Here is a 53310-nt window from a genome sequence, read left to right as displayed (position 1 = left end):
ATTGGCGCCCCAACAGGAAAGAAAGCCTTAGCCAAAGGTCATAAAAGTATATTTAACCCGGGTATAAATTGGATTCGAGGTGGCGGAACGCGCTCTTCATTTCCATGTCGCGAAGGCGCAGCGAGCGGCCCAGGAAGCGATTTCGGCAGGCGCGGGAAGCGCTTCTGACTGACGTTTCGCCTTGACTTGACCGACTCCCACTTATAGAACCCCCTCACTTAACGACAGGCGGTGAGCATCGCCAACGTCGGAACGGGCCACCTGTTTGATCCCCTGGGATCACCAAGACAGGCACCAACCTCGACGAATGCCGCTCAAACGCTGTCGATCATAGCTAGGCAATGCCAGTGCGATTTTAGGTCTCGTGAGCATGTTCTCTCGAGATCGAATTCGGATGCATGACCTCGGTGCGCGGGCCGCAGCTTCAAGCTGACCGGTTCAACTACTGCGGTCCTCTGTGGCGTCGAAGCGCTTTCCGCCCGTTAATGGGTGGTTGGCGCGATTTCGCTTTGTGCGGATTGTTCCGCGCAAGGTGGCCTCGTCGGGCGGGTAGCTCGAAAGAATTTGCGGACCCGGTGACGGGCCGCGGCAGAACACAAAGGGTAATGCCAGGATGCCGACGATCAACCAGCTGATCGCTCAACCGCGGGAAGTGCAGAAGTCGCGCAAGAAGGTGCCGGCGCTGCAGCAGTCGCCGCAGAAGCGCGGTGTTTGCACGCGCGTTTACACCACGACCCCGAAGAAGCCGAACTCGGCGCTTCGTAAGGTTGCCAAGGTGCGCCTGACCAACGGCTTCGAGGTGATCGGCTACATCCCCGGTGAGGGCCATAACCTCCAGGAGCACTCGGTGGTCATGATCCGCGGCGGTCGCGTCAAGGACTTGCCCGGCGTGCGCTACCACATCCTCCGCGGCGTCCTGGATACCCAGGGCGTCAAGAACCGTAAGCAGCGCCGTTCGAAGTACGGCGCCAAGCGTCCGAAGTAAGCGGGAACCAGGTCCATGTCTCGTCGCCATTCTGCCGAAAAGCGCGAAGTCCTTCCCGATCCGAAGTTCGGGAATATCATCGTCACGAAGTTCATGAATTCGGTGATGTACGCCGGAAAGAAGTCGGTCGCCGAAGGCATCGTCTACGGCGCGTTCGGCCTCATCGAAAGCAAGACCAAGCAGAACCCGCTCGGCGTGTTCGAGCAGGCACTCGAGAACGTCATGCCGACGATCGAAGTGCGCTCCCGCCGCGTCGGCGGCGCGACCTATCAGGTTCCGGTCGAAGTTCGCTCGGTGCGCCGTCAGGCGCTGGGTATTCGTTGGCTGATCTCGGCTGCGCGCGATCGCAACGAGAAGACGATGACCGAGCGGCTTTCTGCGGAGCTCCTGGACGCGTCGAACAACCGGGGTAACGCCGTCAAGAAGCGCGAAGACGTGCACCGGATGGCGGAAGCCAACCGCGCCTTCTCGCACTATCGCTGGTAACGGCGACACACGGAATCTAAGGAACACTCCATGCCCCGCGTTCATGCCATAGAGAACTACCGTAACTTCGGTATCATGGCGCATATCGATGCCGGCAAGACCACGACCACCGAGCGCATCCTCTATTATACCGGCAAGAGCCACAAAATCGGCGAAGTGCACGAAGGTGCCGCGACGATGGACTGGATGGAGCAGGAGCAGGAGCGCGGCATTACGATTACGTCGGCCGCGACCACCGCGTTCTGGGAAGGCAAGCGTCTCAACATCATCGACACTCCCGGCCACGTCGACTTCACCATCGAAGTCGAGCGCAGCCTGCGCGTGCTCGACGGCGCCGTGTGCGTGCTCGACTCGAACCAGGGCGTCGAGCCCCAGACCGAGACGGTCTGGCGCCAGGGCGACAAGTACAAAGTTCCGCGCATCGTCTTCGCCAACAAGATGGATAAGACCGGCGCCGACTTCTACAAGTGCATGCAGGACATTATCGATCGTCTCGGCGCAAAGCCGATCGCGATCCAGCTTCCGATCGGTTCCGAGAACAACTTCAAGGGCCTGGTCGATCTCGTTCGCATGAAGGGCGTGATCTGGGAAGAAGAGAAGCTCGACGCCAAGTTCGTGGACATCGATATTCCCGAGGACATGGTCGAGAAGGCCAAGGAATATCGCGAGAAGCTGCTGGAAGCCGCCGTCGAGCTCGACGACGAAGTTCTCGCCGCTTACCTCGACGGCAAGGAGCCCGATGAGGCGACGTTGAAGCGCTTGATCCGCAAGGCCGTGCTGACTGGCGCGTTCTTCCCGGTGTTGTGCGGCTCGGCGTTCAAGAACAAGGGCGTGCAGCCTTTGCTCGACGCGGTCGTGGATTATCTGCCGTCGCCGGTTGACGTGCCCGCCATCAAGGGCGTCGATGAAGACGGCAACGAGGTCGTTCGCCTGCCGGACGACAAGGAGCCGCTGGCTCTGTTGGCCTTCAAGATCATGGACGACCCGTTCGTCGGCACCATCACCTTCTGCCGCATCTATTCCGGCACGCTGCTGTCGGGCACCGGCGTCATCAATTCGACGCGCGACCGCAAGGAGCGCATTGGTCGCATGTTGCTGATGCATGCGAACAACCGCGAAGACATCAAGGAAGCCTATGCCGGCGACATCGTTGCGCTGGCTGGCCTGAAGGAAGCGCGCACCGGTGACACGCTGTGCGATCCCGACAAGGCGGTGATCCTCGAAAAGATGGAATTCCCCGAGCCGGTCATCGAGATCGCGATCGAGCCCAAGTCCAAGGCCGACCAGGAAAAGCTCGGTGTGGCGCTGGCGAAGCTCGCTGCGGAGGATCCGTCGTTCCGCGTGTCGACCGACCAGGAGTCCGGCCAGACCATCCTCAAGGGAATGGGCGAGCTCCATCTCGACATCAAGGTCGACATTCTCCGCCGCACCTACAAGGTCGATGCCAACATCGGCGCGCCGCAAGTGGCGTTCCGTGAGCGCGTCACCAAGAGGGCCGAGGTCAAGTACACCCACAAGAAGCAGACCGGCGGTACCGGTCAGTTCGCGGAAGTGTCGATCGTGGTCGAGCCGAACGAGCCCGGCAAGGGTTACGAGTTCGAGTCCAAGATCGTCGGCGGTGCGGTTCCGAAGGAATACATCCCCGGCGTCGAAAAGGGCCTCAACAGCGTGATGGGCTCTGGTGTCGTCGCGGGCTTCCCCGTGGTCGACGTCAAGGTTCAGCTCGTCGACGGCAAGTATCACGACGTCGACTCGTCGGCGCTCGCCTTCGAAATCGCATCGCGTGCTGCATTCCGCGAAGCCTTGCAGAAGGGCAAGTCCGTCCTGCTCGAGCCGATCATGAAGGTCGAAGTGGTGACCCCGGAAGATTACACCGGCTCCGTCATCGGCGACCTGAATTCCCGGCGCGGTCAGATCCAGGGTCAGGACATGCGCGGCAACGCCAACGTCATCAACGCGATGGTGCCGCTCATGAACATGTTCGGTTACGTGAATAACCTGCGCTCGATGAGCCAGGGTCGCGCAACCTTCACCATGCAGTTCGACCACTACGCAGAAGCGCCGGCCAACGTGTCGGCAGAAGTCCAGAAGAAGTTTGCCTGATTGTCGTCGGTCTCGAACTGACGATTGAACGGAGAGTCAAATGGCCAAAGCAAAGTTTGAACGTAACAAGCCGCACTGCAATATCGGCACCATCGGTCACGTCGACCATGGCAAGACGTCGCTGACCGCGGCGATCACCAAGGTCCTCGCCGAAGCCGGCGGTGCGACGTTCACGGCGTACGACCAGATCGACAAGGCGCCGGAAGAGAAGGCGCGCGGCATCACGATCTCGACGGCGCACGTCGAATACGAGACCAAGAACCGCCACTACGCGCACGTCGACTGCCCCGGCCACGCCGACTACGTGAAGAACATGATCACCGGCGCTGCCCAGATGGACGGTGCGATCCTGGTCGTGTCGGCCGCTGACGGTCCGATGCCGCAGACCCGCGAGCACATCCTGCTCGCCCGCCAGGTCGGCGTTCCCGCGCTGGTCGTGTTCCTCAACAAGTGCGACATGGTCGACGATCCGGAACTGCTCGAGCTGGTCGAGCTCGAGGTTCGCGAGCTGCTCTCGAAGTACGAATTCCCGGGCGACACCATCCCGATCATCAAGGGCTCGGCGCTCGCCGCCCTCGAAGATTCCGACAAGACGCTCGGCCATGAGGCCATCCTCGAGCTGATGAAGCAGGTCGACGCTTACATTCCGCAGCCGGAGCGTCCGGTCGACCTTCCGTTCCTGATGCCGGTTGAAGACGTGTTCTCGATCTCGGGCCGCGGCACCGTCGTGACCGGCCGTGTCGAGCGCGGTATCGTCAAGGTCGGCGAGGAAATCGAGATCGTCGGTCTGCGCGCCACGCAGAAGACCACGGTTACCGGCGTCGAAATGTTCCGCAAGCTGCTCGATCAGGGCCAGGCCGGCGACAACATCGGTGCGCTGCTTCGTGGTACCAAGCGCGAGGACGTCGAGCGCGGCCAGGTGCTGTGCAAGCCGGGTTCGGTCAAGCCGCACACCAAGTTCAAGGCTGAGGCCTACATCCTCACCAAGGAAGAGGGCGGCCGCCACACCCCGTTCTTCACCAACTACCGTCCGCAGTTCTACTTCCGCACCACCGACGTGACCGGTGTCGTGCATCTGCCGGAAGGTACCGAGATGGTGATGCCGGGCGACAACATCGCGATGGAAGTGCACCTGATCGTGCCGATCGCGATGGAAGAGAAGCTCCGCTTCGCGATCCGCGAAGGAGGCCGCACCGTCGGCGCCGGCGTCGTCGCCTCGATCATCGAGTAATTACGAGAATAGGGATCGGCGAATAGCGAATGTGACATTCGCTATTCGCTATTCGCCACCCCACTGAAGAAAGACCACGGCAATGAACGGCCAAAATATTCGCATCCGTCTCAAGGCGTTCGACCATCGTATCCTCGATACGTCGACCCGCGAGATCGTGAACACGGCGAAGCGCACCGGCGCGCAGGTCCGCGGACCCATTCCGCTGCCCACCCGCATCGAGAAGTTCACCGTCAACCGTTCGCCGCACGTCGACAAGAAGAGCCGCGAGCAGTTCGAGATGCGCACTCACAAGCGCCTGCTCGACATCGTCGACCCGACCCCGCAGACCGTCGATGCTTTGATGAAGCTCGACCTGGCCGCCGGTGTCGACGTCGAGATCAAGCTCTAAGATTTTTGGATCACGTTCGCCACTAGCGGACAGAAAGAACAGGAAGCACGCCGATGCGCTCCGGAGTGATCGCACAAAAGGTCGGGATGACGCGGGTCTTTACAGAGGCCGGCGAACATATCCCCGTGACCGTGCTGAAGCTCGGCAATTGCCAGGTCGTAGGCCACCGCACCGAAGAGAAAAACGGTTATGTCGCGCTCCAGCTTGGTTCTGGCAGCCGCAAGACCGTGTACATGCCCAAGGCGGAGCGCGGCCAGTTCGCGGTCGCCAAGGTCGAGCCGAAGCGGCAGGTCGAGGAATTCCGCGTCTCCGCGGATCAGATGATCCCCGTCGGTGCCGAGATCCTGGCCGACCACTTTGTCGTCGGTCAGTTCGTCGACGTCACCGGTACTTCGGTCGGTAAGGGTTTTGCCGGCGGTATGAAGCGCTGGAACTTCGGCGGTCTGCGCGCCACTCACGGCGTCTCGGTCTCGCACCGTTCGATCGGTTCGACCGGTGGCCGTCAGGATCCGGGCAAGACCTGGAAGAACAAGAAGATGCCCGGTCACATGGGCGTCGACCGCATCACCACGCTCAACCTTCGGGTCGTTCAGCTCGATGTCGAGCGCGGTCTGATCCTCGTCGAAGGCGCCGTTCCCGGTTCCAAGGGCGGCTGGATCCGCGTGCGCGACGCCGTCAAGAAGCCGCTGCCGAAGGAAGCTCCGAAGCCCGGCAAGTTCAAGGTTGCTGGCGAAGCGGACGCTGCTCCGGCTGCGCAGGAGGCGTGAGATGGAATTGAAGGTCACGACCCTCGAAGGTAAGGAAGCCGGCTCGGTCCAGCTTTCCGACACCATTTTCGGCCTCGAGCCGCGCCAGGACATCATTGCACGTTGCGTGCAGTGGCAGCTCAACAAGCGCCAGGCCGGTACGCACAAGGCCAAGGGCCGCGCCGAGATCTGGCGCACCGGCAAGAAGATGTACAAGCAGAAGGGCACCGGTGGTGCTCGTCACGGCTCGGCTCGCGTGCCGCAGTTCCGTGGCGGTGGCCGTGCCTTCGGTCCGGTGGTGCGTTCGCACGCCACCGACCTGCCGAAGAAGGTCCGTGCGCTCGCCCTCAAGCATGCGCTCTCGGCAAAGGCCAAGGACGGCGATCTCATCGTGATCGACAAGGCCGCGCTGGAAGCTGCCAAGACCAAGGCGCTGCTCGGTCATTTCTCCGGTCTGGGTTTGACCAACGCGCTGATCATCGACGGCGCCGAGCTCAACAACGGCTTCGCCGCTGCAGCCCGCAACATCCCGAACATGGACGTGCTGCCGATCCAGGGCATCAACGTCTATGACATCCTGCGCCGTCGGAAGCTTGTTCTGACCAAGGCCGCCATCGATGCGCTGGAGGCGCGCTTCAAATGACGAAGAACATCGAGCCTCGCCACTACGACGTGATCCTGTCGCCGGTCGTGACCGAAAAGGCCACGATCGCCTCGGAGCACAACAAGGTGCTGTTCAAGGTGGCCGCAAAGGCGACCAAGCCGCAGATCAAGGAAGCGATCGAGAAGCTGTTCGACGTCAAGGTCAAGAGTGTCAACACGCTGGTCCGCAAGGGCAAGACCAAGATCTTCCGCGGCAATCTCGGCTCGCAGTCGAACTCCAAGCGCGCGATCGTGACTCTCGAAGAGGGTCACCGGATCGACGTGACCACCGGTCTGTAAGGTCGTACGACGATGGCACTGAAGACATTCAATCCCACGACGCCGGGCCAGCGCCAGCTGGTCATGGTCGATCGTTCGGCCCTCTACAAGGGCAAGCCGGTCAAGGCGCTCACCGAAGGCAAGCACTCCTCTGGCGGCCGCAACAACACCGGTCGCATCACCGTGCGCTTCCGCGGCGGCGGTCATAAGCGGACGTTGCGTACGGTCGATTTCAAGCGTGACAAGGTCGATGCGCCCGCGACGGTCGAGCGGCTGGAATACGATCCGAACCGCACCGCCTTCATCGCGCTGGTCAAGTACGAAGACGGCACCCAGGCCTACATCCTGGCGCCGCAGCGTTTGGCCGTCGGTGATTCCGTCGTCGCCGGCAACTATGTCGACGTGAAGCCGGGCAATGTCATGCCGCTCGGCAACATGCCGGTCGGCACGATCATCCACAACATCGAGGTCAAGATCGGGAAGGGCGGCCAGCTCGCCCGTTCCGCGGGCACCTACGCCCAGCTCGTCGGTCGCGACCAGGACTACGTGATCGTCCGCCTGAACTCGGGCGAACAGCGCCTGGTGCACGGCCGTTGCCGCGCCACGATTGGCGCGGTGTCGAACCCGGATCACATGAACACGTCGATCGGCAAGGCCGGCCGCAACCGTTGGCTGGGCCGCAAACCGCACAACCGCGGCGTTTCGATGAACCCGATCGACCATCCGCACGGCGGTGGTGAAGGTCGTACCTCGGGCGGTCGCCACCCGGTTACTCCGTGGGGCAAGCCGACCAAGGGCAAGAAGACCCGCTCGAACAAGTCGACCAACAAATTCATTCTCCTAAGCCGCCACAAGCGGAAGAAGTAAGGAACGCCGGACATGGTTCGTTCAGTCTGGAAAGGCCCGTTCGTCGAGGGTTCTCTGCTCAAGAAGGCAGATGCCGCGCGCTCGTCCGGCCGTCACGACGTCATCAAGATCTGGAGCCGTCGCTCGACGATCCTGCCGCAATTCGTCGGCCTGACCTTCGGCGTCTACAACGGTCAGAAGCACGTGCCGGTGGCCGTCAACGAGGAAATGGTCGGTCACAAGTTCGGCGAGTTCTCGCCGACCCGTACCTTCCATGGCCACTCCGGGGACAAGAAAGCCAAGAAGGCTTGAGGATTAAACGATGAGCAAACCTAAGCGCGAACGGAGCCTCGCCGAGAACGAGGCCAAGGCGGTCGCCCGGATGCTGCGGGTGAGCCCGCAGAAGCTCAACCTGGTCGCCCAGCTCATTCGCGGCCGGAAGGCGGCTGCTGCGCTCGCCGACCTGCAGTTTTCGCGCAAGCGGATCGCGGTTGACGTGAAGAAGTGCCTGGAATCGGCTATTGCCAACGCCGAGAACAACCACGACCTCGACGTCGACGATCTCGTCGTGGCGCAGGCCTTCGTCGGCAACGGCCTCGTGATGAAGCGTTTTGCCGCCCGCGGCCGTGGCCGTTCGGGCCGTGTCTACAAACCATTTTCACAGCTGACGATCATCGTTCGTCAGGTCGAAGCCGCAGCAGCGGCTTAAGGGACGCAGGAGAACACGATGGGTCAAAAGATCAATCCGATCGGTCTGCGTCTCGGCATCAACCGGACCTGGGATTCCCGCTGGTACGCCGGCAAGCAGGAATACGGCAAGCTGCTGCACGAGGACGTCAAGATCCGCGAGATCCTGCACAAGGAGCTCAAGCAGGCGGCCGTCGCCCGCATCGTGATCGAGCGTCCGCACAAGAAGTGCCGCGTCACCATCCACTCGGCTCGTCCGGGCGTGGTGATCGGCAAGAAGGGCGCCGACATCGACAAGCTGCGCAAGAAGGTCGCGGACATCACCGCGTCCGACGTCGTCATCAACATCGTCGAAATCCGCAAGCCGGAGCTCGATGCGACGCTGGTGGCCGAGTCGATCGCGCAGCAGCTGGAGCGCCGCGTGGCGTTCCGCCGCGCCATGAAGCGCGCCGTCCAGTCGGCGATGCGTCTCGGCGCGGAAGGCATCCGCATCAACTGCTCGGGACGTCTGGGCGGTGCGGAAATCGCGCGCATGGAGTGGTACCGCGAAGGTCGCGTGCCGCTGCACACGCTGCGCGCAGACATCGACTACGGCGTTGCGACCGCGTTCACGACCTTCGGCACCTGCGGTGTCAAGGTCTGGATCTTCAAGGGCGAGATCCTCGAGCACGATCCGATGGCCCAGGACAAGAGAATGGCCGAAGGTGAGACTGGTGGCGGCGGCGATCGCGGCGGCCGGCAGCGCCGGGACAACGCTGCAGCCTGACGCCAGCACAGAGAATTTGAGGGCTTGAAGCCATGATGCAACCTAAGAAAACGAAGTTCCGGAAGGCGCATAAGGGCCGTATCCACGGCGTTGCGTCTTCGGGCGCGACGTTGGCGTTCGGCCAGTTCGGCCTGAAGGCGACCGAGCCTGAGCGCGTCACCGCGCGCCAGATCGAAGCCGCTCGCCGCGCGCTGACCCGTCACATGAAGCGCGCCGGCCGCGTCTGGATCCGCATTTTCCCCGACGTTCCCGTGTCGAAGAAGCCTGCCGAAGTCCGCATGGGCTCCGGCAAGGGCGCGCCGGAATTGTGGGTCGCGCGTGTCAAGCCGGGCCGGGTGCTGTTCGAGATCGACGGCGTCAACACCCAGACAGCGCGGGAAGCGCTGACCCTGGCGGCAGCCAAGCTGCCGATCAAGACGCGCTTCGTCGAGCGCATTGCGGAGTAATGGCCATGGCCCAGATGAAAATCGAAGACATCCGCGCGTTGAGCCCCGATCAGCAGGATGACGCCATCCTGAACCTGAAGAAGGAGCGCTTCAACCTGCGCTTCCAGCGCGCCACCGGGCAGCTCGAGAACACCTCGCGCCTGCGCGAGGCCCGCCGTGACATCGCCCGGATCAAGACCGTCGCCGCGCAGACGCGCGCGAAGAAGAAGTAAGAGGCTTACGAAGATGCCGAAACGTACTTTGCAGGGCGTGGTCGTCAGCGACAAGCAAGCCAAGACCATCGTGGTGCGCGTCGATCGCCGCTTTACGCACCCGATCTACAAGAAGACGATCCGCCGTTCGAAGAACTACCACGCGCACGACGAGAGCAACGAGTTCAAGCCGGGCGACATGGTGTGGATCGAGGAATCGAAGCCGATTTCGAAGTTGAAGCGCTGGGTCGTGATCCGGGGCGAACACAAGAAAAGCGCCTGATCTGTTGGCTTTAGCCGACTGACTTCAGGTAAATGTTGAGCGCCGGCTGGGCTGGCGCAAAGAGAAGAGGACGAGGTGCATCAATGATTCAGATGCAGACCAACCTCGACGTGGCCGATAATTCTGGCGCACGCCGTGTCATGTGTATCAAGGTGCTCGGGGGCTCCAAGCGCCGCTACGCCACGATCGGCGACATCATCGTTGTCTCGATCAAGGAAGCGATTCCGCGTGGCAAGGTGAAGAAGGGCGACGTGATGAAGGCCGTCGTGGTGCGCGTCCGCAAGGACATCCGCCGCGCCGACGGTTCGGTCATCCGCTTCGACCGCAACGCCGCCGTTCTGATCAACAATCAGTCCGAGCCGGTCGGTACCCGTATCTTCGGGCCCGTGCCGCGCGAGCTGCGCGCCAAGAACCACATGAAGATCATCTCGCTCGCGCCGGAGGTGCTGTGATGGCTGCGAAGATCCGCAAGGGCGACAAGGTCGTCGTGCTGACCGGCCGCGACAAGGGCCGCACCGGCGAGGTGTTCGAAGTGCGTCCCGACGCCGGTACGGCGCTGGTGCGCGGCATCAACATGGTCAAGCGTCACCAGAAGCAGACGCAGGCCCAGGAGGGCGGCATCATCTCGAAAGAGTCGCCGATCCAACTGTCCAACATCGCGTATGTCGGCAAGGACGGGAAGCCGACCCGCGTCGGATTCAAGATTCTGGCGGACGGCAAGAAGGTCCGCATCGCCAAGAGCTCGGGAGCTGAGATCGATGGCTGAGGCCGCTTACACGCCGCGCCTGCGCGCGGAATACGACGCGAAGATCCGGACGGAAATGACCGAGAAGTTCGGTTATGAGAACGTCATGCAGGTTCCGCGGCTGGACAAGGTCGTGCTGAACATGGGCGTTGGCGATTCCGTCAACGACCGCAAGAAGGCCGAGAACGCCGCTGCGGAATTGACCCAGATCGCCGGCCAGAAGGCGATCGTGACCTATTCGCGCATCGCAATCGCGACCTTCAAGTTGCGTGAGAACCAGCCGATCGGCTGCAAGGTCACGCTGCGCAAGGCCCGCATGTACGAGTTCATCGATCGCCTGGTGACGGTCGCGCTGCCGCGCGTCCGCGACTTCCGCGGCTTGAACCCGAAGAGCTTCGACGGCCGCGGCAACTACTCGCTCGGCCTCAAGGAACACATCATTTTCCCCGAGATCGACTTCGACAAGGTCACGGAATCCCGTGGTATGGACATCACCGTCTGCACCACGGCCAAGACCGACGACGAGGCGAGGGCCTTGTTGACCGCTTTCAATTTCCCGTTCCGGCAGTGAGACGCTGACCTAAAGCCTCTCAAACGCGGATACCCAGGAGCCAAGCATGGCAAAGAAGAGTTCAGTCGAGAAGAACAACCGGCGCAAGCGGATGGCGAAGAACGCCGCTCCGAAGCGCGAGCGGTTGAAGGCGATCATCGCCGACAAGTCGCTGCCGATGGAGGAGCGGTTCGCCGCGACCCTGAAGCTGGCGGAAATGCCGCGTAACTCGTCGACGACCCGCATCCGTCTGCGTTGCGAGCTGTCGGGCCGTTCGCGCTCGAACTATCGCTTGACCAAACTGTCCCGCATCGCAATGCGGGATCTTGGCTCCAGGGGCATGGTCCCGGGCCTCGTAAAGTCCAGCTGGTAAGGAGGGTCGTTTAGATGTCTACGCACGATCCAATCAGCGATCTGATCACCCGCATCCGTAACGCGCAGATGCGTTCCAAGAACAAGGTCTCCACGCCTGGCTCGAAGATGCGTGAGAACGTCCTCGAGGTGCTCAAGAGCGAGGGCTACATCCGCGGTTACGCCACGCTCGAGCACTCCTCGGGCCGCAGCGAGATCGAGATCGAGCTGAAGTATTTCGACGGCGAGCCCGTTATCCGCGAGATCGAGCGTGTCTCCAAGCCCGGGCGTCGCGTTTACGCCTCGGTGAAGAACCTGCCGCGGGTCAATAACGGACTCGGCATTTCGGTGTTGTCGACGCCGAAGGGAATCATGGCTGACCACAGTGCGCGTGAAGCGAACGTGGGCGGTGAAGTTCTCTTCACGGTGTTCTGAGAAGGATTTTTGATCCATGTCACGTGTTGGCAAAAGGCCGGTAGCGGTGCCGTCGGGTGTGACCGCGACCGTCGACGGGCAGACCGTCAAGATGAAGGGGCCGAAGGGCCAGCTTCAGTTCGTCGTCCATAACGACGTCGAGGTGAAGCTCGACAACGGGCAGGTCAAGGTGAACCCCCGGGTCGAGACCAACCGCGCGCGGGCCCTGTACGGGACCGCTCGCGCCCAGGTCGCGAATCTGGTCGAAGGCGTCACCAAGGGTTTCGAGAAGAAGCTCGAAATCACCGGCGTCGGTTACCGCGCCGCGCTGCAGGGCAAGAACCTGCAGCTCGCGCTCGGCTACAGCCACGATGTGGTCTACGCGATCCCGGAAGGGATCACGATCACCGTGCCGAAGCCGACCGAGATCACGGTGACCGGCAGCGACATTCAGCGCGTCGGCCAGGTCGCCGCCGAGATTCGCTCCTATCGTCCGCCGGAGCCCTACAAGGGCAAGGGCGTGAAGTATGTTGGCGAATTCATCTTCCGCAAGGAAGGCAAGAAGAAGTAACGGAGCCGGTCATGTCGAAAGCCAAGGTTACGAATGCCCGGCGCAAGCGCAGTGTACGTCTGAAGCTGCGCCGCTCGGGTGGCGGCCGTCCGCGCCTGTCGGTGTTCCGCTCGTCCAAGCACATCTACGCCCAGGTCATCGACGACCTGAAGGGCGAGACGCTGGCCTCTGCCTCGTCGCTCGAGAAGTCGATGCGCGATGGCGGCAAGACCGGCGCCGATATCGATGCGGCGAAGGCGGTCGGCAAGCTCCTGGCCGAGCGCGCCGCCGAGAAGGGTGTCAAGGAAGTCGTGTTCGATCGCGGCAGCTATCTCTATCACGGGCGCGTCAAGGCTCTTGCCGACGCGGCGCGTGAGAGCGGGCTGAGCTTCTAACAGAATTTGAGGATTGAGGCGTAAGCCTCTGAAGGACTGGAAAAACCATGGCAGAACGCGAACAACGTGGTGGACGCGATCAACGCGGCGGCGGACGTGAACGCAGGGAAGAGCGCGACAGCGAGTTCGTCGACAAGCTCGTCCACATCAATCGCGTCGCCAAGGTCGTCAAGGGCGGCAAGCGCTTCGGTTTCGCAGCGCTGGTCGTGATCGGCGACCAGAAGGGCCGCGCCGGCTTCGGTCACGGCAAGGCGCGCGAAGTGCCCGAGGCGATCCGCAAGGCAACCGAATCCGCCAAGCGCAACCTGACCCGCGTGTCGTTGCGCGAGGGCCGCACGCTGCATCACGACATCGCCGGCCGTCATGGCGCGGGCCGTGTTTACCTGCGCGCAGCTCCGGCCGGTACCGGCATCATCGCCGGCGGCCCGATGCGCGCCGTGTTCGAGACGCTCGGCGTCCAGGACGTGGTTGCGAAGTCGATCGGCTCGTCGAACCCGTACAACATGGTTCGCGCGACCTTCGATGCGCTGAAGCATCAGGATTCGCCGCGCTCGGTCGCTGCCCGCCGCAATATCAAGGTGTCCACCCTCCAGTCCCGCCGTATCGGTGGTGACGCCGAGGCGGTTGCCGAATAACGCAAGCTTTTCGGAGTAGACGCCCATGGCCAAGAGTGCCGTTACGACCGCAAAGACGATCAAGATCGAGCAGACCGGCAGCGCGATCCGCCGCCATCACTCGCAGCGCTCGACGCTGATCGGGCTCAAGCTCAACAAGATCGGCCGCACCAGCGAACTGCCGGACACCCCGGCGGTCCGTGGCATGATCTTGAAAGTTCACCATCTCGTTCGCATCGTCGACGAGAAGTAAGCAAAGGCGCACGATCCCGGAGCGGGGACCCGTTTTCGGTGAAGGTCATGCGCAAGAAACAAGGAGCAGGGCGATGAAGCTCAGCGATATCGCCGACAATGCCGGCTCGCGCAAGAAGCGTATGCGCGTCGGCCGCGGCATTGGTTCGGGCAAGGGCAAGCAGGCCGGCCGCGGGGGCAAGGGCCAGACCGCGCGTTCGGGTGTGCGCATCAAGGGTTTCGAAGGCGGCCAGATGCCCTTGCATCGTCGTCTGCCCAAGCGCGGCTTCAACAACATCTTCCGCGTCGAGTTCGCCGAGATCAATCTCGACCGGCTCCAGGACGCGGTCGATGCCAAGAAGATCGACACCGGCAGCGTCGTGAACGTCGAATCCCTGGTCAAGGCCGGCGTGCTGCGCCGCGCCAAGGGTGGCCTGCGGCTGCTCGGCCGTGGCGAGTTCAAGGCCAAGCTCAACATCGAAGTGCACGGCGCCTCGAAGACCGCGATTGCGGCAGTCGAGAAGGCCGGCGGTTCGGTGAAGATCCTCGCGCCTGCCAAGGAAGAAGGCGAGGCGGCGTAACAACTGCGTCATCGGCCCGCGGCTCGCGGGCCTTTACGCATGCGGGACGATGGACTTATCGAAGCCGTAGCCCCAGATAATGTCCGGTGTCCGGTATAATGTAGCCCGGCCGCGGGCATAACGGCGCAATAAGCGGCGGGAGAAAGTCCAAGATGGCCTCTGCAGCGGAACAACTGGCAGCCAATCTCAATTTCGGTGCGTTTGCCAAGGCCGACGAACTGAAGAAGCGCATCTGGTTTACTCTGGGTGCGCTGCTCGTTTATCGGCTCGGGACCTACATCCCGCTCCCCGGCATCGATCCCAACATCTGGGAGCAGGTGTTCCGCTCCCAGGCGGGCGGCATCCTCGGCATGTTCAACATGTTCGCCGGCGGCGGCATTCACCGCATGGCGATCTTTGCGCTGAACATCATGCCGTACATCTCGGCCTCCATCATCATCCAGCTCCTGACCACCGTCTCGCCGCAGCTCGAGGCGCTGAAGAAGGAAGGCGAGTCCGGCCGCAAGCTGCTGAACCAGTACACCCGTTATCTCACGGTGATCCTGGCCGCGTTCCAGTCCTACGGCATTGCGGTGGGCCTCGAAGGCGCCGGCAACGTCGTCAGCGACCCCGGCATGTTCTTCCGCCTGTCGACGGCGATCACGCTGACCGGCGGCACCATGTTCCTGATGTGGCTGGGCGAGCAGATCACCTCGCGCGGCATCGGCAACGGCATTTCTCTGATCATTCTCTCCGGCATCGTCGCCGAGCTGCCCGCGGCGCTCGCCAACATGCTCGAACTCGGCCGTCAGGGTGCGATGTCGACCGGCCTGATTCTGGTCGTCATCGTCATGGCGGTGGCCGTGATCGCCTTCATCGTGTTCGTGGAGCGCGCCCAGCGCCGGCTCTTGATCCAGTATCCGAAGCGCCAAGTCGGCAACAAGATGTTCGAGGGGCAGTCCTCGCATCTGCCGCTCAAGCTCAACACCTCGGGCGTGATCCCGCCGATCTTCGCGTCCTCACTGCTGCTGCTGCCGACCACGGTTGCGAACTTCAATGCGGGCAGCGGGCCGGAATGGTTCCAGTGGATCACCACCCAGCTCGGCCACGGCCGTCCGCTGTTCCTGATCATGTATCTGGCGCTGATCGTGTTCTTCGCCTTCTTTTACACCGCGATCGTGTTCAATCCGACCGAGACTGCGGACAATCTGAAGAAGCACGGCGGCTTCATTCCGGGTATCCGCCCGGGCGAGCGTACCGCGGAATATATCGACTACGTGCTGTCGCGCATCACCGTGCTCGGCGCGGTCTATCTCGCGATCGTCTGCTTGATTCCAGAAATCCTGATCTCCTACGCGTCGGTGCCGTTCTACTTTGGCGGCACTTCGCTGCTGATCGTCGTCAGCGTCACCATGGACACGGTGGCACAGGTGCAGGGCTATCTCCTGGCGCATCAGTACGAAGGCCTGATCCGGAAGTCGAAGCTGCGCGGCCGCCGCCGTTAAGCGCGGCGTCCTCTCGGGCGGCGCAATTGCCGCCGCCGATTCGCCGCGCGTGCAACGCGCGCGGACGGCGAGCCGGCCATTCGGTCGCCTCGGCAAAGCCGCTCTTACTGTCGTGCAAGCACTTATCTCCAAGCACTGGTCTCAAAGGCTTCTTGGCGTCCGGCCATTTGCTCCCCTATGATATGGGTAGCGGTGCGGCGCTGATTATGATTTGCACTGTAACTGGACTTCAAAACACAGGTGCACGACGTATCGCGCACCAATCGGGGGGCGTACGCCGATGAGAATTATACTTCTGGGGCCGCCGGGATCGGGCAAGGGCACCCAGGCGCAGCTGCTGGTGCAGCGCTATGGCATCGTCCAGCTCTCGACCGGCGAGATGTTGCGTGCAGCGGTGGCGGCCGGAACGCCGGTCGGTCTCAAGGCCAAGGAGATCATGGCCAGCGGCGGCCTCGTGCCAGACGATGTCGTGGTCGGAATCATCTCCGATCGGATCGATCAGCCGGATGCCAAGAACGGTTTTATCCTCGACGGTTTCCCGCGGACCGTGCCGCAGGCCGAGGCGCTGGATGAGCTGCTCAAGCACAAGCACCTCAAGCTCGATGCCGTGATCGAGCTCCGCGTCAACGAGAGCGCGCTCCTGAACCGTGTCGAGACTCGCGTCGCCCAGATGCGCGAGCGCGGGGAGGAGGTCCGGCTCGACGACACTCCGGAAGTCCTCACCAAGCGACTCGCCAGCTACCGCAACCAGACGGAGCCGCTGATTCACTACTATTCCGAGCGGCGGAAGCTCTCGACCATCGACGGCATGATGGCCATCGACGAGGTCACCCGCGCCATCCATCGCCAGCTCCTGGCGCTCGGGGCGGTCGAGCCCAAGACACATGGCAAGACCCGCGCCCGGAGCGCGGCCAAGGCGGCCCCGGCCAGAAAGGCCAAGACTGCTAAGAAATCGGCCAAAAAGCCCGTGAAAGCGACCAAAAAGGCTGCGAAATCCAAGAAGGCGGCCAAGAAGGCGACGAAGGCAGGCAAGAGAATCGTCAAGAAAGCCGCCAAGAAGGTAGGAAAGAAGAAGGCAGCCAAAAAGACCGCCAGGAAGGCTGTCAAGAAAGGTGCCAAAAAGGCCGCAAAAAAGGTCACGAAAAGGCGAGCTAAGCGCTAGCAGCGGTTGACGAAAGCCCCCTGAATCCCCTAATAAGCCCCGCATCCAAGTCGGATAGTTTCAAACGATGCCGGGCCCCAGGAAGACCAGGGGTGGGCGTCGTGTTCGCGTTTGTGAACACCTGCCCGAGAAACCAAGCACTTAAAGCCCGATTCCTGACGAGGGATTGGCGACAGGAGAGAAGGCCGTGGCCCGTATTGCCGGCGTGAACATCCCGACCAACAAGCGCGTGCTGATCGCGCTCCAGTACATCCATGGCATCGGTCAGAAGATCGCCGGTGAGATCATGGAGAAGGTGAAGATCCCAGACGATCGTCGGGTCAATCAGCTCAGCGACGCCGAAGTGCTTCAGATCCGCGAAGTGATCGACCGCGACTATCTCGTCGAGGGCGATTTGCGTCGTGAGGTCGGCATCAACATCAAGCGTCTGATGGATCTCGGCTGCTACCGCGGCCTGCGCCATCGTCGCGGTCTGCCGGTGCGTGGCCAGCGTACCCACACCAATGCGCGTACGCGCAAGGGTCCGGCCAAGGCCATCGCCGGCAAGAAGAAGTAAGTTTTCGCATCCAATCACGGCGTGTGGCGACCCGGGGATGACCCGTTCGCCACGCGCCTTTCGTTCCACAGGTGTAGCCGCTGGCATTACGGCGGCGTTTGAGATCTTCAGGAAAGGTAGTCTATGGGCAAGGAAGCCACCCGCGTTCGTCGTCGTGAGCGCAAGAACATCGCCTCCGGCGTCGCGCACGTGAACTCGTCGTTCAACAACACGACCATCACCATCACCGACGCGCAGGGCAACACGATTGCCTGGTCCTCCGCCGGCACGATGGGCTTCAAGGGCTCGCGCAAGTCGACCCCGTATGCCGCACAGGTTGCCGCCGAGGACGTGTCGAAGAAGGCGCAAGAGCACGGCATGCGCACGCTGGAAGTCGAAGTCGCCGGTCCCGGTTCGGGCCGCGAATCGGCGCTCCGGGCGCTGCAGGCCGCGGGCTTCACCGTCACCTCGATCCGCGACGTGACCACGATCCCGCACAACGGTTGCCGTCCCCGTAAGCGTCGGCGCGTTTGATACCAGATTGCGGGCGCATCGGCGCCCGCGATGACTTTTTGCAAAGCCGTGGAAATGATCTGCGGCCTTTCTCCAACGCCAGTGCCTGCAACAGCAGTCTGACTGGCCTGTATGGGTGAAACAGTGACGATCCAGAAAAATTGGCAAGAACTGATTCGGCCGAACAAGCTGCAGGTACAGCCCGGCAGCGATCCGACCCGTTTCGCGACCATCGTCGCCGAACCGCTCGAGCGCGGCTTCGGCCAGACGCTCGGCAACGCGCTGCGCCGCATCCTGCTGTCCTCGCTCCAGGGCGCGGCAGTGCAGTCGGTGCACATTGACGGCGTGCTGCACGAGTTCTCCTCGATCGCGGGCGTCCGTGAGGACGTCACCGACATCGTGCTCAACATCAAGGACATCTCGATCAAGATGCAGGGCGAAGGCCCCAAGCGCATGGTCGTCAAGAAGTCCGGCCCGGGCGTCGTCACCGCCGGCGACATCCAGACCGTGGGCGACGTCGTCGTGCTCAATCCCGACCTGCAGATCTGCACGCTCGACGAGGGCGCCGAGATCCGCATGGAGTTCACGGTCGCAACCGGCAAGGGCTACGTTCCCGCGGAGCGCAACCGCCCCGAGGACGCACCGATCGGCCTGATCCCGGTCGATAGCCTGTACTCGCCGGTCCGCAAGGTCTCCTACAAGGTCGAGAACACCCGCGAGGGCCAGATCCTCGACTACGACAAGCTGACCATGACGATCGAGACCAACGGCGCGCTGACGCCGGATGATTCTGTGGCCTACGCTGCGCGCATCCTGCAGGATCAGCTCAACGTGTTCGTCAACTTCGAAGAGCCGCGCAAGGAAGTCGCCCAGGAGATCATCCCGGACCTCGCCTTCAACCCGGCCTTCCTCAAGAAGGTGGACGAGCTCGAGCTGTCGGTGCGTTCGGCCAACTGCTTGAAGAACGACAACATCGTCTACATCGGCGATCTCGTGCAGAAGAGCGAAGCGGAAATGCTCCGCACTCCGAACTTCGGCCGCAAGTCGCTGAACGAGATCAAGGAAGTGCTGGCCCAGATGGGTCTGCACCTCGGCATGGAAGTGCCGGGCTGGCCGCCGGAGAACATCGACGAGCTCGCCAAGCGCTTCGAGGATCACTACTGATCCGAACGACGACAGCTGAGGCGCGAATTCATCGCGCCTTAGCGGGCGAACGCAGGCAGCCCACCTGAGCAACTGGTCCGACGAACCGTCGCGACGAATGAAATTCAAGGAATAGATAAAATGCGTCACGGCAAGGTTCATCGCAAGCTCAACCGCACCGCCGAGCATCGCCGCGCGATGTTCGCCAACATGTGCGCCGCGCTGATCAAGCACGAGCAGATCGTCACCACGCTGCCGAAGGCGAAGGAATTGCGCCCGATCGTCGAGAAGCTGATCACCCTCGGCAAGAAGGGCGGCCTGTCCATGCGCCGCCAGGCCATCTCCGAGATGCGCGACAAGGATCAGGTCAGGAAGCTGTTCGACGTCTTGGCGCCCCGCTACAAGGATCGCCAGGGTGGCTACACCCGCATCATCAAGGCCGGCTTCCGCTACGGCGACAACGCCCCGATGGCCGTGATCGAGTTCGTCGATCGCGACGTCGATGCCAAGGGCCAGGATTCCGGTCCGGTGCAGGAAAAGGAAGCCGAGGCGGCGTAAGCCGACCGGCAGAGAGTTTTCAGAAAGCGGCGCCTTCGGGCGCCGCTTTTTTATTGGCCGTCCTCGTTGGTTGCGTCCTGCTCCTCACGCGTCGGTGAGTGCCGATTGCTATCGTGCCGGCAGCGCCCAATATCTCCGCCAGCATCAACGGAGATCACGCATGAACATCGACCTTTCCGGAAAGACCGCCCTCGTGACCGGCTCGACCGCTGGTATCGGCCACGCCATCGCCAAGGGCCTTGCCGGCTCGGGTGCGAGCGTCGTGATCAACGGACGCGGCCAGGACAAGGTCGATGCCGCCGTGCGCAAGCTGGAAGGTGTGGGCGGGAAGGTCCGCGGCATCGCTGCCGATGTCTCGACCGCTGCCGGCTGCAAGGCGCTGGCCGCGGCGCTGCCAGACGTCGATATCCTCATCAACAATGCCGGCATCTTCGAGCCGAAGGACTTTTTCGACATTCCGGACGAGGACTGGAGCCGCTTCTTCGAGGTCAACGTCATGAGCGGCGTGCGTCTCTCGCGCGCGTATATGAAGGGCATGCTCAAGCGCAACTGGGGCCGCATCGTCTTCATCTCCTCGGAGTCCGGGCTCAACATTCCCCTCGAGATGATCCACTACGGCATGAGCAAGACGGCCCAGCTCTCGGTCGCGCGGGGCCTGGCGCAGCTCACCCGCGGCACCGGCGTCACCGTCAATTCCGTGCTGCCGGGCCCGACAATGTCGGAGGGCGTCGAGACGTTCGTGAAGGATCTTGCCAAGCAGAACGGCCAGTCGGTCGATGAGGCCGCGGCCAATTTCGTCAAGCAGCATCGCCCGAGCTCGCTGATCCAGCGCTTCGCCAGCGTCGACGAGATCGCCAACATGGTGGTCTATGTCGCCTCGAAGGAAGCGTCCGCGACCAACGGTGCGGCGCTGCGTGCCGAGGGCGGCATCGTCAACACGATTGCCTGAGGCCTGCGCATGCCGGCCTACGTGATCTCCGAGGTCGAGGTGCGCGACAGAGCCGCGATGGAGGCCTATCGCACGTTGGCCGCGGCAACCATCGCGCAATATGGCGGCCGCTATCTCGTGCGTGGCGGCGCCACTGAGGTGGTGGAGGGCGGCCCGCCGCCCAAGACCATCATCATCGTGGAGTTCCCATCGATGGCGCGGGCGCAGGAATGGTACGCGTCAGTGGAATATGCCGAAGCGCTAAAGCTGCGGCAAACGGCGCTGGAGCGACGGTTGATGTTCGTCGAAGGCGTGGTTCCAGTCTAGCTGGTCTGCTCGCTTGCCCCTTCAATTCGCGATGTGACCGGCTAAAACGGCTCATGCTCTGGCCCCTGTCGACCCGCCATAAACGCCTGTTCAGGCTGACATCCGCGCGATGGCAGCGGCGGGCGATCTTCGTGCTCGGTGGGATCGGGGTTGGCGCCGCGGCGGTGGTGCTGGCCCAGCTCGCCGATCTCGCCCAGCACGCCTTTGCGCTGCTGTTGGCTCAGTCGCGCTACGTCGTACTCGCGGTGACACCTCTCGGCTTCATGCTCTCGGCCTATCTGACCACCCGGCTGTTCCCGAACGCACAGGGCAGCGGCATTCCCCAGGCGATCGCCGCGCGGCATCTGACCGACCAGGCGGCGCGCGAGAGCCTGGTCTCGATCCGAATCGCGATCGGAAAAGTGATCCTCACCTTGTTCGGCCTGCTATGCGGCGGCTCCGTCGGCCGGGAAGGACCGAGCGTTCAAGTCGGCGCTTCCATCATGTTCGCCCTCGGCCGCGTCTCGCCACGCCGCCAGCCCGGATTGATCCTGGCCGGCGCGGCCGCCGGCGTCGCGGCCGCCTTCAACACACCGCTGGCGGGAATCGTCTTCGGCATCGAGGAGATGAGCCGTGCTTTCGAGACACGTACCAGCAGCCTCATCATTGCGGCGGTGATCGCGGCCGGCCTGACCTCGCTCGCGCTGATGGGCAACTACGCCTATTTCGGCAGCAGTGCGATGTCGCTGGCCCCCGGCGTCGACTGGCTGGCGGTTCCGGTGTGCGGCGTGGTCGGCGGTTTGGCTGGCGGCATCTTCAGCCGTATCGTCATCATTATGGCGCGCGGCTTGGCCCATCCGTTCGGACGCGCGGTGAAGGGCCACCCTCTGTGGTTCGCGCTTGCGTGCGGATTGGCGGTCGCGATCTGCGGCCTTGTCTCCGGCGATACGATCTATGGCACAGGCTACCAGCAGGTAAAGACGGCCCTGGAGCAGGGCGGACCGCTGCCGCAGGACTTCGGCATCCTCAAGCTTCTCGCCACCACCTTCGCGGCAATCAGTGGCATACCCGGCGGAATTTTTTCGCCGTCACTCGCCGTTGGAGCCGGCCTCGGCAGCAATATCGCGTCCTTCTTCCACGACGCTCCGGTCGGCGCGATCATGCTGCTTGGCATGGTGTCGTATTTTGCAGGTGTAGTGCAGGCGCCGATCACCGCTTTTGTCATCGTGACCGAGATGACCGACAACCACGCCATGGTGGTGCCGTTGATGGCCGCCGCCCTGATTGCACATGCCACATCGCGGATGATCTGCGAGGAAGGGATCTACCACGCGCTTGCCAAGGGCTTTATTGAGCGGGCGACGCGTCCGCCGGAGACGAAAGCGGCGCCCGCTTCGAGCTAAGACCTACCACCCCTCCAGCACGATCTTGCCGCGCGACTTGCCGCTCTCGAGCAGCGCGTGCGCGCGCTTGAGATTGGCCGCGTTGATCGTGCCAAAGGTCTGGTCCAACGTGGTACGCAAGACACCCTTGTCGATGAGGTCGGCGACGTCGTTCAGCAGATGATGTTGCGCGATCATGTCGGCGGTCTGGAACGAGGAGCGCGTGAACATCGATTCCCAATGCACCGAGATGGCCTTGCCCTTGAACGCGGCAACCGTGAATTCCGGGGGATCGTCGATCAGGCCGAACTTCCCCTGCGGCGCCATCAAATCGGCGATCGCCTTGTAATGCTGGTCGGTGAAGGTGAGGCTCGCCACCAGCGCGACCGGCGGCAGCTTGAGCTTCTCGATCTGCTCCTTCATCGGCTTGCCGTGGTCGATCACCGCATGCGCGCCGAGATCGAGGCACCATTTTTGCGACTCCGGTCGCGTCGCGGTCGCGACAACCGTAAGGCCGGTGAGGCGGCGTGCAAGCTGGATCAGGATGGAGCCGACACCGCCGGCGCCGCCCGTGATCAAGAGCGTGCGCGGATCAACACTCTTGCCGGGCACCGCACCGAGCCGATCGAATAACAGCTCCCACGCGGTGATGGAGGTGAGGGGAAGGGCGGCGGCCTGCGCAAACGACAGGCTCTTCGGCTTATTGCCGACGATACGCTCGTCAACGAGATGGAATTCGGAATTGGTACCCTGGCGCAGGATCGAGCCGGCGTAAAACACCTCGTCGCCCGGCTTGAACAGCGTGACGTCGGGACCGACGGCGTCGACCACGCCGGCCGCGTCATAGCCCAGAATCTTCGTCTCGCCCTCGGGCGGAGCGGCGCGCTTGCGCACCTTGTAATCGACCGGATTGGCCGAGATCGCCTTCACGGCGACGCGGATGTCGCGGCCGCCGGGCTCGGGCTTTGCGGTCTCGAAATCGATCAGCGCGTCCTGATCCTCGATCGGAAGCGACTTCCTGTAGCCGACGGCCTTCATGGCGTGTCTCCTTCAGATAGCGTTGCAGATGCTGGGTCCCGGGTTCGCATTTTGGCGCCCCGGGACGACAGGCGAGACCTAGAACGCGAACTGCGTCCGCATCGCGACCGCATCGAATTTCGAGCCGACATCGGCGGTCGAGACCGGCGAGGCCTGCCTCGACACCGTGCCATGCAGATAGTCCAGCATGAAACGGACGTTGCCGTTGACATACCAGTTCAGCGCCGCCGTGTAGACGGTCTGCCGGCCGCCTGCGACGCCGGTGGCGGTTCCGAGCTGATCGTTGAGGTCGACCGTGGAGAACCGTCCCGCGATTTCCCACGCGCCCCAGCCACCGCCCTCGAGTGAGAACGGGTGCGCCGGCTTAACGCCGCCATAGGCCGCATTCGCCGCATTGTAACTGCGGCTCTCGCCCGTCAGCACGTAGCCGGCCTGCGCGTAGCCGCCCTGGAATTTGAGGCTCGGCGCACCTAGCGGCGGCAGGCCGGTATTGGCGCTGCGATCGATGTTGTACCAGAAATACTCGCCTTGCAGGATCAGCGGTCCATAGGTGGCGGCCGCTTCGACGCTGTAGACCTGCGCGCCGGAGGCATTGGCGATTGCGCCGGTCGTAGCCAGTGCCGTGGGATCGATGCGCAGTTCCGGACGATCGCTCAGCGTCACCGTCTGTGCACCCGTCACCAGATTGCGCGTCGGCTGGATCAGCCATTCGGCATTGCCGCCGAGATGGACTGAGTAGTCTTTGCCGCTGACGACCTGGCCGGCGACACGGGCGACCGCGCCGTATTGTTCCGTGGTGCCGTTCGGCGCAACGCTCGAGGCTGAGTGGATCGCACCGGTAGCGGGACCGGTAACATAGCCGCCCGCCCAGAACACGTCGTTGTACCAGCGCGTGCCGACCGCCGAACGGAAGTCCCCCGCGGCGATGCTGGTGGCGACGATGCCGGCCGAGGCGCGTTCCATGAACATGATGTCGTTGGAGCTCGTGGCCTCATCGAGCGTGTAGGGCAAGTCCATGATGCCGCCTTCGATGGCCATCTTGCCGCCGAATGGCTTCAAGCCGGTGTAGCTGAGATAGGCGTTCTCGACGCCGGAGACGCCGCCGCCGGGCAGCGAACCCGGAGCTGCGCCGCCAAATCCGTCGGAGGAGCCGCCGAAGTCGTAGATCAGCGCGAAATTCCAGTCATTGAAGAACTTGCCGGCGAGACCGATGCGCGCGCGGCGGACGTTCTCGCCGCTGTCGAGCTTTTGCGGCACGGTCGCCGCCGTGTTGGGCCGATAGTCATAGCCGCCGACATCCCAATGCACGCGGCCTGTGATTCCGACGCAGTTTGCTCCATCGGCAGTGCAGATGGTGGGCCGGTTGTTCGGCATCGTCACGACGACGCCGGATGCGGGCGCCGGTCCCTTGAGCGGGATCGCCGCGTTGGCGTTGGCGACGACGGCCTTCGCTTCGGACCGCGCTTCGGCTTTCGCCTCCGCCTTCGCCTCAAGCCTGGCCTTCGCCGTCGCCGCGGTATTCGCGGCGGTCTGGCTCTGGAGCTTGTCGAGCTTCTGCTCCAGCATCTTCAACTGCTGCTTCAGGAGCGCGATCTCCTGGTCGCTGCTGCTCGCCGATTGGGCCTGGGCCTGCGAAGCTGCCAGTGCGGCGGCGAGACCAATCGCCGTGGCTGCAATTCTTGTCCTGCTCACGTCATGACTCCATCGTTTGACGAACTTCCCCAAGTCGCTGGCGGAGAGCCTAGGTGTGATCGATGACTGCCCCGCGACGCTGCGCCCGGTTGCGCGGTTCCCACTGGTGTAAATTCGCCGCAACCGAATCCGCCTTGCACCACCATGCAAGATGACGCACATCATGCCAATCCACAGCCCCGGCAAATTGCTATTTCGCGCGCACAGCTTGCAGGCCGGACACACCAAAAAGGGGGGCGAATATGCCGCCGGGCGCCCTTCTATTGGGGGGCGAACGCGCCTATATTCCGGCGTCTTTTCCAAGAGGTAGGAATGTTTCGATCGACCTGGACCGCCGTCGTCACGGCACTGTGCATAGCCTTTTCGGCCAACTTCAATCCGGCCGCCGCGCAGGACCGCCGAGTGCCGTCCTCGCCCGCTGAACTGCGGCTGTCCTATGCGCCGATCGTGCAGCGGGTGCAGCCGGCGGTTGTCAACGTCTATGCCGCCAAGGTGGTGCAGAACCGCAACCCGCTGCTCGACGACCCGATCTTCCGCCGCTTCTTCGGCGTGCCCGGCCAGCAGCAGGAGCAGGTGCAGCGCTCGCTCGGTTCGGGCGTGATCGTCGATGCGTCGGGGCTTGTTGTCACCAACGTCCACGTCATCGAAGGCGCCGACCAGGTCAAGGTGTCGCTGTCGGACAAGCGTGAGTTCGAGGCCGAGATCGTGCTGAAGGACTCGCGCAGCGATCTCGCCGTGCTGCGGCTGAAGGACACCAAGGAGAAGTTTCCGGCTCTCGAATTCACCAATTCGGACGAGCTGCTGGTCGGCGACGTCGTGATGGCGATCGGCAATCCCTTCGGCGTCGGCCAGACCGTGACTCACGGCATCATCTCGGCCTTGGCGCGCACGCAGGTCGGTATCACCGACTACCAGTTCTTCATCCAGACCGACGCGGCGATCAATCCCGGCAATTCCGGCGGCGCGTTGGTCGACATGAACGGCAGGCTCGCGGGCATCAACACCGCGATCTATTCGCGCTCCGGCGGCTCGCAGGGCATCGGCTTCGCCATCCCCGCCAACATGGTGCGCGTCGTCGTCGCCTCCGCCAAGGGCGGCGGCAAGGCGGTGAAGCGGCCCTGGTTAGGGGCGAAGTTGCAGGCGGTGACGCCGGAGATCGCCGAGAGCCTCGGGCTGCGTTCGCCGACCGGTGCGCTGGTCGCAAGCGTCGTTCCGAACGGACCGGCGGCGAAGGCCGGGCTGAAATCCTCCGACCTGATCGTCTCGATCGACGGCCAGACCGTGGATGATCCCAACGCCTTCGACTATCGTTTCGCCACACGGCCGCTCGGCGGCACGGCGCAGATCGACGTGCAGCGCGGCGGCAAGCCGATTAAGCTGACGGTGGCGCTGGACGCCGCGCCCGATGCCGGCCGCAACGAGCTCGTCATTACCGCGCGCTCGCCTCTCCAAGGCGCGAAGGTCTCGACCATCACCCCGGCGCTCGCCGACGAGCTGCATCTGGACGCCGATACCGAAGGCGTCGTGGTCACCGATCTCGGCGGCGACAGCGCGGCCGCGAATGTCGGCTTCCAGAAGGGCGACGTCATCCTGGCGGTCAACAACCAAAAGATCAGCAAGACCAGCGATCTCGAAAAGGCGGCGGCCGAGCGCCAGCGCATCTGGCGCATCACGCTGGTGCGCGGCGGCCAGCAGATCAACGTCACGCTGGGCGGATGAGTCCGAAACGACCACAGGAGACGCCAACTCTCTTCGCCGCGGCGGGGCTCGATCACGAGGCTCCGCATCCGCTGCCGGATCGGCTGCGGCCGCGCGCGCTCTCGGAGGTCGTCGGCCAGGATCACATCCTGGGTCCCGACGGCGCGCTGACGCGCATGCTGGAGACGCGCACGCTGGGCTCGCTGGTGTTCTGGGGCCCGCCCGGCACCGGCAAGACCACGGTGGCGCGGCTTCTCGCGGACGCCACCGATCTGCATTTCGAGCAGATCTCCGCGGTGTTCTCCGGCGTCGCCGATTTGAAGAAGGCCTTTGAGGCGGCGCGTGCACGCCGCGAGATGGGCAAGGGCACGCTGCTGTTCGTCGACGAGGTGCATCGCTTCAACCGCGCCCAGCAGGATTCGTTTCTGCCGGTCATGGAAGATGGCACAGTGGTGATGGTCGGCGCTACCACCGAAAATCCGTCCTTCGAGCTCAACGCGGCGCTTCTGTCCCGGGCGCGCGTGCTGGTGTTTCGCTCGCTCGACGCGGCCGCGATCGAAAAGCTGTTTGCGCATGCCGAGGAGGTCGAGGGCCGCAAGCTGCCCCTCGACGAGGAAGCGCGCGCCGTGCTGGTGCGCATGGCCGATGGCGACGGCCGCGCGTCGCTGACGCTCGTCGAGGAAGTCTGGCGCGCCGCGCGCAAGGACGAGATTTTCGACGCCGCGCAGTTGCAGGAGATTTTGCAGCGCCGCGCGCCCATCTACGACAAGTCGGCCGACGGCCATTACAATTTGATCTCGGCGCTGCATAAGTCGGTGCGGGGCTCCGATCCCGATGCCGCGCTGTATTATCTCGCGCGCATGCTCGATGCCGGCGAGGATCCGCTGTTTCTGGCCCGCCGCGTCGTGCGCATGGCGGTCGAGGATATCGGGCTTGCCGATCCGCAGGCGCTGGTCATCGCCAACGCCGCCAAGGACACCTTCGACTTTCTCGGTCATCCCGAGGGCGAGCTCGCCATCGCGCAGGCGGTGGTCTATCTCGCCACCGCACCGAAATCGAACGCCGTCTACACCGCCTTCGGCAAGGCGATGCAGGTCGCAAAGCAGGCCGGCTCGCTGCTGCCGCCGAAACATATCCTCAACTCGCCGACCAAGTTGATGAAGTCGGAAGGCTACGGCGCATCTTACGAATACGACCATGACGCCCCCGACGCCTTCTCCGGCCAGGATTACTTCCCGGATGCGCTGGGCCGCCAGACCTTTTACGACCCGCCCGACCGCGGGTTCGAGCGGGAGATCAGGAAGCGGCTGGATTATTGGGCCAAGTTGCGGAAGGAGCGGGGTGGGGCCTAACCCTTTCGGACTTGCTGCAGGGTTCGATTTACGGTTTACGTAACGCGTAATTCACGCTAGTCCGGCCAAGAAATCGCCATGCCCCGCACGCCCATACATCCCGGTGAACACCTTGCCGAAGAACTGCGACAACTCGGCATCTCCGCCGCAGAACTCGCGCGTCAGGTCGATGTACCCGTGAACCGGATCACCGGCATCATCAATGGACAGCGCGGAATCACGGCCGATACGGCGTTGCGTCTTGGTCACTGGTTCGACACCAGCCCGCAGTTCTGGATGGACCTGCAGCAGCAATATGAGCTGCGCCTCGCGGAAGAAGAGGTGGGGGCGCAGGTTGCGTCGCTGCCGCGCCGCGCGACGGTGCAGTCGACACGAAAGCTTGGAAAAACCGCATGAGCCGCCGCATCAAGAGAATGAACCCGAAACCTCGCGAGCGCGACGAGCGCAAGGAGGCGCGTCCGTTCAAGGCGCGCAGCGCCAAGGCGGCGGGGCCGCGGCCTGGGGCGAAGCCGGGCGGGAAGCCGCCGCGATTTGCGGCCGGGCGCAACGAACGGCGCGCGCCCAAAGCTGTTGTGCAGGAAACGCCGGTTGCTGCAAAGCCCGTCGAGGCATTGCTGCCGACCAAGGTGCAGACCGTCAAGGTGACGGCCGACGAGAACAACATGCGCGTCGACCGCTTCCTTGAAGCGCACTTTCCCGGCCTGTCGTTCTCCCACATCCAGCGCGTCGTTCGCAAAGGCGAGCTGCGCGTCGACGGCAAGCGCGTCGACAGCAAGGACCGCCTGGAGGAGGGTCAGAGCGTCCGCATTCCGCCGCTGAAGCTCGACACGCCGAAGGCACCCAACCCGCAGTCGGAGGCGGCGCAAAAGACGCTTGCCGCGCTGAAGGAGATGACGATCTATGAGGACGACGACGTTCTCGTCCTGAACAAACCGGCCGGTCTCGCCGTGCAGGGCGGCTCGGGCATGACGCGACACATCGACCAGATGCTGGAGGTGATGCGCGATTCCAAGGGCCAGAAGCCGCGCCTCGTGCATCGCATCGACAGGGAGACGTCGGGCTGTCTCCTGGTCGCCAAGACGCGCTTTGCCGCCTCGCATCTGACCGGCGCGTTCCGTTCGCGGTCGGCGCGAAAAACCTATTGGGCGCTGGTGCCGGGGCTACCGAAGCCGAAGCAGGGCCGCATCTCGACATTCCTTGCCAAGGAAGAGAGCGAGGACGACACCATCATGCGCATCGCCCAGCATGGCGACGAGGGCGCAAGCCACGCGGTGACCTACTATGCGGTGGTCGAGACCGCCGGCAACAAGCTGACATGGGTGTCGTTGAAGCCGGTGACCGGGCGCACCCACCAGCTGCGCGCCCACATGGAACATATCGGCCACCCCATCGTCGGCGATCCCAAATATTTCAACATCGAGAATTGGCAGCTGCCGGGCGGCCTGCAAAACCGGCTGCACCTGCTGGCACGCCGCATCGTCATCCCGCATCCGCGCGGCGGCTTCATCGATGCCACCGCGCCGCTGCCGCAGCACATGCAGCAGTCGTGGAACCTGCTCGGACTCGACGCAAGCCGGTTTGATCCGATCGAGAACGCGCCTGAAGAGTAGTTGAACGGGGGCGGTTGAAGGGTTGGTGACTGGGCAGGGACCGAAACAAGATGCGCGAATTGTTCGATGAAGCTGCGGGGCGATCCCCGCTCGATCCGCAGGAGTTGGTCCGCCAGGCCACGCGCGTGCCGTTGCGCAAGCGTTTCTACAAGGAGGCAGGGGTAACCGAGGCCGAGGACGGCTTCGCCATCACCCTCGATGGCAAGGCGATCCGAACGCCCTCCGGGCGCCAGGTGGTGATCCCCTCGCGCGCGCTGGCCGACGCAGTGGCCGCCGAGTGGGCGGATCAGAACGAGACGATCAAGCCCATGACCATGCCGCTGACGCGGATCGCCAACAGCGTGGTCGAGGGCGTCGTCGACCGCGTCGATCTCGTCACGGACGACCTCGCAAAATACCTCCAGTCCGATCTGCTGTTTTATCGCGCCGGCCATCCCGAGGGACTTGTCGCCCGGGAGGCCGCGCATTGGGACCCCGTGCTGTTCTGGGCCGCGGAGACGCTCGGCGCGCATTTCATCCTGTCCGAAGGCGTCATGCATGTGACGCAGCCGGAGGAGGCGCTCCAGGCCGCGCGTGCGGCGCTGCCGGGGGATGCCTGGTCGGTCGCCGCGCTCCACGTGATCACCACGCTCACCGGCTCGGCCCTGCTGGCGCTGGCACTAGCCCATGGCGTACGCGACGCCGATCAGGTCTGGGCGGCGGCTTATGTCGACGAGGACTGGAATGCCGAGAAATGGGGCGTGGACGAGGAGGCGGCGGGCCGCCGCGCAGCCCGCCTGCGGGATTTCGAGGCTGCCGTGGCGGTTTTGGCCGCTGTGAAGCCGCCTGCGGCCAAAGGTCCTTAACGAGAGGTTTACGACGCAGGCGTTAGGGTGGCCCGTGCTCCAGGGCCCCTCGCGATGCCGACGCCGATAAGCTCGATTCTTCCCGTCAGTGCCGCCAGCCCTGTTGCTGACGCGGCGACGCCCGATCTTGTGCTGCAGGCCGGCAGCGTGGTCGACGCCAGAGTGGTCAGCGTGCTCGCCGATAATCTGGTGCGGATCGCGATCGCCAACCTCTCGATGGATGTGATGTCCGAGGTGTCGCTGACACCGGGACAAAATCTCCAGCTTGCGGTGTCGCAGAACGGCGGCACCATCCGGCTCGCCGTCATGGGCGGCGCCGGCGAGGCGACCGCCGATCAGGTCACGCTGACGCCGGCTGCGGCCTCGCTGGTTGACAGCCCCTCGCTTGCTCCGTCGGCGAGCGCGGGACGCAACGTGCTGACGCCATCGGAGCAGGTCGCCGTTACCGCAGCTTCGGCCGAGGCGGTCACAAAGCAGGGCAGCCAGGCGCCGCTGTTCGCCAATCTGGCCGCGGTCGTCACCGGCAGCGATCTTCCGGCGGGGCTGAAGCAGGCGATGCTGGGCGTGCTGGCGCAGCAGACGCCGCTCAACACCGGGCTCGATGGCGGCGATATCGAATCCGCCTTCCAGAAGTCCGGGCTGCTCCTCGAGGCCTCGCTCGCCGCAGGCGTGACGCCGTCCTCCGGAACGATGCCGGATTTGAAAGCCGCGCTGCTGGTGCTGCGGCAGACTCTGACAACGCTCGAGACGGCGCCACAGGCGCAAGGTGCCGCCCTTCCAGCTGATACCGTGGCGGCACCGCAGGTCGCTGTCGCGCAGACGCAGGCTGCACAGGCCGCATTGACCGCAACCGAACCTGAGATCGCCCAATCACCGCAAATGCCGCGCAGCGCCAATCTCGTAGCCTCTGTGTTGGCGGACATCGCTGGCGGTGCGCCGCAGGCTTCGATGCCGCGGACCATGACCGCAGGCCTTGCCGCCAGTCTCCTGCAAGAGATCACGCAAAACCTGCCGCGCATGATGGGGAACGTGCCGGGCTCGAACAAGGCCGTGCCCGACGGACATATTTTCGAGGCCGCCGCGCGCGCGACGCCACCACCGGTTCGCGGCGCGCTGCCGTCGCCGCAATCCATCGCCTCGCCGTCACTCGTACCGGATACGCCGCTCGCTGCCACCTTGCATCGCCTGCTCGACGACACCGATGCAGCGATCGCGCGCCAGACCTTGCTGCAGGTTGCTTCGCTCCCCGATCGCACCGACGCCGGCGGTCACAGGATCGATCCGACCGTGCCGCAGTGGAATTTCGAGATTCCATTCGCAACGCCGCAGGGCACGGCAATGGCGCAGTTCGAGATCTCGCGCGACGGCGGCAATGAATCCGCCGATCCCGCCAAGCGCGCCTGGCGCGCGCGCTTCACGCTCAATGTCGAGCCGGCCGGCCCCGTGCACGCTTTGATTACTCTGAACGGTGACAAGACCTTCGTGCGGATGTGGGCGGAGCGGCCGGCGACCGCACAGCAGCTCCGCGCCGGAATCGGCGAGCTCAACCAGGCCCTGACCAGGGCCGAGCTCAAGCCCGGCGACATCCTGGTCCGCGATGGCACCCCGCCGCAGCCCACACCGGCCCGTGCCGGCCACTTCCTGGATCGCGCCACATGAGCGACCCGTCGAAGCTTGCGATTGCGCTCCATTACGAGAAGGGCAGCAACGCGCCTGTCGTCGTCGCCAAGGGCAAGGGCACGATCGGCGAAAAAATCGTCGAGATCGCCAACGCCAACGACATCCCGATCGAGGAGAACGAGATCCTGGCCGGCGCGCTCTCCAAGGTCGAACTCGGCGAGGAGATCCCGCCCGACCTCTACAAGGCCGTCGCCGAAGTACTGGTGTTCGTGCTGCGGCTGTCGGGCAGGCGGTAGCTGTCATCGTTTCACCACGATAACGGCTTCATGGTCGGGTCCATTTTATCGTTCAACGGACATCGCTCTTGCTCACCCGCCGTTCGACTCTCGGTCTTCTCGCCGCAGCCGCGATCCTGCCATCGCGCGCACTCGCTCACGTCGCGCCGCCGCGCAACGAGATCCGTGACAGCCTTGCAAAGCGCTTCACCGACCTCAACACGGCCGGGACGTTCGTCGGCTACAAGGTCGAGGACTATCTGATCGTCGCCAGCGACAAGGAACGTTCGGGCGAGGCGAAGCTGCCGGCTTCGACCTTCAAGATTCCGAACTCGCTGATCGCGCTCGAAACTGGCGTCGTCACTGATCCCGACAAGGACGTATTTCCCTGGGATGGCGTGAAGCGTCCGATCGAGGCCTGGAACAAGGACCACACGCTGCGCAGCGCGATTCTCGTGAGCGCGGTGCCGGTCTATCAGGAGATCGCGCGCCGGATCGGGCAAGAGCGCATGCAGAAATACGTCGATCTGTTCGACTACGGCAATCGCGACATCGGCGGCGGCATCGACCAATTCTGGCTCACCGGCGCCTTGCGCATCGATCCGGTCGAGCAGGTCGATTTCGTCGACCGGCTGCGCCGTCGCGCGCTGCCGATCTCGAAACGCAGCCAGGATCTCGTCGCTGACATCCTGCCGGTGACCAAGGTCGGCGATAGCGTCATTCGCGCCAAGTCCGGGCTGCTTGGTGCAGAGCGCGGCGAGCCGTCGCTTGGCTGGATGGTGGGCTGGGCCGAGAAGGGCGAAGCGCACACCGTGTTCGCGCTCAATATGGACTGCAAGGAGCCGCGTCTGGTCGGTGAGCGCATGCCGCTGACGCAAGCCTGCCTTGCCGAGATCGGCGCGATCTAGCGCTACCGCGCGAGCGCCGCTCGACTAGCATCCTCCGGGTCAAGAAAAAACCGGGAGGACACAACATGAACTCAACGCCGCTCTGGCTGTCGTCGCTGACGCTTGCTGCCGCGGGCGGCTGGCTCGCCGCTACGATGTTTGCCGCTCCCGCCACCAGCAGGGAGCCGCGCTTTCCGCAGCTCACGATGGACCAGCTCGACGCCAAGCAGAAGCCGCTCGCCGAGCAGATCATGAAGGTCTCGAGCGTGGGCATCGGCGGGCCCTACAATCCGATGATCCGCAGCCCGGTGCTCGGCCAGCGTCTGTTTGACCTGTTCCACTATCTGCGCTGGGAGACCTCGGTCCCGACAAAACTCAACGAGTTCGCGATCCTGATCATCGGGCGGCAATGGCGCTCGCAGGTCGAATGGTACGCCCATGCGCCGCTCGCGGCGAAGGCGGGCCTGTCGCCCGACGTCATCGCGGAGCTGATGGCCAATAAGCGGCCTGCGAACATGGCCGAGGACGAGGCCGTGGTCTACGATTTCGTCACTGAGCTCACCACGACGAAGAAGATCGGCGACGAAACCTTTGCGCGCGCGAAGAAGGTGTTCGATGACCAGCAGATCGTCGACCTTACCGCGGTCGCCGGCAATTACGTGATGGTCGCGATGCTGCTGGCAATGGCGGAGGAGACCGTGCCGCCGGACAAGCAGGAGCCGTTCAAGCCGGGCGAGCCGTAAGAGCGCGTCATTGCGAGGAGCGAAGCGACGAAGCAATCCAGACTGCCGCTGCGGAAAGATTCTGGATTGCTTCGCTGCGCTCGCAATGACGGAGTATGTCGCGCTGGCCTAACCCAGCTTGAACAGCGCCTGCAAAAACTCCACCACGGCCTTGCGCGACTCGGCGGCAGTCGCGGGATTGCCGCCGACATGCGGATTGAGCTCGACGCAGGAATCCTTGTACGTGAATGGCGCTTTCGTATCGGCGTTCATCAGCACGCCGCCATCGCCTTCCTTGATCTGGCAGCTGCGTACCGTCTGCGCCCCCGTGGACACGGCAACCGTATTGACGCCGAGCAGCCCACTGTCAAAACCATGCGCGCTGTCGGGGTATTCGGTCAGCACCACGTCGCGGCCGGCCGTCTTGAGCCGCTCAACGAAAGCCTTGCAGCTCTTGACGGGATTGTAGTCGTCGGGCGTGCCGTGAAAGATGCGGATCGGGCGCACGGCGACGTCCGTGTCGTTCTGATAGGTCGTCGAGCAGTCGGGGTAGAACGGAATGTAGGCGGCGAACTGGATGCCGGACTTGTTCCAGAGCTTGTGGAAGCGCTCGAGGCTCGCATAGAGCGTCGCCTGTCCGCCGCGTGAAAAGCCCATCAGCACGATGCGATCCGGATCGACGCGGGGATGTTTTGCGAGGATCTCCAGCGAGCGGTAGATGTCGATGACGAGGTTGAGCCGGCCGAGCAGAGCCTGGTTCGGCCCCACCACCGTCAGCCCGCGGCCGGTAAAGCCGTCGATCACGAAGGTCGAGATGCCCATGGCGTTGAACGCGTGCACCCAGGCTTCGGTGGTGGTGCCGACGCCGCTCGAGCCGTGCATCAGCACCACGACGGGGAGTTTTCCGCTGCCTTGCGCCACGCGGAGTTCGCCTGCGACCGTCACCGGCTTGCCGGCCGCGGCGTCGCCGCTCAGGAATTGCTGGTCGGAGAGGGTGAGCGAGGGGATCGGGTAGATCTCGGCGCGGGTGGCGACTTCCCTGGGAAGCGATTGCGCGTTGGCGCAAATGCCGACGAACAGCGTTGAAATGCAGAGCGCCATGGCGACGCGGAATGCCGTCGGCATCGGATCCTCCCCCGTGATTTTCAGTGAGTAGAACAACAGGCCTGCGCGCTGTCAAATTGACGCAAGCCGGCGGTTCGCCTCAGGCGGGATCGGCCTTCTTCACCGTCAGCGCCTGGTCGATCGCAAAACCGCCAATCTCGCTCATCGCCTGCGAGATCACGTCGCCCTTGCGGGCAAAGCCGGCGGAGAGGAAATCGAACTGGGTGCGCGCCAGCCGCAGCACCTCGATCGGCACGGAAGATTGCGGTCTCGTTGAAGCTGTCGACCGAGGCGTGCAGCGTTTCCAGCTCGCTTGTGAGCTGGCCGATATGGCTCTCGGCGTGCTGCATCAGGCCGACAAGCTTGCCGCGCTCGGCATCGAATGCCGCGCGCTCGGCCGCCGCGGCCGAGGTGACCTCGGCAAGCTGGCTGCGCAGCCCGTCGATTTGCTTGACCATGGCGTCGGACGCCATCTCACCGGCCTCGCGCAGCTCGCTGTTGCGCGTGTTCTCTTCGTGCTCCCGGTGATAGAGGCGTTCCGCCGACATCGCCCGTTGCGTCAGCGACTCGATCAGCGCGGCCGCGCGCAGCAGCATCTCGCCGTTCCGCCCCGACACCATGCTGGCCATGCGCCGCAGGAAGTCCGTGGTTTCGGACGATGGGTTCGGCGGCAGGGGAACGACCGTCGCGGACATGGGGTGATGCTTGCAGCCGGAAATGATGACCGCCGCCGTACCGACTGAGCTCACGCAACATTCGGCGCCTGATCGTAAACGTGAGCAAGCCTGAATCGGCAGGTCCGGTCAACCGGAGCGGGCCGCCAAATTTACGGGCAGCGCGTGGGGTCAGGTATCCTTCTGCCGGCCGATCCGGCCGAGATGGGTGAAGCCGAACCCGGCCGAATATTTCAGGCCATAGCCCAGTGCCCGGTCGAGGCCGATATGGGCGAGCCAGATCAAGGCGATGGACAGGGTGAGCGGTGAGGCGAGGCCGAAACCTAACGTCAGCAGCGCGACCGGCGCCATGTAGCTGTGGGCGGCGTTGTAGACCATCGCGCCGAGTTTGGCGTCCGACAGGTATGCCAGGAAGCTGAGATCGGGGACGAAGAACAGCAGTGCGAACACCAGCCATGAGCCGTCCCAGGCCCAGTAGAGCATCACCATCCCCACAAACAGGGTCAGGCCCTCCAGCCGCAGCAGGATGTTGACGCCGCCTGTCGCCGCGCCGGTCTCGGCCGTTCCTTCAGTCATGCTCGTCTCCCAGGCAAAACTTTGAAATTCCTTGCGCTTTCCCGCTGCGGCAAGGCAGCCCTGCGGGACCGAAAGCCGCTTCCCGGCCCGCAAAATGCCGTGTTAGAACCCCGGCAATCGCATTTAGGCTAAGAACTGGCGGGAGCAAATGAAGAACATCCTGGACGCCCTCGAAGACCGTCGCGCCGGCGCAAAGCTCGGCGGCGGTGAGAAGCGCATCGAGGCGCAGCACGCCCGCGGCAAGCTGACCGCGCGTGAGCGCATCGAGCTCTTGCTCGACAAGGGATCGTTCGAGGAATTCGACATGTTCGTCGAGCACCGCTCCACCGAGTTCGGCATGGAGAAGAACAAGGTGCCCGGCGACGGCGTGGTCACCGGCTGGGGCACCGTCAATGGCCGCAAGACTTTTGTGTTCGCCAAGGACTTTACGGTGTTCGGCGGCTCGCTCTCGGAAACGCACGCGCTGAAGATCACGAAACTCCAGGACATGGCGATGAAGGCGCGTGCGCCCATCATCGGCCTCTATGACGCGGGCGGCGCCCGCATCCAGGAAGGCGTCGCCGCGCTCGCCGGCTATTCCTATGTGTTCCGCCGCAACGTGCTCGCCTCGGGCGTGATCCCGCAGATCTCTGTCATCATGGGCCCCTGCGCCGGCGGCGACGTCTATTCGCCTGCGATGACCGACTTCATCTTCATGGTGAAGAACACCAGCTACATGTTCGTCACCGGCCCGGACGTGGTGAAGACCGTCACCAACGAGGTCGTCACGGCGGAAGAGCTCGGCGGTGCCTCAGTGCACGCCACGCGCTCCTCGATAGCCGACGGCGCCTTCGAGAACGACGTCGAGACGCTGTTGCAGATGCGGCGCCTGATCGACTTCCTGCCGTCCAACAACACCGACGGCGTGCCGGAATGGCCGAGCTTCGACGACATCGGCCGAGTCGACATGTCGCTCGACACGCTGATCCCCGACAATCCGAACAAGCCCTACGACATGAAGGAGCTGATCCTCAAGGTCGTGGACGAGGGCGACTTCTTCGAGATCGCGGACGCTTTTGCCAAGAACATCGTCACCGGCTTCGGCCGCATCGCGGGCCGCACCGTGGGCTTCGTCGCCAACCAGCCGATGGTACTGGCCGGCGTGCTCGACTCCGATGCCTCACGCAAGGCCGCGCGCTTCGTGCGCTTCTGCGATGCCTTCAACATCCCGATCGTCACCTTCGTCGACGTGCCGGGCTTCCTGCCGGGCACCGCGCAGGAATATGGCGGCCTGATCAAGCACGGCGCCAAGCTGCTGTTTGCGTACTCGCAGTGCACCGTGCCGCTGGTCACCATCATCACCCGCAAGGCCTATGGCGGCGCCTTCGACGTCATGGCCTCCAAGGAGATCGGCGCCGACATGAACTATGCCTGGCCGACCGCCCAGATCGCGGTGATGGGCGCCAAGGGCGCGGTCGAGATCATCTTCCGCGCCGACATCGGCGACCCCGACAAGATCGCCGCGCGCACCAAGGAATACGAAGACCGCTTCCTATCTCCGTTCATTGCCGCAGAACGTGGCTACATCGACGACGTCATCATGCCGCACTCGACGCGGAAACGGATCGCAAGGGCGCTGTCGATGCTGAAGGACAAGAAGGTGGAAACGCCGGCGAAGAAGCACGACAATTTGCCGTTGTGAGGACGCACTTGTAGCACTTGTAGCCCGGATGAGCGTAGCGACATCCGGGTTTTCTATCCAAGTCCCGCATGTCGCTTCGCTCATGCGGGCTACTGATTCTGTTTCTGAGTTGGCATCCTCGATCCAAATCCAATGACCGACAGCGATCCGACCGACGCCATTTCCGACATCGAAGCGCGTATCGAGGCTTTGGCCGAGGTCGCCGAGCGATGCCGGAAGTACATCCTGGCATCCAAGCTCGCGATCGGTGGCGGGGCTGCGCTGTTGCTGATCACGATCCTCGGCTTGTTCGGGATGGGTCAGACCGCCGCGCTCGGATCGATCGCTCTGGTGCTCGGCGGGATCGTCTCGCTCGGTTCGAACGTCAGCACGCTGCGGCAGACGGAGGGTGCGATCGGTGATGCGGAGGCGCTTCGGTCTCAACTGATCAGCCGCATCGACCTTCGCGTGGTCGCGGATGCGCCGATGAAGCTCGTGTAACCGAGCAGCCTTACGCCGCGGCCCTGCGCGTCAGCACCTGCAACTCCTCGCGGCATTCGGCTGCGAACGCCTGAAGCTGCTCCGCGGTTTGCCGGTCGAGGATCGCTTTTGCCAGTCTTTCGGCGCGGGCAAGCTGGTCTCTGAGATATGCGATGCGGGCCATGTGTCACCTTCCGCAGGGTTGATTTGATGGCCGAGCCTACGGCCGCCGTCGGGCTAGTTATGTGCGGAGCATCACGTTCGGTGCGTAGGGTGGATTAGCGACAGCGTAATCCACCAAGGTTCATCGGATAGGGAAGTGGCGGATTACGCTTCGCTAATCCGCCCTACGAACTACGAACGCGCCGCGTCCGCCGCCGCGAAATGCGCCATCTGGTCCGCGTGGGCTTTTGCGAACGCTGGGCGGCTGGTGGCGCGCGCGACATAGGCGCGGCAGGCGGGACCGTCCGCGAGCCCATCGAACTGATCGACGACGCGCAGCACGTCGGACATCAGGATGTCGGCGACGGAGAACGTGCCTGCCAGCCATTCGTGGTTGGCCAGCACCGCCTCCATGTGCTTGAGGCGGAGTTTGAGGAAGTCGTCCACGAATTTCCACGCCGCCGTATCGGTCGGATGTCCCATGAACTTCGACATCCCCCAGGGCAGGCTTGCCATCTCCACCGAATTGAGTGCGGCGAACAGCCATTTCGTCGTCTCGGCGCGGCCGCGCGGGTCTTTGGGCATCAGCTTCTCGCTGCGGTCGCCAAGATGCAACAGAATCGCGCCGGTCTCGAAGATGGAGATGTCGCCGTCGGTCAGCCATGGCACCTGGCCGAACGGCTGGTGCACGAGATGCGCAGCGCCGCGGTCGTCGAACGGCACGCTGGCGACGCGATAGGGCAAGGCGGCTTCTTCCAGGGCCCAGCGCACGCGAAGATCGCGCACCCAGCCTCGCGGTGGTTCGGGAACCCAATTGAAAGTGGTCAGGGTGAGGTCGGCCATTTGCTGTCTCCGTGTCCTGCTTCGAAGCAAAGGACGAGCGAAGGGCGCACATTCCGACACCGTGCCACTCTTTTTTGTCGTCCGCGACGTAACCGGCTAGTCTCACCCCAAACAACAGAGGCAAATCCGATGCCGTCAGCCTTCTTCGTCGTCCGCGCCATCGTCCCCGATGCCCGGCAGGCGCGCCGCCTTTGACAGATGGTACGAGACGGAACATCTGCCCGACGCGGTGAAGGCGTTCGGTGTGGCTAAGGCCTGCCGGTTCTGAAGCCTCGACGATCCGCCACTGCATCAGGCGATGTATCAGTTCGAGAGCGAGGCTGCGCTGCACGCCATGTTGAAGGGCGATGCGCTGACGCAGCTGGTGGCCGATTTCAACCGCGATTGGCCCGACGTGACGCGCACGCGCGAGTTGCTGGTGCTGGCGCAGGAGTTTGGGAAATAGAGCACCGGGCTACGGCGCTGCGAATCCTCCCTGTCACCTGCGCAACGAAGCTGAACGCGCGATTCAGCTTCGGTTCATGTCGTCGCCGCGACACTTCCTCTGCATCACTGGCACGACCATCCAAGAGGAAGAAGTCATGGAGCGCCGGAACTTTTTAAAATTTGCAATCGGTGTCGCGGCCGGAGCTGCCGCGTTCACCACTGCCGCACAGGCCGCGCCGCTGGCGCCGCAGCCGCTCGGTGATGGCAGGATGCCGCAAGGTAATCCCGACGCTCATCCCGCAGTCACCAGCAGCGAAGAGGCCGCGCAGTTGAAGCCGGAGCAGGTGCACTGGCACGGCCATCACCGTCATTGGGGTTGGCGCCGCCGTCACTGGGGCTGGCATCGCCGGCGCTGGCACCGCCGCCATTGGTAAGCTTCGCGCTAAGCGAGGCTCGAACGGGGACCGCGATCACGGTCCCCGTTCTGATTCGAAACATCCCGGTGCGACGTCAGGCGCTCAAAAAGAAAATGGCCGCGCAGGCTTTCGCCGCGCGGCCATTTCGCTATGCGAAGAACGAGATCAGAACGGGCGGCAGCGGCCGGCGTACCAGCGGAAGCCGTAGGGGCACACGCGCGCGCGCGGCACGACCACGACAGGGGCCGGCGCAACCACGATCGGACCCGGACGGACAACGACCGGACCACGCATCGGGCGGCAGCCGCCATAGGCGCCGCGATACCAGCCGGGGCCGCAACCGCCGGCGGCGCTGGCCGCCTCGCTGAAACCAACGACCGCGCTGGCGAGCATCACGGCGGCAAACAGGTATTTCATTTGATCTTCCTTCTCGTCCTTGGGGAGGTTTTGCGGGCAGGATTGGGGCAGCTTCTAGGAGGGCTTGGCGCTTTCGGCGCACCATGAATCAAAAGACACGATTCGACACGTTAAAGTTCGCAACATGACGACACGACGCGAGCCAAATCTGCCAATCATGACCTGAATGCGGCATGAACATTCCCGCACGCGGCTCCGGACGACAGCAATGTCGCTAGCGGCCGAGAAAGCCCAGGACCAGCTCCTTGTACTTCTCAGGCGCTTCCAGGAAGACGAGATGGCCGGTGTCCGGGATCACCTCGGCCCGCGCATTCGGCATCTTCGCGGCGAGTGCTTTCGCGAGCTCGGCGTTCTGCCCCATTTTCGCGCGCAGCGCTTCCGGCGCGTTCGGCCGGCCCGGCGCGTTGTGGTCGTCGGCGCCCATGATGAACAGCGTCGGCTCGGTGATCAGTGCGATCTCGTGCGCCACCGGCTCGCGATAGATCATCTGGCCGGAACTGACGAAGGCGCGCAGCCAGCGCGAATAGTCCGGGCTGCCCTTGATGTTGAAGCGGGCGTCGATGAACGGCGTGATCGCCTCCGGCGGCAGCTTGATGGCATAATTAGTCTGGAGCTGCTTGCGATAGCCATCGGCCGTGAGCTTGTCTTCGGTCTCGATGATCTTGTCAGTCGGCGTCGGCGGTACATAGAGACGGTAGTCTTCCAGCCCGATCGGGGCCGTCAGAACAAGGTGAGCGACGCGGTCGGGATAGGCGCGGGCGATGCGGACGCCCAGCATGCCGCCGAGCGAATGGGCGACGATCTCGGCCTTGTCGATCTTGAGGTGATCGAGCAGCGCGATGGTGTTGCGCGCCAGATTGTCGAAATGCAGCTCGCCCGTCGGCTTGGAGGATTTGCCGAAGCCGATTTGGTCCGGCACCACGACGCGGTAACCGGCCTCGCTCAGCATCTTGATAACAGGCGCCCAGTAGCTCGACGGGAAGTTGCGCCCGTGCAGCAGCACGACGGTGCGGCCGTTCGGCTGCGCAGGCGGCACGTCCATATAGGCCATGCTGAGCTGCTCGCCGTCATTGACAAGAGGCAGCACGTGCACGGGATAGGGATAGGCAAAGCCCTCGAGCGCGATGCCGTAAGGCTCGCGCGGGGCGGTGTCGGCGGCGTGGGTGGAGGTGAGCGGAGAGGCGATGAGGGCGGCGACGAGCGCGGCCCAAGCGAAGCGGTTCATGGAGTCTCTGAGGGTCATGGAACGATGGTTCGCATAATGACGTGGACGGCCGCGGGTCAAGCCCGGCCGCGACGAGAGACGTCGTTCACACGGAGTTGTGTCTAGTCCCGCCCGTCACCGAACAACGCGGCAAACTGCTTCTCGCCGGTTCGGGTGAAATTCACCACGCGGCTGCCGGGCGTAGCGTCGCGCGCGGCCCATTTCAGCTCGGCAAAACGCTGCATCATGGCGGCGCCCAGCGTGCCGGCGAGATGGTGGCGCCGCTCGCTCCAGTCGAGACAGGCCTTGCACACGGGGCGGCGGGGATGGGTGAGCATGTCGGGCGAGATCTGCAGATGCTTCGCCAGGAAGCGCTCGCCATCCGCCGTCAGCTCGATCTCCTGCTTCCTCTGCTTGACCAGGTTTTTCGCGCGCAGGGTGTTGAGCATCTGCACGCCGAGATCGCCGGCGAGATGGTCGTAGCAGATCCGCGCTCGCCGCAACGCCGGATCCTTCGGCCCGGTGCGCACGCGCATGTGGCCGGTCCGTGCGGCAAGGCCCGCAAGGCCCTCCAGCACGCCGGCGACGTCGTCGTCGGTGAGGCGGTAGTAGCGGTGGCGGCCTTGCTTCTCCGGCTCGATCAGGCCGCCGGCCTCGAGCTTGGAAAGATGCGAGCTCGCGGTCTGCGGCGTGATGCCGGCCTCCTGCGCCAGCTCGCTCGCGGTGAGCGCGCGGCCGTTCATCAGCGCCGTCAGCATGTTGGCGCGTGCGGGATCGCCGACGAGCGAGGCGATCATGGCGATGTCTGGACCTGATTTCATGCTTCGATGATAGCCGAAGCATTGCGGTCGGGCAAGCGCGTAGCGTGGGGTTGCTCGTCATTGCGAGGAGCCCGTGACAAAATTGCGAAGCAATTTTGCACTGGCGACGAAACAATCCAGGCTGCCTCCGCAGAGGGATTCCTGGATTGCTTCGCTGCGCTCGCAATGACGGTTTGGAACCAGAGGAGCCCATCATGTCCGTCACCGTCTTCATCCGTTACCAGCTCGATCCCTTCAAGCGTGCGCAGTTCGAGGAGTATTCGAAGCGCTGGCTCACCATCATCCCGAAATGCGGCGGCGATCTGATCGGCTATTTCATGCCGCACGAGGGCACCAACAACATCGCGTTTGCACTGATCACCTTCGAGAGTCTCGCTGCGTATGAGGCTTATCGCGCCCGGCTGCGTCAGGATACGGAAGGCATGGCGAACTTCCACTTCGCCGAGGAGCACAAATTCATCCTCGCGGAAGAGCGCACGTTTCTGCGCCAAGTGGTCTTGTAAGTGATATTGTAGGCCATCAACGACAGGAGAGACGCCCATGATCGCCGTGATCTTCGAGGTCTGGCCGAAGCCGGAACACCGCCAGGATTATTTCGACCTCGCGGCCGACCTCAAGCCGATCCTGCAAACCATCGACGGCTTCATCTCGGTCGAGCGTTTCGAGAGCCTGACCGACAAGGGCAAAATCTTGTCGGTGTCGTTCTGGCGGGACGAGGCGGCCGTGCAAGCCTGGCGCAACACGATGGAGCACCGCCGCACCCAGGCCAAGGGCCGCGCGAAAATCTTCGCCGATTATCATTTGCGTATCGCCAGCGTCATCCGTGACTACAGCATGAATGATCGCGAGCAGGCGCCGAAGGATAGCCGCGCGGTGCACGATGCGCACTAGCGCGCGCCGCGGCACGTCCCCATCTCTGCGCGGCCAACAAGGGAGAGAAACATGCACGTGACAACTGCTGACAAGCGCGCGACCTTCAGGAAGATGCACGAGAGCGGCTGCTTCATCCTGCCCAATCCGGTCGACGTCGGCAGCGCGAAAGCGTTGCAGCACCTCGGTTTCAAGGCACTCGCGTCGTCGAGTGCGGGCTTTGCCTGGACCATCGGCAAGGCCGACAACCACGTCTCCGTCGAGGACGTATGTCAGCATCTGGCGGCATTGAGCACGTCCGTCGACATCCCGGTGAACGCGGATTTCGAAGGCGGCTTTGCAGTCGAGCCGGACAAGGTCGCGGACAATGTCGAGCGCTGTGTGCGCACCGGCGTTGCCGGCCTGTCGATCGAGGATTCCACCGGCGACAAGGACAAGCCGATCTACGAGCGCGCGCTCGCAGTCGAGCGCATCAAGGCGTCGCGCAAGGCGATCGGCGATAGCGGCGCGCTGCTGGTTGGTCGCTGCGAGGCTTATCTGTGGGGCGTGACCGACCTCAAGCTCGTCATCGACCGGCTCACCGCTTACGCCGATGCCGGCGCCGATTGCCTCTACGCGCCGGGCCTGAAGAGCCGCGAGGACATCGCCGCGGTGGTGAAGGCTGTCGCACCCAAACCATTCAACCTGCTGATCGGCGGCTCCGGGCTGTCATTGCAGGAAGCTGCCGATCTCGGCGTGCGCCGGATCAGCGTCGGCGGTTCGCTCGCTCGCGCCGCCTGGGGCGGCTTCATGCGGGCCGCGAAAGAAATGGCGGCGAAGGGCACCTTCGCGGAGCTCGCGAGCGGCTATCCCGGCGGCGAGCTCAACAAGATGTTCAGCTAAAGACAAACGAAAGCGGCAGGATCTGAAATCCCGCCGCTGTCGCATATTGTTGCAAATCGTTACTTCGCGCCGTCGGCCGGTGCGGGCGTATCCGGGGTCGGCTTGCTCGGCGCGGCGCCCGTGGTCACGCCCGGCCCGGTGTTGGTGCGCGGCGTCACGTCGCGCATGCCGGGAGGTGCAGCCGGATTGGTAGCCGGCGCCTGCTGGGCGGTCTGCGTCGCCGGCGTGGTGCTCGCCTGGTTGCTGGTGCCGGTGTTGTTCAGGCCGTAGAACACGGCACCCAGCACCAAGGCGATGGCCACGGCGAACAGGGCTACTTTGCCGCTGGAGGCGGGGCCTTCGCCAAGCTCCGGGTCGACCTGGAGCTGGGCATCCCGTCGCGCCGCATTGCGATACTCATCATCGGCGAGATTCGGGCGGTACGGATCGTTGATAAAACGGTCGTCAGCCATCGATTGGTTCTCCTCGATTATTGCGGCGGGACAACCCGTGGATGCGAGATTCTGTTCCGCCCTCCTTAATGCTTTCGTCGCATGTTGCGCCCGCGGCGGGAATCGGGAACCTGTTCGCTGGGGAACCTGAAGCGTAAGCTCCGCTGACGGAAGGGAACAAAGCGATGTGGAGCTTGCCGCCGAGCGATAGCGTGCTGCATCTGTTGTCGCTGGTCGCGGTCGCGGCGCAAGGCATGACGGCCGCGCTCGCTGCCGGCCGCCGCAGCATGGATTGGCTCGGCGTCTGCTTCCTCGGCTGCATCACGGCGCTCGGCGGCGGCACCTTGCGCGATCTCTTTCTCGGTCATTATCCGCTGGCCTGGGTGCAAAATCCCATCTACCTCGCACTGGCCGGCGGCGCAGCCTTCCTCACCATCCTGATGGCGCGGCTGGTGCACCGGCTGAAACTGGCCTTCATCGTGCTCGATGCTATCGGCCTCGTCGTCTTCACCATGACCGGCTGCGACATCGCCTGGCAGATGGATGCCACGCTGCCGATCGTCATCGTCTCCGGCATGGTGACCGGTTGCGCCGGCGGCGTCTTGCGGGACGTGCTCTGCAATGACGTGCCGTTGCTGTTCCGCTCCGAGCTCTATGCCAGTGTCTCGGTGGTGACGGGACTGTTCTATGCGACCGCCTTTGGCCTCAAGCTGAACGCCGAGCTCTGGACCATTTTGACGTTCGTCCTCGGCATCAGTTTTCGCCTGCTGGCGGTGCGCTACAAATGGGAAATGCCGAAATTCGTGTTCACGGAAGAGGAGGAGCGGTAGGTCTTCTTTCTTACCTCGCCCCGCTTGCGGGGAGAGGTCGACGCGCGAAGCGTGGCGGGTGAGGGGGGCTCTCCGCGAGTCCAAGTGTCACGATTGTCGCCGAAGCAGCCCCTCACCCCAACCCTCTCCCCGTAAGAACGGGGCGAGGGAGCGTACCGTCGCGGCCGCGCGAGGTTCGTTCGTTACGGCTCCTGCTTCCGCGCCTTGGCGACCTGCGCCGGCGTCACCAGCGGAGCGGCGTTGCCCCAGGCGTTGCGGATGTAGTTCGTCACCGCCGCGACCTCTTGGTCGGAGAGCTGGTTGGAATAGGCCGGCATCTCCCCGGTGTTGGGCGCGCGCGGCGTGGTCACGGTGTGGGCGCCGTCGAGGATGATCCGCAAGGTCGAGGACGGATTGACCGATTGCAGCAGCGCGTTGGCAGGCAGCGGCGGATAGATGCGCGGTGCGCCGGATCCGTCGGCCTCATGGCAGGCGATGCAGAGCTTGGCGTAGACGGCTTGGCCGGCCTTCATCTCGGGATCGTCAGGCGGCGTCACGATCGTCTCACGCCGCGCCGGCGGCAGGTCCTTCAGGTAAACCGCGATCGCGCGCACGTCGGCATCGCTCATCTTCGAAGTCGAGTTGACGACCACTTCTGCCATCAGCCCGCTGGCATGGCTCCTGGCGTTGCGCCCGCTCTGAAGATATTCCGTGACGTCCTCGACGCTCCACGATTTCAGCCCGGTGCGGGCGGCGCCATCGAGCCGTGGCGCGTACCAGCCGCCGACCTCGTTGCCCGCGAGTGCCTGCGCCTGCTTGTCCGCGCCAAAATAGTTCTTCGGCGTGTGGCAGGCGCCGCAATGGCCGAGCCCGGTGACGAGATAGCCGCCCCGATTCCACACCGCGCTCTGGCTCTGGTCCGGCTCGAACAGCCCGGGCTTGAAATACACCATGTTCCAGATCCGCATCAGGCCGCGATGGCTAAACGGCCAGCGTAGCTCCGGCGGCTTGTTGCGGCTCGTGACGGCCGCGAGCGTTCCGAGATAGGCGCGGATCGCTAGTGTGTCGTCTTTCGTCATCCGCGTGAAATAGGGGTAGGGGAACGCCGGGTAATAGTTCGAGCCGTCGGGCGCGACGCCGGTGCGCACGGCGCGGGTAAAGTCGGCGTCGGTCCAGGCGCCGATGCCGGTGTCGCGGTCCGGCGTCAGGTTCGGCGCGTAGATCGCGCCGAACGGCGTGTCGATGCGCTTTCCGCCCGCGAACGGTTTGGCGGGATCGGCGGTGTGGCAGCCGGCACAGTCGCCGGCCTCCACCAGCGCCTTGCCGGTGGCGATCAGCTCCGGTGAAGGCTCGGCAGCGACGGCCGCGCTCGCAACCGCACTGCACAACGCCAGACCCACGAGAGCCAGGCCAGCCAGAATCGTCCGCATCGAAAGCCTCTCCTGCGCCCCATCGACGCCGTCCCGGATGACCGGGCGTCAATTCGTTGCGCGACGGCGGGGGTATGGTGACACAAAATGAAAATCGCGGATGCCAATGCAGCCACGAAATTGCGATTTTTACCCGGCGCTGCCTTTGGTCCAGAATTGTGATGCGGAGCGTGAAATATCCGACATAGAGTGGCGGAAATGGTCGGCGCGCCCTAGCTAAAAACAACGGGCAGGCAACGGCTTAAGCAGCCAAGCGCTCAAAAGGGCGGAAGAGGACATAATGGGCATCAACCAGGGTCCGATCAGTCTCGATCAGAAATACACCCAGGACACCGGACATATTTTCACGACCGGCATTCAGGCCCTGGTCCGCCTGCCGATGGCCCAGATCCGGCGCGACCGTGCCGCGGGGCTGAACACCGCGGGCTTCATCTCCGGCTATCGCGGCTCGCCGCTCGGCGGCTACGACCAGCAGCTCTTCGCCGCGCGCAAGCATCTCGAGCAGTACAACATCAAGTTCCAGCCGGGCGTGAACGAAGATCTGGCCGCGACCGCGGTCTGGGGCTCGCAGCAGCTCAACCTCTCGCCCGGCGCCAAGTATGACGGCGTGGTCGGCATCTGGTACGGCAAGGGCCCCGGCGTCGATCGCTGCGGCGACGTCTTCCGCCACGGCAATGCCGCGGGCTCGGCCAAGAACGGCGGCGTCTTGTGTCTCGCCGGCGACGACCACGGCGCAAAATCCTCGACGGTCCCGCATCAGTCCGACCACGCCTTCATGTCGGCGCTGATGCCCTATCTCTATCCCTCGAGCGTCCACGAGATGATCGAGATGGGTCTTCTCGGTATCGCGATGTCGCGCTATTCGGGCTGCTGGGTCGGCATGAAGGTGATCACGGAGACGGTGGAGACCACCGCCGAGATCGACCTTACCGACGAGATGACGCCGTTCGTGATCCCGACCGATTTCGAGATGCCCGAAGGCGGCCTCAATCTGCGCTGGCCCGACGACCGCTTCGCCCAGGACCGCCGCCTGCAGGACTACAAGGGCTTTGCCGCGATCGCCTTTGCGCGCGCCAACAAGGTCAATCGCATCACGATGGACTCGCCGAACGCGCGCTACGGCATCATGGCGTCCGGCAAGAGCTACGAGGATATCCGTCAGGCGCTGCGCGAGCTCGGTATCACCCCCGAGGTCGCCGCCAAGATCGGACTTCGATTGTACAAGATCGGCATGCCCTGGCCTCTGGAGCCGGAAGGCGTCAGGCAATTCGCCGTGGGCCTCGAGGAAATCTTCATCATCGAAGAGCGCCGCGAGATCGTCGAAAATCAAGTGAAGCAGGAGCTGTTCAACTGGCGCGACGATGTCCGTCCCCGGATCATCGGCAAGATGGACGACCACGACAAGCGCTTCCTCCCCTTTGCCGAAGAACTCAGCGTCGCCTCGCTGGCCAGCTCGCTGACCGAACGCTTGCTTCGACTTGATCTCAATCCCGAAATTGCAACGATGCTGCGCGCCAAGGCCGATTGGTTCAACGGCCGGCAGGCGTCGCAAATGCAGGCGACCGCGCCTGTCGCCCGCACCCCGTATTTCTGCTCCGGCTGCCCGCACAACACATCGACCAAGGTGCCCGAAGGCAGTCGCGCCTTTGCCGGCATCGGTTGCCACTTCATGGCACTGTGGATGGATCGCTCGACCGAGACTTTCACACACATGGGCGGCGAGGGTGTGCCGTGGGTCGGCGTTGCCCCCTTCACCAAGGAAGAGCACGTGTTCGCCAATCTCGGCGACGGCACGTATTTCCACTCCGGCAGCCTCGCGATCCGCCAGGCGATCGCCTCCGGCGCCAACATCACCTACAAGATCCTCTATAACGACGCGACCGCGATGACCGGCGGCCAGCATGTCGACGGCGAATTGTCGCCGCAGCAGATCACCTTCCAGCTTCACAGCGAAGGCATCCGCGAGATCTATCTGGTCTCGGAAAATCCCGACGCCTATCCGGCGAACGAGATCGCGCCCGGCGTCAAGACCGCGCACCGTGACGAGCTCGATGCGGTCCAGAAAACGTTGCGCAAGGTCAAGGGCGCGTCCGCCATCGTCTTCGTGCAGACTTGCGCCGCCGAGAAGCGCCGCCGCCGCAAGCGCGGCACGATGGAGGATCCCGCGCGCCGTGTGCTCATCAATCCCGCGGTGTGTGAAGGCTGCGGCGATTGTTCGGTGCAATCGAACTGCATTTCGGTCGAGCCGCTGGAGACCGAGTTCGGCCGCAAGCGCGCCATCAACCAGTCGACCTGCAACAAGGATTATTCCTGCGTCAAAGGCTTTTGCCCGTCCTTCGTCACGGTCGACGGCGGCAAGATGCGCAAGCGCGCGCCGGCGGGCGTCGGCGATATTGGCGCGCTGCCCGAGCCGGCATCGCGCCCGAACCTGGACAAGCCCTACAACATCGCTGTCGGCGGCGTCGGCGGGACCGGCGTGCTGACCATCGGCGCGCTGCTCGGCATGGCCGCCCATATCGAGGGCAAGGCCTCGATGATCCTCGACATGTCGGGTCTGGCGCAAAAGGGTGGGGCGGTGCTGAGCCACGTCCGCCTGTCTGATCATCCGGCCGAGGTGACCTGCTCGCGCATCGTCACCGGCACGGCCGATGTCGTGCTCGCAGCCGACGAGGTGGTCGCGGTTGCCAAGGACACCATCTCGCTCTGCGACAGCAGCCGCACCCGCGGCATCATCAACAGCCACGTCATTCCCACCGCCGACTTCGTCCTCAACCGCGATTTCAACTTCCAGACCCGCAAGCTGAACGGGTTGCTGGAGACCGCGCTGCACAAGGACTCGGTATTCTTCGACTTCACCAAGCCGGCCGAACAGCTGCTCGGCGACAGCATCGCCACCAACATGATGATGATGGGCTACGCCTATCAGAAGGGCCTCTTGCCGTTGTCGGCGGAAGCGATCGAGCAGGCGATCGAGGTCAACGGCGTCTCGATCAAGATGAACAAGGAAGCCTTCCGCCTCGGCCGCCTCGCGGTCGCCGACCCCCAGCGCCTCGCCGATATGCTGAAGGGAACGGACGAGGCCGTTGCGCCCAGGACCCTGGACGCCATGACGCTCGACGAACTCGTCGAGCACCGCGCCAAGCATCTCACCGCCTATCAGAACGGCCGGCTGGCCAAGCGCTACCGCAAGCTGGTGGACCGGGTCAGCGACGCCGCCAGGCAGGGCGGCTATGACGAGGCGCTGACGCGCGCCGTTGCGGTCAACTACGCGAAACTGCTGGCCTACAAGGACGAATACGAAGTCGCGCGCCTTTATACCGACGGCGCGTTCGAAAAGCAGCTTCGCGACCAATTCGAGGGCGACTTCAAGTTCAACTTCAACCTGGCCCCGCCTATTCTCAGCAGGGGCGTCGATGCGCTCGGCCGCCCGAAGAAGCGCGCCTTCGGCCCGTGGATGCTTCCGGTGTTCCGCGTGCTGGCAAAATTCAAGTTCTTGCGCGGCACGTCACTCGACATCTTCGGTCGCAGCGCCGACCGCAAGCTCGAACGCGATCTGATCACCGGCTACGAGAAGGACGTCGCCACCGTGCTCGGCCTGCTGTCGCCGCTCACGATCGACACCGCGGTGGAGCTGCTGTCGTTGCCCGACCGCATCCGCGGCTACGGCCCGGTGAAGGAGAAGGCCGTAGCGGATGCCAAGGCCCGCTACGCCCAGCTCGCCGCCGACCTCGCGAACCCGCCGCCGGCTCCGCGGCAGATCGCGGCGGAGTAGAATTTTCGTGGGTGTACTCGCTAATCCACCCACCAAATTCCTGTTTGAAATCAACCACGGGTCTACTGTGCATGGGGTTGTTTTCGCAGAAAAGTGTGTTTCGATAAAACGAAACCGCTTGTGCCGTCGGGCAAAACACCTTTAGGGTTCTGCCCGTCGTTCCCGTCATTGCGAGCGTAGCGAAGCAATCCAGAAATGCGTCCGCGGAAAGATTCCTGGATTGCTTCGCTGCGCTCGCGTGACGATTCCGGAAGCAGAGGCCCTCCCACCGCACCTCGGCCATTTGCGCGAACCCGCTGCTCTCTCGCCCGGCGGAATATTTCCGCGCTTGCCAACAGGGCAGCAGCGGTTCAGAAAAAACTGGAAGTGAGAAACGCCAGCGGAGACCTTATTTGACCATCAAGGGCAAAGCCTACATTGCCGGGATCTACGAACACCCGACCCGGCATGCGCCGGACAAATCCACCGCCCAGCTCCATGCCGAGGTCGCCAAGGGCGCGATCGAGGATGCCGGGCTCAGCAAGGACGATGTCGACGGCTATTTCTGCGCGGGCGACGCCCCGGGCGGCGCCTGGCCGATGGTCGATTATCTCGGCCTGAACACCAAGAAACTCCGCCATGTCGATTCTACCGAGACCGGCGGCTGCTCCTACATCATCCATCTCGGCCACGCCGCCGAAGCAATCGCCGCGGGCAAGTGCTCGGTCGCGCTGATCACGCTGGCCGGCAAGCCGCGTACCGGCGCGATGCCGCCGCGCGCGGCCGGCGCCGAGGCCGATTTCGAGACGGCTTACGGCGCGACCACGCACAATGCCTACGGCATGTGTGCCATGCGTCACATGCACGACTACGGCACCACCAGCGAGCAGCTCGCCTGGATCAAGGTCGCGGCCTCGCACCACGCGCAATACAATCCGCATGCGATGCTCAAGGACGTCGTCACCGTCGAGGACGTCCTGAACTCGCCGATGATCTCCGATCCCTTGCATCGCATGGATTGCTGCGTCGTCTCCGACGGCGGTGGCGCGCTGATCGTGACCACGCCCGAGATCGCAAAAAGTCTGAAGAAGCCGCTGGTCAGACTGATTGGCCACGGCGAGGCGATGAAGGGCCCGCGCGGCGGCAAGGATCTCGACCTCACTTACTCCGCTGGCATCTGGTCCGGCCCGCGTGCCTTCGAGGAAGCCGGCATCACGCCGAAGGACATCAAATACGCCTCGATCTACGACAGCTTCACCATCACCGTCTTGATGCAGCTCGAAGACCTCGGCTTCTGCAAGAAAGGCGAGGGCGGCAAGTTCGTCGCCGACGGCAATCTGATCTCGGGCGTCGGCAAGCTGCCGTTCAACACCGACGGCGGTGGCCTCTGCAGCAACCATCCCGTCAACCGCGGCGGCATGACCAAGATCCTCGAGGCCGTGCGGCAGCTGCGCGGCGAGGCGCATCCGAAGGTGCAGGTCAAGAATTGCGATCTCGCCATCGCCCACGGCACCGGCGGGCTTCTCGGTGTCCGCCACGCCGCCTCGACTGCGATTCTGGAGCGCGTGTGATGAGCGAAGCCAAGAAATATCCGGCCCCGGTGACGAACCCTGAGACAGCGGCGTTCTGGGACGCGGCCAAAGAGGGCAAGTTCATGATCAAGCGCTGCACCGCCTGCGGCGAGGCTCATTACTTCCCCCGCGCGATCTGCCCGTTCTGCTACTCCGACAAGACGGTGTGGGAGGAGTCTTCGGGCGAAGGCACGATCTACACTTACAGCTTGATGCGGAAGTCGCCGACCGGTCCTTACGCGATCGGCTACGTCACGCTGAAGGAGGGGCCGTCGCTCCAGACCAATTTCGTCGATTGCGATCTGACGACGTTGAAGATCGGCCAGAAGGTGAAGGTGGTGTTCAAGCCGACGGACGGGGCGCCGCTGCCGTTCTTCACGCCGGCGTAGTAGGCGCGGCGAGTTCTTCCCTTCTCCCCTTGTGGGGGAAGGTGGCGCGAAGCGCCGGATGAGGGGTATCTCTCCACAGAGAGATTGTTCGATGAGGAGCGAACCCCTCACCCAAACGAGTTTGTTGCGGG

At 63.8% G+C, this 53310-nt stretch carries 64 protein-coding genes and 2 pseudogenes; 54 read left to right on the top strand and 12 right to left on the bottom strand.

Going from position 1 to position 53310, the window contains the following annotated elements; translation table 11 throughout:
- Positions 1-613 precede the first annotated feature (613 nt).
- The 34 genes from rpsL to AC0L30_RS05535 all read left to right on the top strand — a co-directional run bounded on the left by rpsL (position 614) and on the right by AC0L30_RS05535 (position 22545).
- Positions 614-985 (top strand): 30S ribosomal protein S12, encoded by a 372-nt coding sequence (rpsL, locus tag AC0L30_RS05700; RefSeq protein WP_007603006.1) that lies wholly within the window; start codon positions 614-616, stop codon positions 983-985.
- Positions 986-1000: 15 nt separating this feature from the next.
- The gene (gene rpsG / locus AC0L30_RS05695; protein WP_007603009.1) at positions 1001-1471 is read left to right on the top strand and encodes a 30S ribosomal protein S7; all 471 of its coding nucleotides are present in this window, start codon (positions 1001-1003) and stop codon (positions 1469-1471) included.
- 30 nt (positions 1472-1501) lie between these two features.
- On the top strand, positions 1502-3574 hold the full coding sequence (fusA, locus tag AC0L30_RS05690; protein ID WP_007603010.1) for an elongation factor G: 2073 nt from the start codon (positions 1502-1504) through the stop codon (positions 3572-3574).
- 40 nt (positions 3575-3614) lie between these two features.
- Positions 3615-4805, top strand: coding sequence for an elongation factor Tu (gene tuf, locus AC0L30_RS05685; RefSeq protein ID WP_007603012.1), 1191 nt, complete (start codon positions 3615-3617; stop codon positions 4803-4805).
- 82 nt (positions 4806-4887) lie between these two features.
- Positions 4888-5196: a 30S ribosomal protein S10 gene (rpsJ, locus tag AC0L30_RS05680; protein WP_002712302.1), complete on the top strand. Its 309-nt coding sequence runs from the start codon at positions 4888-4890 to the stop codon at positions 5194-5196.
- Between the two features lie 53 nt (positions 5197-5249).
- A complete protein-coding gene (gene rplC, locus AC0L30_RS05675; RefSeq protein ID WP_007603016.1) occupies positions 5250-5963 on the top strand; it encodes a 50S ribosomal protein L3 in 714 nt (237 codons plus the stop codon).
- 1 nt (position 5964) lies between these two features.
- A complete protein-coding gene (rplD, locus tag AC0L30_RS05670) occupies positions 5965-6585 on the top strand; it encodes a 50S ribosomal protein L4 (RefSeq protein WP_007603018.1) in 621 nt (206 codons plus the stop codon).
- On the top strand, positions 6582-6884 hold the full coding sequence (locus tag AC0L30_RS05665; protein WP_007603019.1) for a 50S ribosomal protein L23: 303 nt from the start codon (positions 6582-6584) through the stop codon (positions 6882-6884). The genes rplD and AC0L30_RS05665 overlap by 4 nt, the downstream gene beginning before the upstream one ends.
- 12 nt (positions 6885-6896) lie before the next feature.
- A complete protein-coding gene (rplB, locus tag AC0L30_RS05660) occupies positions 6897-7730 on the top strand; it encodes a 50S ribosomal protein L2 (RefSeq protein WP_007603020.1) in 834 nt (277 codons plus the stop codon).
- A gap of 12 nt (positions 7731-7742) precedes the next feature.
- Complete coding sequence (gene rpsS / locus AC0L30_RS05655) at positions 7743-8021, top strand: 30S ribosomal protein S19 (RefSeq protein WP_007603021.1); 279 nt, start codon at positions 7743-7745, stop codon at positions 8019-8021.
- Between the two features lie 10 nt (positions 8022-8031).
- Positions 8032-8418, top strand: a complete 387-nt coding sequence (rplV, locus tag AC0L30_RS05650; RefSeq protein ID WP_007603022.1) for a 50S ribosomal protein L22 — start codon at positions 8032-8034, stop codon at positions 8416-8418.
- Between the two features lie 18 nt (positions 8419-8436).
- The gene (rpsC, locus tag AC0L30_RS05645) at positions 8437-9162 is read left to right on the top strand and encodes a 30S ribosomal protein S3 (RefSeq protein ID WP_007603023.1); all 726 of its coding nucleotides are present in this window, start codon (positions 8437-8439) and stop codon (positions 9160-9162) included.
- A 32-nt stretch (positions 9163-9194) separates the two neighbouring features.
- On the top strand, positions 9195-9608 hold the full coding sequence (gene rplP / locus AC0L30_RS05640) for a 50S ribosomal protein L16 (RefSeq protein WP_007603024.1): 414 nt from the start codon (positions 9195-9197) through the stop codon (positions 9606-9608).
- Between the two features lie 5 nt (positions 9609-9613).
- Positions 9614-9820, top strand: a complete 207-nt coding sequence (rpmC, locus tag AC0L30_RS05635; protein ID WP_007603026.1) for a 50S ribosomal protein L29 — start codon at positions 9614-9616, stop codon at positions 9818-9820.
- Positions 9821-9833: 13 nt separating this feature from the next.
- Complete coding sequence (rpsQ, locus tag AC0L30_RS05630; RefSeq protein WP_007603028.1) at positions 9834-10082, top strand: 30S ribosomal protein S17; 249 nt, start codon at positions 9834-9836, stop codon at positions 10080-10082.
- Positions 10083-10165: 83 nt separating this feature from the next.
- Positions 10166-10534, top strand: a complete 369-nt coding sequence (gene rplN / locus AC0L30_RS05625; RefSeq protein ID WP_007603030.1) for a 50S ribosomal protein L14 — start codon at positions 10166-10168, stop codon at positions 10532-10534.
- Complete coding sequence (rplX, locus tag AC0L30_RS05620) at positions 10534-10848, top strand: 50S ribosomal protein L24 (RefSeq protein ID WP_007603031.1); 315 nt, start codon at positions 10534-10536, stop codon at positions 10846-10848. Before rplN ends, rplX begins: the two co-directional genes overlap by 1 nt.
- The gene (gene rplE / locus AC0L30_RS05615; RefSeq protein ID WP_007603032.1) at positions 10841-11398 is read left to right on the top strand and encodes a 50S ribosomal protein L5; all 558 of its coding nucleotides are present in this window, start codon (positions 10841-10843) and stop codon (positions 11396-11398) included. The genes rplX and rplE overlap by 8 nt, the downstream gene beginning before the upstream one ends.
- A gap of 46 nt (positions 11399-11444) precedes the next feature.
- A complete protein-coding gene (rpsN, locus tag AC0L30_RS05610) occupies positions 11445-11750 on the top strand; it encodes a 30S ribosomal protein S14 (RefSeq protein ID WP_007603033.1) in 306 nt (101 codons plus the stop codon).
- A 14-nt stretch (positions 11751-11764) separates the two neighbouring features.
- The gene (rpsH, locus tag AC0L30_RS05605) at positions 11765-12163 is read left to right on the top strand and encodes a 30S ribosomal protein S8 (RefSeq protein WP_007603034.1); all 399 of its coding nucleotides are present in this window, start codon (positions 11765-11767) and stop codon (positions 12161-12163) included.
- Between the two features lie 16 nt (positions 12164-12179).
- On the top strand, positions 12180-12713 hold the full coding sequence (gene rplF, locus AC0L30_RS05600; RefSeq protein WP_007603035.1) for a 50S ribosomal protein L6: 534 nt from the start codon (positions 12180-12182) through the stop codon (positions 12711-12713).
- An 11-nt stretch (positions 12714-12724) separates the two neighbouring features.
- Positions 12725-13087, top strand: coding sequence for a 50S ribosomal protein L18 (rplR, locus tag AC0L30_RS05595; protein WP_007603036.1), 363 nt, complete (start codon positions 12725-12727; stop codon positions 13085-13087).
- Between the two features lie 47 nt (positions 13088-13134).
- Positions 13135-13722, top strand: a complete 588-nt coding sequence (gene rpsE / locus AC0L30_RS05590) for a 30S ribosomal protein S5 (RefSeq protein ID WP_007603037.1) — start codon at positions 13135-13137, stop codon at positions 13720-13722.
- 25 nt (positions 13723-13747) lie between these two features.
- Positions 13748-13954 (top strand): 50S ribosomal protein L30, encoded by a 207-nt coding sequence (gene rpmD, locus AC0L30_RS05585; RefSeq protein ID WP_007603038.1) that lies wholly within the window; start codon positions 13748-13750, stop codon positions 13952-13954.
- A gap of 73 nt (positions 13955-14027) precedes the next feature.
- On the top strand, positions 14028-14513 hold the full coding sequence (rplO, locus tag AC0L30_RS05580; protein ID WP_007603039.1) for a 50S ribosomal protein L15: 486 nt from the start codon (positions 14028-14030) through the stop codon (positions 14511-14513).
- Positions 14514-14665: 152 nt separating this feature from the next.
- Complete coding sequence (gene secY / locus AC0L30_RS05575; RefSeq protein WP_007603040.1) at positions 14666-15997, top strand: preprotein translocase subunit SecY; 1332 nt, start codon at positions 14666-14668, stop codon at positions 15995-15997.
- Positions 15998-16277: 280 nt separating this feature from the next.
- Positions 16278-17159 carry an adenylate kinase gene (locus tag AC0L30_RS05570; protein ID WP_473403955.1) on the top strand — a complete coding sequence of 294 codons (882 nt, stop codon included), beginning with the start codon at positions 16278-16280 and terminating at the stop codon, positions 17157-17159.
- A gap of 187 nt (positions 17160-17346) precedes the next feature.
- A complete protein-coding gene (gene rpsM, locus AC0L30_RS05565; protein WP_007611599.1) occupies positions 17347-17715 on the top strand; it encodes a 30S ribosomal protein S13 in 369 nt (122 codons plus the stop codon).
- Positions 17716-17838: 123 nt separating this feature from the next.
- The gene (rpsK, locus tag AC0L30_RS05560; protein WP_007603045.1) at positions 17839-18228 is read left to right on the top strand and encodes a 30S ribosomal protein S11; all 390 of its coding nucleotides are present in this window, start codon (positions 17839-17841) and stop codon (positions 18226-18228) included.
- Between the two features lie 111 nt (positions 18229-18339).
- The gene (locus tag AC0L30_RS05555) at positions 18340-19371 is read left to right on the top strand and encodes a DNA-directed RNA polymerase subunit alpha (RefSeq protein ID WP_007603046.1); all 1032 of its coding nucleotides are present in this window, start codon (positions 18340-18342) and stop codon (positions 19369-19371) included.
- 120 nt (positions 19372-19491) lie between these two features.
- Positions 19492-19908 carry a 50S ribosomal protein L17 gene (rplQ, locus tag AC0L30_RS05550; RefSeq protein ID WP_063995936.1) on the top strand — a complete coding sequence of 139 codons (417 nt, stop codon included), beginning with the start codon at positions 19492-19494 and terminating at the stop codon, positions 19906-19908.
- Between the two features lie 160 nt (positions 19909-20068).
- Positions 20069-20857: an SDR family NAD(P)-dependent oxidoreductase gene (locus AC0L30_RS05545; protein WP_473403954.1), complete on the top strand. Its 789-nt coding sequence runs from the start codon at positions 20069-20071 to the stop codon at positions 20855-20857.
- A 9-nt stretch (positions 20858-20866) separates the two neighbouring features.
- Positions 20867-21163 carry a DUF1330 domain-containing protein gene (locus tag AC0L30_RS05540; protein ID WP_007603049.1) on the top strand — a complete coding sequence of 99 codons (297 nt, stop codon included), beginning with the start codon at positions 20867-20869 and terminating at the stop codon, positions 21161-21163.
- 53 nt (positions 21164-21216) lie between these two features.
- Positions 21217-22545, top strand: coding sequence for a chloride channel protein (locus tag AC0L30_RS05535; RefSeq protein ID WP_473403953.1), 1329 nt, complete (start codon positions 21217-21219; stop codon positions 22543-22545).
- Between the two features lie 3 nt (positions 22546-22548).
- Here the strand turns inward: AC0L30_RS05535 and AC0L30_RS05530 are convergent, their stop codons facing one another.
- Together AC0L30_RS05530 and AC0L30_RS05525 are read right to left on the bottom strand one after the other, a co-directional pair.
- On the bottom strand, positions 22549-23562 hold the full coding sequence (locus AC0L30_RS05530) for a zinc-binding alcohol dehydrogenase family protein (RefSeq protein ID WP_473403952.1): 1014 nt from the start codon (positions 23560-23562) through the stop codon (positions 22549-22551).
- Between the two features lie 78 nt (positions 23563-23640).
- Positions 23641-25254: an OprO/OprP family phosphate-selective porin gene (locus tag AC0L30_RS05525; protein ID WP_473403951.1), complete on the bottom strand. Its 1614-nt coding sequence runs from the start codon at positions 25252-25254 to the stop codon at positions 23641-23643.
- 312 nt (positions 25255-25566) lie between these two features.
- Between AC0L30_RS05525 and AC0L30_RS05520 the strand changes: the two genes are divergently transcribed.
- The 9 genes from AC0L30_RS05520 (at position 25567) to AC0L30_RS05480 (ending at position 34284) form a co-directional block, all read left to right on the top strand.
- Positions 25567-26973: a DegQ family serine endoprotease gene (locus AC0L30_RS05520; protein ID WP_007603053.1), complete on the top strand. Its 1407-nt coding sequence runs from the start codon at positions 25567-25569 to the stop codon at positions 26971-26973.
- Positions 26970-28304, top strand: coding sequence for a replication-associated recombination protein A (locus tag AC0L30_RS05515; RefSeq protein ID WP_354158567.1), 1335 nt, complete (start codon positions 26970-26972; stop codon positions 28302-28304). Before AC0L30_RS05520 ends, AC0L30_RS05515 begins: the two co-directional genes overlap by 4 nt.
- 78 nt (positions 28305-28382) lie before the next feature.
- Complete coding sequence (locus tag AC0L30_RS05510; protein WP_007603055.1) at positions 28383-28700, top strand: HigA family addiction module antitoxin; 318 nt, start codon at positions 28383-28385, stop codon at positions 28698-28700.
- On the top strand, positions 28697-29914 hold the full coding sequence (locus AC0L30_RS05505; protein WP_473403950.1) for an RluA family pseudouridine synthase: 1218 nt from the start codon (positions 28697-28699) through the stop codon (positions 29912-29914). The genes AC0L30_RS05510 and AC0L30_RS05505 overlap by 4 nt, the downstream gene beginning before the upstream one ends.
- Before the next feature lie 50 nt (positions 29915-29964).
- A complete protein-coding gene (locus tag AC0L30_RS05500) occupies positions 29965-30759 on the top strand; it encodes an ATP12 family chaperone protein (protein ID WP_007603057.1) in 795 nt (264 codons plus the stop codon).
- A gap of 54 nt (positions 30760-30813) precedes the next feature.
- Positions 30814-32418: a flagellar hook-length control protein FliK gene (gene fliK / locus AC0L30_RS05495; RefSeq protein ID WP_473403949.1), complete on the top strand. Its 1605-nt coding sequence runs from the start codon at positions 30814-30816 to the stop codon at positions 32416-32418.
- Positions 32415-32675, top strand: coding sequence for an EscU/YscU/HrcU family type III secretion system export apparatus switch protein (locus AC0L30_RS05490; RefSeq protein WP_473403948.1), 261 nt, complete (start codon positions 32415-32417; stop codon positions 32673-32675). Before fliK ends, AC0L30_RS05490 begins: the two co-directional genes overlap by 4 nt.
- Positions 32676-32743: 68 nt before the next feature.
- Positions 32744-33562, top strand: a complete 819-nt coding sequence (gene blaOXA, locus AC0L30_RS05485; protein WP_219684091.1) for a class D beta-lactamase — start codon at positions 32744-32746, stop codon at positions 33560-33562.
- Between the two features lie 65 nt (positions 33563-33627).
- The gene (locus AC0L30_RS05480; RefSeq protein WP_473403947.1) at positions 33628-34284 is read left to right on the top strand and encodes a carboxymuconolactone decarboxylase family protein; all 657 of its coding nucleotides are present in this window, start codon (positions 33628-33630) and stop codon (positions 34282-34284) included.
- Between the two features lie 108 nt (positions 34285-34392).
- On the opposite strand, the gene AC0L30_RS05475 is transcribed toward AC0L30_RS05480, so the two are convergent.
- The 3 genes and pseudogenes from AC0L30_RS05475 to AC0L30_RS05465 all read right to left on the bottom strand — a co-directional run bounded on the left by AC0L30_RS05475 (position 34393) and on the right by AC0L30_RS05465 (position 36617).
- Positions 34393-35388 (bottom strand): dienelactone hydrolase family protein, encoded by a 996-nt coding sequence (locus AC0L30_RS05475; protein ID WP_007603061.1) that lies wholly within the window; start codon positions 35386-35388, stop codon positions 34393-34395.
- Between the two features lie 79 nt (positions 35389-35467).
- Positions 35468-36062, bottom strand: a pseudogene (locus tag AC0L30_RS05470) (hypothetical protein).
- A 150-nt stretch (positions 36063-36212) separates the two neighbouring features.
- Positions 36213-36617, bottom strand: coding sequence for a DUF4260 domain-containing protein (locus tag AC0L30_RS05465; RefSeq protein ID WP_354129016.1), 405 nt, complete (start codon positions 36615-36617; stop codon positions 36213-36215).
- Positions 36618-36765: 148 nt separating this feature from the next.
- Between AC0L30_RS05465 and AC0L30_RS05460 the strand changes: the two genes are divergently transcribed.
- Together AC0L30_RS05460 and AC0L30_RS05455 are read left to right on the top strand one after the other, a co-directional pair.
- The gene (locus AC0L30_RS05460; RefSeq protein WP_007603066.1) at positions 36766-38298 is read left to right on the top strand and encodes an acyl-CoA carboxylase subunit beta; all 1533 of its coding nucleotides are present in this window, start codon (positions 36766-36768) and stop codon (positions 38296-38298) included.
- Between the two features lie 132 nt (positions 38299-38430).
- A complete protein-coding gene (locus tag AC0L30_RS05455; RefSeq protein ID WP_354158559.1) occupies positions 38431-38778 on the top strand; it encodes a hypothetical protein in 348 nt (115 codons plus the stop codon).
- A 10-nt stretch (positions 38779-38788) separates the two neighbouring features.
- Here the strand turns inward: AC0L30_RS05455 and AC0L30_RS05450 are convergent, their stop codons facing one another.
- Both AC0L30_RS05450 and AC0L30_RS05445 read right to left on the bottom strand, forming a co-directional pair.
- Positions 38789-38941, bottom strand: a complete 153-nt coding sequence (locus AC0L30_RS05450; RefSeq protein ID WP_354158557.1) for a hypothetical protein — start codon at positions 38939-38941, stop codon at positions 38789-38791.
- Positions 38942-39111: 170 nt separating this feature from the next.
- Positions 39112-39762 (bottom strand): glutathione S-transferase family protein, encoded by a 651-nt coding sequence (locus AC0L30_RS05445; protein ID WP_473403946.1) that lies wholly within the window; start codon positions 39760-39762, stop codon positions 39112-39114.
- 129 nt (positions 39763-39891) lie between these two features.
- Here AC0L30_RS05445 and AC0L30_RS05440 point away from each other — a divergent pair.
- Both AC0L30_RS05440 and AC0L30_RS05435 read left to right on the top strand, forming a co-directional pair.
- Positions 39892-40207, top strand: a pseudogene (locus AC0L30_RS05440) (hypothetical protein).
- A 136-nt stretch (positions 40208-40343) separates the two neighbouring features.
- Complete coding sequence (locus tag AC0L30_RS05435; protein ID WP_354129013.1) at positions 40344-40622, top strand: twin-arginine translocation signal domain-containing protein; 279 nt, start codon at positions 40344-40346, stop codon at positions 40620-40622.
- A gap of 147 nt (positions 40623-40769) precedes the next feature.
- Here the strand turns inward: AC0L30_RS05435 and AC0L30_RS05430 are convergent, their stop codons facing one another.
- The 3 genes from AC0L30_RS05430 to AC0L30_RS05420 form a co-directional block, all read right to left on the bottom strand.
- On the bottom strand, positions 40770-41021 hold the full coding sequence (locus AC0L30_RS05430; protein ID WP_007603074.1) for a GCG_CRPN prefix-to-repeats domain-containing protein: 252 nt from the start codon (positions 41019-41021) through the stop codon (positions 40770-40772).
- A 214-nt stretch (positions 41022-41235) separates the two neighbouring features.
- Entirely contained in the window at positions 41236-42246 is a 1011-nt protein-coding gene (locus AC0L30_RS05425; RefSeq protein WP_473403945.1) for an alpha/beta fold hydrolase, read from the bottom strand.
- 101 nt (positions 42247-42347) lie between these two features.
- Positions 42348-43046: an ArsR/SmtB family transcription factor gene (locus tag AC0L30_RS05420; RefSeq protein WP_473403944.1), complete on the bottom strand. Its 699-nt coding sequence runs from the start codon at positions 43044-43046 to the stop codon at positions 42348-42350.
- 194 nt (positions 43047-43240) lie between these two features.
- Here AC0L30_RS05420 and AC0L30_RS05415 point away from each other — a divergent pair, with 194 nt between their 5' ends.
- From AC0L30_RS05415 to AC0L30_RS05405, 3 genes are read left to right on the top strand one after another with little or no spacing between them, the layout of a single operon-like run.
- Complete coding sequence (locus AC0L30_RS05415) at positions 43241-43549, top strand: NIPSNAP family protein (RefSeq protein ID WP_007603076.1); 309 nt, start codon at positions 43241-43243, stop codon at positions 43547-43549.
- A 37-nt stretch (positions 43550-43586) separates the two neighbouring features.
- Positions 43587-43937, top strand: coding sequence for an antibiotic biosynthesis monooxygenase family protein (locus tag AC0L30_RS05410; RefSeq protein WP_007603077.1), 351 nt, complete (start codon positions 43587-43589; stop codon positions 43935-43937).
- 51 nt (positions 43938-43988) lie between these two features.
- Entirely contained in the window at positions 43989-44798 is an 810-nt protein-coding gene (locus tag AC0L30_RS05405; RefSeq protein WP_473403943.1) for an isocitrate lyase/PEP mutase family protein, read from the top strand.
- Positions 44799-44857: 59 nt separating this feature from the next.
- Here AC0L30_RS05405 and AC0L30_RS05400 read toward each other — a convergent pair whose 3' ends face one another.
- The gene (locus AC0L30_RS05400) at positions 44858-45250 is read right to left on the bottom strand and encodes a hypothetical protein (RefSeq protein WP_007603078.1); all 393 of its coding nucleotides are present in this window, start codon (positions 45248-45250) and stop codon (positions 44858-44860) included.
- 164 nt (positions 45251-45414) lie between these two features.
- Here AC0L30_RS05400 and AC0L30_RS05395 point away from each other — a divergent pair, with 164 nt between their 5' ends.
- Positions 45415-46059 carry a trimeric intracellular cation channel family protein gene (locus tag AC0L30_RS05395; RefSeq protein WP_007603079.1) on the top strand — a complete coding sequence of 215 codons (645 nt, stop codon included), beginning with the start codon at positions 45415-45417 and terminating at the stop codon, positions 46057-46059.
- Between the two features lie 182 nt (positions 46060-46241).
- Here the strand turns inward: AC0L30_RS05395 and AC0L30_RS05390 are convergent, their stop codons facing one another.
- Positions 46242-47468, bottom strand: coding sequence for a cytochrome c (locus tag AC0L30_RS05390; protein ID WP_473403942.1), 1227 nt, complete (start codon positions 47466-47468; stop codon positions 46242-46244).
- Between the two features lie 280 nt (positions 47469-47748).
- Between AC0L30_RS05390 and AC0L30_RS05385 the strand changes: the two genes are divergently transcribed.
- The 3 genes from AC0L30_RS05385 (at position 47749) to AC0L30_RS05375 (ending at position 53179) form a co-directional block, all read left to right on the top strand.
- Positions 47749-51240: an indolepyruvate ferredoxin oxidoreductase family protein gene (locus AC0L30_RS05385; RefSeq protein WP_473403941.1), complete on the top strand. Its 3492-nt coding sequence runs from the start codon at positions 47749-47751 to the stop codon at positions 51238-51240.
- A 392-nt stretch (positions 51241-51632) separates the two neighbouring features.
- Positions 51633-52790 (top strand): thiolase domain-containing protein, encoded by a 1158-nt coding sequence (locus AC0L30_RS05380; protein WP_007603083.1) that lies wholly within the window; start codon positions 51633-51635, stop codon positions 52788-52790.
- A complete protein-coding gene (locus AC0L30_RS05375; RefSeq protein ID WP_007603084.1) occupies positions 52790-53179 on the top strand; it encodes a Zn-ribbon domain-containing OB-fold protein in 390 nt (129 codons plus the stop codon). Before AC0L30_RS05380 ends, AC0L30_RS05375 begins: the two co-directional genes overlap by 1 nt.
- The last annotated feature ends 131 nt before the right edge of the window (positions 53180-53310 follow it).

It is taken from the genome of Bradyrhizobium sp. MI1.11 (genome assembly GCF_055811255.1).
Note: the sequence above shows the minus strand (reverse complement) of the source record. Positions and strands in the feature narration are given on the sequence as shown.

What these genes read in the sequence shown, in the direction of transcription:
- rpsL (WP_007603006.1), top strand. Translation starts at nt 614, where the DNA reads ATGCCGACGATCAACCAGCTGATCGCTCAACCGCGGGAAGTGCAGAAG.
- rpsG (WP_007603009.1), top strand. Translation starts at nt 1,001, where the DNA reads ATGTCTCGTCGCCATTCTGCCGAAAAGCGCGAAGTCCTTCCCGATCCG.
- fusA (WP_007603010.1), top strand. Translation starts at nt 1,502, where the DNA reads ATGCCCCGCGTTCATGCCATAGAGAACTACCGTAACTTCGGTATCATG.
- tuf (WP_007603012.1), top strand. Translation starts at nt 3,615, where the DNA reads ATGGCCAAAGCAAAGTTTGAACGTAACAAGCCGCACTGCAATATCGGC.
- rpsJ (WP_002712302.1), top strand. Translation starts at nt 4,888, where the DNA reads ATGAACGGCCAAAATATTCGCATCCGTCTCAAGGCGTTCGACCATCGT.
- rplC (WP_007603016.1), top strand. Translation starts at nt 5,250, where the DNA reads ATGCGCTCCGGAGTGATCGCACAAAAGGTCGGGATGACGCGGGTCTTT.
- rplD (WP_007603018.1), top strand. Translation starts at nt 5,965, where the DNA reads ATGGAATTGAAGGTCACGACCCTCGAAGGTAAGGAAGCCGGCTCGGTC.
- AC0L30_RS05665 (WP_007603019.1), top strand. Translation starts at nt 6,582, where the DNA reads ATGACGAAGAACATCGAGCCTCGCCACTACGACGTGATCCTGTCGCCG.
- rplB (WP_007603020.1), top strand. Translation starts at nt 6,897, where the DNA reads ATGGCACTGAAGACATTCAATCCCACGACGCCGGGCCAGCGCCAGCTG.
- rpsS (WP_007603021.1), top strand. Translation starts at nt 7,743, where the DNA reads ATGGTTCGTTCAGTCTGGAAAGGCCCGTTCGTCGAGGGTTCTCTGCTC.
- rplV (WP_007603022.1), top strand. Translation starts at nt 8,032, where the DNA reads ATGAGCAAACCTAAGCGCGAACGGAGCCTCGCCGAGAACGAGGCCAAG.
- rpsC (WP_007603023.1), top strand. Translation starts at nt 8,437, where the DNA reads ATGGGTCAAAAGATCAATCCGATCGGTCTGCGTCTCGGCATCAACCGG.
- rplP (WP_007603024.1), top strand. Translation starts at nt 9,195, where the DNA reads ATGATGCAACCTAAGAAAACGAAGTTCCGGAAGGCGCATAAGGGCCGT.
- rpmC (WP_007603026.1), top strand. Translation starts at nt 9,614, where the DNA reads ATGGCCCAGATGAAAATCGAAGACATCCGCGCGTTGAGCCCCGATCAG.
- rpsQ (WP_007603028.1), top strand. Translation starts at nt 9,834, where the DNA reads ATGCCGAAACGTACTTTGCAGGGCGTGGTCGTCAGCGACAAGCAAGCC.
- rplN (WP_007603030.1), top strand. Translation starts at nt 10,166, where the DNA reads ATGATTCAGATGCAGACCAACCTCGACGTGGCCGATAATTCTGGCGCA.
- rplX (WP_007603031.1), top strand. Translation starts at nt 10,534, where the DNA reads ATGGCTGCGAAGATCCGCAAGGGCGACAAGGTCGTCGTGCTGACCGGC.
- rplE (WP_007603032.1), top strand. Translation starts at nt 10,841, where the DNA reads ATGGCTGAGGCCGCTTACACGCCGCGCCTGCGCGCGGAATACGACGCG.
- rpsN (WP_007603033.1), top strand. Translation starts at nt 11,445, where the DNA reads ATGGCAAAGAAGAGTTCAGTCGAGAAGAACAACCGGCGCAAGCGGATG.
- rpsH (WP_007603034.1), top strand. Translation starts at nt 11,765, where the DNA reads ATGTCTACGCACGATCCAATCAGCGATCTGATCACCCGCATCCGTAAC.
- rplF (WP_007603035.1), top strand. Translation starts at nt 12,180, where the DNA reads ATGTCACGTGTTGGCAAAAGGCCGGTAGCGGTGCCGTCGGGTGTGACC.
- rplR (WP_007603036.1), top strand. Translation starts at nt 12,725, where the DNA reads ATGTCGAAAGCCAAGGTTACGAATGCCCGGCGCAAGCGCAGTGTACGT.
- rpsE (WP_007603037.1), top strand. Translation starts at nt 13,135, where the DNA reads ATGGCAGAACGCGAACAACGTGGTGGACGCGATCAACGCGGCGGCGGA.
- rpmD (WP_007603038.1), top strand. Translation starts at nt 13,748, where the DNA reads ATGGCCAAGAGTGCCGTTACGACCGCAAAGACGATCAAGATCGAGCAG.
- rplO (WP_007603039.1), top strand. Translation starts at nt 14,028, where the DNA reads ATGAAGCTCAGCGATATCGCCGACAATGCCGGCTCGCGCAAGAAGCGT.
- secY (WP_007603040.1), top strand. Translation starts at nt 14,666, where the DNA reads ATGGCCTCTGCAGCGGAACAACTGGCAGCCAATCTCAATTTCGGTGCG.
- AC0L30_RS05570 (WP_473403955.1), top strand. Translation starts at nt 16,278, where the DNA reads ATGAGAATTATACTTCTGGGGCCGCCGGGATCGGGCAAGGGCACCCAG.
- rpsK (WP_007603045.1), top strand. Translation starts at nt 17,839, where the DNA reads ATGGGCAAGGAAGCCACCCGCGTTCGTCGTCGTGAGCGCAAGAACATC.
- AC0L30_RS05555 (WP_007603046.1), top strand. Translation starts at nt 18,340, where the DNA reads ATGGGTGAAACAGTGACGATCCAGAAAAATTGGCAAGAACTGATTCGG.
- rplQ (WP_063995936.1), top strand. Translation starts at nt 19,492, where the DNA reads ATGCGTCACGGCAAGGTTCATCGCAAGCTCAACCGCACCGCCGAGCAT.
- AC0L30_RS05545 (WP_473403954.1), top strand. Translation starts at nt 20,069, where the DNA reads ATGAACATCGACCTTTCCGGAAAGACCGCCCTCGTGACCGGCTCGACC.
- AC0L30_RS05540 (WP_007603049.1), top strand. Translation starts at nt 20,867, where the DNA reads ATGCCGGCCTACGTGATCTCCGAGGTCGAGGTGCGCGACAGAGCCGCG.
- AC0L30_RS05535 (WP_473403953.1), top strand. Translation starts at nt 21,217, where the DNA reads ATGCTCTGGCCCCTGTCGACCCGCCATAAACGCCTGTTCAGGCTGACA.
- AC0L30_RS05530 (WP_473403952.1), bottom strand. Translation starts at nt 23,562, where the DNA reads ATGAAGGCCGTCGGCTACAGGAAGTCGCTTCCGATCGAGGATCAGGAC.
- AC0L30_RS05520 (WP_007603053.1), top strand. Translation starts at nt 25,567, where the DNA reads ATGTTTCGATCGACCTGGACCGCCGTCGTCACGGCACTGTGCATAGCC.
- AC0L30_RS05515 (WP_354158567.1), top strand. Translation starts at nt 26,970, where the DNA reads ATGAGTCCGAAACGACCACAGGAGACGCCAACTCTCTTCGCCGCGGCG.
- AC0L30_RS05510 (WP_007603055.1), top strand. Translation starts at nt 28,383, where the DNA reads ATGCCCCGCACGCCCATACATCCCGGTGAACACCTTGCCGAAGAACTG.
- AC0L30_RS05505 (WP_473403950.1), top strand. Translation starts at nt 28,697, where the DNA reads ATGAGCCGCCGCATCAAGAGAATGAACCCGAAACCTCGCGAGCGCGAC.
- AC0L30_RS05500 (WP_007603057.1), top strand. Translation starts at nt 29,965, where the DNA reads ATGCGCGAATTGTTCGATGAAGCTGCGGGGCGATCCCCGCTCGATCCG.
- fliK (WP_473403949.1), top strand. Translation starts at nt 30,814, where the DNA reads ATGCCGACGCCGATAAGCTCGATTCTTCCCGTCAGTGCCGCCAGCCCT.
- AC0L30_RS05490 (WP_473403948.1), top strand. Translation starts at nt 32,415, where the DNA reads ATGAGCGACCCGTCGAAGCTTGCGATTGCGCTCCATTACGAGAAGGGC.
- AC0L30_RS05480 (WP_473403947.1), top strand. Translation starts at nt 33,628, where the DNA reads ATGAACTCAACGCCGCTCTGGCTGTCGTCGCTGACGCTTGCTGCCGCG.
- AC0L30_RS05475 (WP_007603061.1), bottom strand. Translation starts at nt 35,388, where the DNA reads ATGCCGACGGCATTCCGCGTCGCCATGGCGCTCTGCATTTCAACGCTG.
- AC0L30_RS05465 (WP_354129016.1), bottom strand. Translation starts at nt 36,617, where the DNA reads ATGACTGAAGGAACGGCCGAGACCGGCGCGGCGACAGGCGGCGTCAAC.
- AC0L30_RS05460 (WP_007603066.1), top strand. Translation starts at nt 36,766, where the DNA reads ATGAAGAACATCCTGGACGCCCTCGAAGACCGTCGCGCCGGCGCAAAG.
- AC0L30_RS05455 (WP_354158559.1), top strand. Translation starts at nt 38,431, where the DNA reads ATGACCGACAGCGATCCGACCGACGCCATTTCCGACATCGAAGCGCGT.
- AC0L30_RS05450 (WP_354158557.1), bottom strand. Translation starts at nt 38,941, where the DNA reads ATGGCCCGCATCGCATATCTCAGAGACCAGCTTGCCCGCGCCGAAAGA.
- AC0L30_RS05445 (WP_473403946.1), bottom strand. Translation starts at nt 39,762, where the DNA reads ATGGCCGACCTCACCCTGACCACTTTCAATTGGGTTCCCGAACCACCG.
- AC0L30_RS05435 (WP_354129013.1), top strand. Translation starts at nt 40,344, where the DNA reads ATGGAGCGCCGGAACTTTTTAAAATTTGCAATCGGTGTCGCGGCCGGA.
- AC0L30_RS05430 (WP_007603074.1), bottom strand. Translation starts at nt 41,021, where the DNA reads ATGAAATACCTGTTTGCCGCCGTGATGCTCGCCAGCGCGGTCGTTGGT.
- AC0L30_RS05425 (WP_473403945.1), bottom strand. Translation starts at nt 42,246, where the DNA reads ATGAACCGCTTCGCTTGGGCCGCGCTCGTCGCCGCCCTCATCGCCTCT.
- AC0L30_RS05420 (WP_473403944.1), bottom strand. Translation starts at nt 43,046, where the DNA reads ATGAAATCAGGTCCAGACATCGCCATGATCGCCTCGCTCGTCGGCGAT.
- AC0L30_RS05415 (WP_007603076.1), top strand. Translation starts at nt 43,241, where the DNA reads ATGTCCGTCACCGTCTTCATCCGTTACCAGCTCGATCCCTTCAAGCGT.
- AC0L30_RS05410 (WP_007603077.1), top strand. Translation starts at nt 43,587, where the DNA reads ATGATCGCCGTGATCTTCGAGGTCTGGCCGAAGCCGGAACACCGCCAG.
- AC0L30_RS05405 (WP_473403943.1), top strand. Translation starts at nt 43,989, where the DNA reads ATGCACGTGACAACTGCTGACAAGCGCGCGACCTTCAGGAAGATGCAC.
- AC0L30_RS05400 (WP_007603078.1), bottom strand. Translation starts at nt 45,250, where the DNA reads ATGGCTGACGACCGTTTTATCAACGATCCGTACCGCCCGAATCTCGCC.
- AC0L30_RS05395 (WP_007603079.1), top strand. Translation starts at nt 45,415, where the DNA reads ATGTGGAGCTTGCCGCCGAGCGATAGCGTGCTGCATCTGTTGTCGCTG.
- AC0L30_RS05390 (WP_473403942.1), bottom strand. Translation starts at nt 47,468, where the DNA reads ATGCGGACGATTCTGGCTGGCCTGGCTCTCGTGGGTCTGGCGTTGTGC.
- AC0L30_RS05385 (WP_473403941.1), top strand. Translation starts at nt 47,749, where the DNA reads ATGGGCATCAACCAGGGTCCGATCAGTCTCGATCAGAAATACACCCAG.
- AC0L30_RS05375 (WP_007603084.1), top strand. Translation starts at nt 52,790, where the DNA reads ATGAGCGAAGCCAAGAAATATCCGGCCCCGGTGACGAACCCTGAGACA.